This is a genomic window from Streptomyces europaeiscabiei (genome assembly GCF_036346855.1).
Lineage (GTDB): Bacteria > Actinomycetota > Actinomycetes > Streptomycetales > Streptomycetaceae > Streptomyces > Streptomyces europaeiscabiei.
Map to the genome: position 1 here is coordinate 173015 of NZ_CP107841.1, position 57671 is coordinate 230685.

The 57671-nt window shown below is 70.4% G+C and carries 51 protein-coding genes and 4 pseudogenes; 34 read left to right on the forward strand and 21 right to left on the reverse strand.

Annotation, left to right across the window (positions count from 1 at the left end; translation table 11 throughout):
* Positions 1-381: 381 nt before the first annotated feature.
* Positions 382-786 (reverse strand): hypothetical protein, encoded by a 405-nt coding sequence (locus tag OG858_RS00790; protein ID WP_319318167.1) that lies wholly within the window; start codon positions 784-786, stop codon positions 382-384.
* 169 nt (positions 787-955) lie between these two features.
* Between OG858_RS00790 and OG858_RS00795 the strand changes: the two genes are divergently transcribed.
* The 3 genes and pseudogenes from OG858_RS00795 (at position 956) to OG858_RS00800 (ending at position 3288) form a co-directional block, all read left to right on the forward strand.
* Positions 956-1450, forward strand: coding sequence for a GNAT family N-acetyltransferase (locus tag OG858_RS00795; protein ID WP_319318169.1), 495 nt, complete (start codon positions 956-958; stop codon positions 1448-1450).
* 82 nt (positions 1451-1532) lie between these two features.
* Positions 1533-1682 (forward strand): annotated as a pseudogene (locus tag OG858_RS48015) (IS701 family transposase); the annotation flags it as partial.
* 169 nt (positions 1683-1851) lie between these two features.
* The gene (locus OG858_RS00800; RefSeq protein ID WP_319068607.1) at positions 1852-3288 is read left to right on the forward strand and encodes an FG-GAP and VCBS repeat-containing protein; all 1437 of its coding nucleotides are present in this window, start codon (positions 1852-1854) and stop codon (positions 3286-3288) included.
* A gap of 114 nt (positions 3289-3402) precedes the next feature.
* On the opposite strand, the gene OG858_RS00805 is transcribed toward OG858_RS00800, so the two are convergent.
* Positions 3403-3678: an aldo-keto reductase family protein gene (locus OG858_RS00805; RefSeq protein WP_179201530.1), complete on the reverse strand. Its 276-nt coding sequence runs from the start codon at positions 3676-3678 to the stop codon at positions 3403-3405.
* 290 nt (positions 3679-3968) lie between these two features.
* Between OG858_RS00805 and OG858_RS00810 the strand changes: the two genes are divergently transcribed.
* From OG858_RS00810 to OG858_RS00825, 4 genes are all read left to right on the forward strand, one after another.
* Positions 3969-4148 (forward strand): DNA ligase-like domain-containing protein, encoded by a 180-nt coding sequence (locus tag OG858_RS00810; protein ID WP_086754512.1) that lies wholly within the window; start codon positions 3969-3971, stop codon positions 4146-4148.
* A 254-nt stretch (positions 4149-4402) separates the two neighbouring features.
* On the forward strand, positions 4403-4951 hold the full coding sequence (locus OG858_RS00815; RefSeq protein WP_319068604.1) for a YciI family protein: 549 nt from the start codon (positions 4403-4405) through the stop codon (positions 4949-4951).
* Positions 4952-5015: 64 nt separating this feature from the next.
* Positions 5016-5432: a hypothetical protein gene (locus OG858_RS00820; protein WP_328545246.1), complete on the forward strand. Its 417-nt coding sequence runs from the start codon at positions 5016-5018 to the stop codon at positions 5430-5432.
* On the forward strand, positions 5429-5737 hold the full coding sequence (locus OG858_RS00825; protein ID WP_327723110.1) for an SGNH/GDSL hydrolase family protein: 309 nt from the start codon (positions 5429-5431) through the stop codon (positions 5735-5737). The genes OG858_RS00820 and OG858_RS00825 overlap by 4 nt, the downstream gene beginning before the upstream one ends.
* Positions 5738-5764: 27 nt before the next feature.
* Here OG858_RS00825 and OG858_RS00830 read toward each other — a convergent pair whose 3' ends face one another.
* Positions 5765-6457, reverse strand: coding sequence for an NAD(P)-dependent oxidoreductase (locus tag OG858_RS00830; protein WP_319068599.1), 693 nt, complete (start codon positions 6455-6457; stop codon positions 5765-5767).
* Positions 6458-6533: 76 nt separating this feature from the next.
* Between OG858_RS00830 and OG858_RS00835 the strand changes: the two genes are divergently transcribed.
* Entirely contained in the window at positions 6534-7190 is a 657-nt protein-coding gene (locus OG858_RS00835) for a TetR/AcrR family transcriptional regulator (protein ID WP_319266037.1), read from the forward strand.
* 22 nt (positions 7191-7212) lie between these two features.
* Here OG858_RS00835 and OG858_RS48020 read toward each other — a convergent pair.
* Positions 7213-7473 (reverse strand): annotated as a pseudogene (locus OG858_RS48020) (Tn3 family transposase); the annotation flags it as partial.
* Between the two features lie 965 nt (positions 7474-8438).
* Between OG858_RS48020 and OG858_RS00845 the strand changes: the two are divergent.
* From OG858_RS00845 to OG858_RS00945, 21 genes are all read left to right on the forward strand, one after another.
* On the forward strand, positions 8439-9917 hold the full coding sequence (locus OG858_RS00845) for a sugar transferase (RefSeq protein WP_107482319.1): 1479 nt from the start codon (positions 8439-8441) through the stop codon (positions 9915-9917).
* 82 nt (positions 9918-9999) lie between these two features.
* Complete coding sequence (locus OG858_RS00850) at positions 10000-11319, forward strand: nucleotide sugar dehydrogenase (protein WP_327723112.1); 1320 nt, start codon at positions 10000-10002, stop codon at positions 11317-11319.
* Positions 11309-12586 (forward strand): glycosyltransferase family 4 protein, encoded by a 1278-nt coding sequence (locus OG858_RS00855; RefSeq protein ID WP_327723113.1) that lies wholly within the window; start codon positions 11309-11311, stop codon positions 12584-12586. Before OG858_RS00850 ends, OG858_RS00855 begins: the two co-directional genes overlap by 11 nt.
* Complete coding sequence (locus OG858_RS00860) at positions 12583-13947, forward strand: Wzz/FepE/Etk N-terminal domain-containing protein (RefSeq protein WP_328545245.1); 1365 nt, start codon at positions 12583-12585, stop codon at positions 13945-13947. Before OG858_RS00855 ends, OG858_RS00860 begins: the two co-directional genes overlap by 4 nt.
* A complete protein-coding gene (locus OG858_RS00865; protein ID WP_319317862.1) occupies positions 13944-15464 on the forward strand; it encodes a Wzz/FepE/Etk N-terminal domain-containing protein in 1521 nt (506 codons plus the stop codon). Before OG858_RS00860 ends, OG858_RS00865 begins: the two co-directional genes overlap by 4 nt.
* 3 nt (positions 15465-15467) lie before the next feature.
* Entirely contained in the window at positions 15468-17393 is a 1926-nt protein-coding gene (asnB, locus tag OG858_RS00870) for an asparagine synthase (glutamine-hydrolyzing) (RefSeq protein ID WP_327742910.1), read from the forward strand.
* Positions 17394-17418: 25 nt separating this feature from the next.
* Positions 17419-19605, forward strand: coding sequence for a bi-domain-containing oxidoreductase (locus OG858_RS00875; protein ID WP_319266046.1), 2187 nt, complete (start codon positions 17419-17421; stop codon positions 19603-19605).
* Positions 19602-21569 (forward strand): heparinase II/III family protein, encoded by a 1968-nt coding sequence (locus OG858_RS00880; protein WP_319266048.1) that lies wholly within the window; start codon positions 19602-19604, stop codon positions 21567-21569. The genes OG858_RS00875 and OG858_RS00880 overlap by 4 nt, the downstream gene beginning before the upstream one ends.
* 9 nt (positions 21570-21578) lie before the next feature.
* Positions 21579-23099, forward strand: a complete 1521-nt coding sequence (locus tag OG858_RS00885; RefSeq protein ID WP_319266050.1) for a right-handed parallel beta-helix repeat-containing protein — start codon at positions 21579-21581, stop codon at positions 23097-23099.
* Position 23100: 1 nt separating this feature from the next.
* Positions 23101-24342: an O-antigen ligase domain-containing protein gene (locus tag OG858_RS00890; RefSeq protein ID WP_328545244.1), complete on the forward strand. Its 1242-nt coding sequence runs from the start codon at positions 23101-23103 to the stop codon at positions 24340-24342.
* 2 nt (positions 24343-24344) lie between these two features.
* Positions 24345-25619: a glycosyltransferase gene (locus tag OG858_RS00895; protein ID WP_086752820.1), complete on the forward strand. Its 1275-nt coding sequence runs from the start codon at positions 24345-24347 to the stop codon at positions 25617-25619.
* Complete coding sequence (locus OG858_RS00900; RefSeq protein WP_319317867.1) at positions 25616-26851, forward strand: class I SAM-dependent methyltransferase; 1236 nt, start codon at positions 25616-25618, stop codon at positions 26849-26851. The genes OG858_RS00895 and OG858_RS00900 overlap by 4 nt, the downstream gene beginning before the upstream one ends.
* Entirely contained in the window at positions 26848-27684 is an 837-nt protein-coding gene (locus OG858_RS00905) for a glycosyltransferase family protein (RefSeq protein ID WP_086752816.1), read from the forward strand. Before OG858_RS00900 ends, OG858_RS00905 begins: the two co-directional genes overlap by 4 nt.
* Positions 27681-28328, forward strand: coding sequence for a PIG-L deacetylase family protein (locus tag OG858_RS00910; RefSeq protein WP_086752814.1), 648 nt, complete (start codon positions 27681-27683; stop codon positions 28326-28328). Before OG858_RS00905 ends, OG858_RS00910 begins: the two co-directional genes overlap by 4 nt.
* A gap of 3 nt (positions 28329-28331) precedes the next feature.
* Positions 28332-29357 carry an NAD-dependent epimerase/dehydratase family protein gene (locus tag OG858_RS00915; RefSeq protein WP_086752812.1) on the forward strand — a complete coding sequence of 342 codons (1026 nt, stop codon included), beginning with the start codon at positions 28332-28334 and terminating at the stop codon, positions 29355-29357.
* Positions 29345-30628: a DUF4910 domain-containing protein gene (locus OG858_RS00920; protein WP_328545243.1), complete on the forward strand. Its 1284-nt coding sequence runs from the start codon at positions 29345-29347 to the stop codon at positions 30626-30628. The genes OG858_RS00915 and OG858_RS00920 overlap by 13 nt, the downstream gene beginning before the upstream one ends.
* Before the next feature lie 5 nt (positions 30629-30633).
* Positions 30634-31926 (forward strand): MATE family efflux transporter, encoded by a 1293-nt coding sequence (locus tag OG858_RS00925; protein ID WP_319266056.1) that lies wholly within the window; start codon positions 30634-30636, stop codon positions 31924-31926.
* A complete protein-coding gene (locus OG858_RS00930; RefSeq protein ID WP_319068586.1) occupies positions 31923-32870 on the forward strand; it encodes a glycosyltransferase family 2 protein in 948 nt (315 codons plus the stop codon). The genes OG858_RS00925 and OG858_RS00930 overlap by 4 nt, the downstream gene beginning before the upstream one ends.
* A complete protein-coding gene (locus OG858_RS00935; RefSeq protein ID WP_328545242.1) occupies positions 32867-34114 on the forward strand; it encodes a polysaccharide pyruvyl transferase family protein in 1248 nt (415 codons plus the stop codon). Before OG858_RS00930 ends, OG858_RS00935 begins: the two co-directional genes overlap by 4 nt.
* Positions 34111-34662 carry a dTDP-4-dehydrorhamnose 3,5-epimerase gene (gene rfbC / locus OG858_RS00940; RefSeq protein ID WP_086754236.1) on the forward strand — a complete coding sequence of 184 codons (552 nt, stop codon included), beginning with the start codon at positions 34111-34113 and terminating at the stop codon, positions 34660-34662. The genes OG858_RS00935 and rfbC overlap by 4 nt, the downstream gene beginning before the upstream one ends.
* A gap of 7 nt (positions 34663-34669) precedes the next feature.
* Positions 34670-36004 (forward strand): glutamate-1-semialdehyde 2,1-aminomutase, encoded by a 1335-nt coding sequence (locus OG858_RS00945; protein WP_327742914.1) that lies wholly within the window; start codon positions 34670-34672, stop codon positions 36002-36004.
* A gap of 57 nt (positions 36005-36061) precedes the next feature.
* Here the strand turns inward: OG858_RS00945 and OG858_RS00950 are convergent, their stop codons facing one another.
* The 5 genes from OG858_RS00950 to OG858_RS00970 all read right to left on the reverse strand — a co-directional run bounded on the left by OG858_RS00950 (position 36062) and on the right by OG858_RS00970 (position 39732).
* Complete coding sequence (locus OG858_RS00950; protein WP_327742915.1) at positions 36062-36721, reverse strand: phosphatase PAP2 family protein; 660 nt, start codon at positions 36719-36721, stop codon at positions 36062-36064.
* A gap of 1448 nt (positions 36722-38169) precedes the next feature.
* Positions 38170-38445 (reverse strand): ubiquitin family protein, encoded by a 276-nt coding sequence (locus tag OG858_RS00955; protein ID WP_319068582.1) that lies wholly within the window; start codon positions 38443-38445, stop codon positions 38170-38172.
* On the reverse strand, positions 38442-38840 hold the full coding sequence (locus tag OG858_RS00960) for a Mu transposase domain-containing protein (RefSeq protein WP_319068580.1): 399 nt from the start codon (positions 38838-38840) through the stop codon (positions 38442-38444). Before OG858_RS00960 ends, OG858_RS00955 begins: the two co-directional genes overlap by 4 nt.
* Entirely contained in the window at positions 38837-39301 is a 465-nt protein-coding gene (locus OG858_RS00965; protein ID WP_179200859.1) for a hypothetical protein, read from the reverse strand. Before OG858_RS00965 ends, OG858_RS00960 begins: the two co-directional genes overlap by 4 nt.
* 5 nt (positions 39302-39306) lie before the next feature.
* Positions 39307-39732: a hypothetical protein gene (locus OG858_RS00970; RefSeq protein WP_086747238.1), complete on the reverse strand. Its 426-nt coding sequence runs from the start codon at positions 39730-39732 to the stop codon at positions 39307-39309.
* Positions 39733-40310: 578 nt separating this feature from the next.
* On the opposite strand from OG858_RS00970, the gene asnB (OG858_RS00975) reads away from it, so the two are divergent.
* The gene (asnB, locus tag OG858_RS00975; RefSeq protein WP_086747237.1) at positions 40311-42149 is read left to right on the forward strand and encodes an asparagine synthase (glutamine-hydrolyzing); all 1839 of its coding nucleotides are present in this window, start codon (positions 40311-40313) and stop codon (positions 42147-42149) included.
* Between the two features lie 31 nt (positions 42150-42180).
* Here asnB (OG858_RS00975) and OG858_RS00980 read toward each other — a convergent pair whose 3' ends face one another.
* A complete protein-coding gene (locus tag OG858_RS00980) occupies positions 42181-42888 on the reverse strand; it encodes a methyltransferase (RefSeq protein WP_256960261.1) in 708 nt (235 codons plus the stop codon).
* A gap of 733 nt (positions 42889-43621) precedes the next feature.
* On the opposite strand from OG858_RS00980, the gene OG858_RS00985 reads away from it, so the two are divergent.
* Positions 43622-43846 (forward strand): hypothetical protein, encoded by a 225-nt coding sequence (locus OG858_RS00985; protein WP_179200858.1) that lies wholly within the window; start codon positions 43622-43624, stop codon positions 43844-43846.
* A 64-nt stretch (positions 43847-43910) separates the two neighbouring features.
* Here OG858_RS00985 and OG858_RS00990 read toward each other — a convergent pair.
* From OG858_RS00990 to OG858_RS48025, 3 genes and pseudogenes are all read right to left on the reverse strand, one after another.
* Positions 43911-44066 (reverse strand): annotated as a pseudogene (locus OG858_RS00990) (IS5-like element ISMra2 family transposase); the annotation flags it as partial.
* 131 nt (positions 44067-44197) lie between these two features.
* Complete coding sequence (locus OG858_RS00995) at positions 44198-44722, reverse strand: hypothetical protein (protein WP_086747235.1); 525 nt, start codon at positions 44720-44722, stop codon at positions 44198-44200.
* 84 nt (positions 44723-44806) lie between these two features.
* Complete coding sequence (locus OG858_RS48025; RefSeq protein ID WP_408059368.1) at positions 44807-45337, reverse strand: maleylpyruvate isomerase N-terminal domain-containing protein; 531 nt, start codon at positions 45335-45337, stop codon at positions 44807-44809.
* 440 nt (positions 45338-45777) lie between these two features.
* Here OG858_RS48025 and OG858_RS01005 point away from each other — a divergent pair.
* Positions 45778-46144: pseudogene (locus OG858_RS01005) on the forward strand (transposase); the annotation flags it as partial.
* A 5-nt stretch (positions 46145-46149) separates the two neighbouring features.
* Here OG858_RS01005 and OG858_RS01010 read toward each other — a convergent pair.
* Positions 46150-46530: a winged helix-turn-helix transcriptional regulator gene (locus OG858_RS01010; protein ID WP_328545240.1), complete on the reverse strand. Its 381-nt coding sequence runs from the start codon at positions 46528-46530 to the stop codon at positions 46150-46152.
* A gap of 73 nt (positions 46531-46603) precedes the next feature.
* On the opposite strand from OG858_RS01010, the gene OG858_RS01015 reads away from it, so the two are divergent.
* A complete protein-coding gene (locus OG858_RS01015; protein ID WP_319319737.1) occupies positions 46604-47287 on the forward strand; it encodes an NADPH-dependent F420 reductase in 684 nt (227 codons plus the stop codon).
* Positions 47288-47437: 150 nt separating this feature from the next.
* Here OG858_RS01015 and OG858_RS01020 read toward each other — a convergent pair whose 3' ends face one another.
* The 3 genes from OG858_RS01020 to OG858_RS01030 form a co-directional block, all read right to left on the reverse strand.
* Complete coding sequence (locus OG858_RS01020; RefSeq protein WP_086747232.1) at positions 47438-47818, reverse strand: hypothetical protein; 381 nt, start codon at positions 47816-47818, stop codon at positions 47438-47440.
* 19 nt (positions 47819-47837) lie between these two features.
* Positions 47838-48389, reverse strand: coding sequence for a DUF2690 domain-containing protein (locus OG858_RS01025; protein ID WP_086747231.1), 552 nt, complete (start codon positions 48387-48389; stop codon positions 47838-47840).
* 261 nt (positions 48390-48650) lie between these two features.
* A complete protein-coding gene (locus OG858_RS01030) occupies positions 48651-49064 on the reverse strand; it encodes a hypothetical protein (RefSeq protein WP_086747230.1) in 414 nt (137 codons plus the stop codon).
* Between the two features lie 584 nt (positions 49065-49648).
* On the opposite strand from OG858_RS01030, the gene OG858_RS01035 reads away from it, so the two are divergent.
* On the forward strand, positions 49649-50677 hold the full coding sequence (locus OG858_RS01035) for a winged helix-turn-helix domain-containing protein (protein WP_328545239.1): 1029 nt from the start codon (positions 49649-49651) through the stop codon (positions 50675-50677).
* A gap of 504 nt (positions 50678-51181) precedes the next feature.
* Here OG858_RS01035 and OG858_RS01040 read toward each other — a convergent pair.
* The 4 genes from OG858_RS01040 to OG858_RS01060 all read right to left on the reverse strand — a co-directional run bounded on the left by OG858_RS01040 (position 51182) and on the right by OG858_RS01060 (position 57455).
* On the reverse strand, positions 51182-52069 hold the full coding sequence (locus OG858_RS01040) for a prohibitin family protein (protein ID WP_086747228.1): 888 nt from the start codon (positions 52067-52069) through the stop codon (positions 51182-51184).
* Positions 52070-52498: 429 nt separating this feature from the next.
* Positions 52499-54037 (reverse strand): hypothetical protein, encoded by a 1539-nt coding sequence (locus OG858_RS01045; RefSeq protein ID WP_319319140.1) that lies wholly within the window; start codon positions 54035-54037, stop codon positions 52499-52501.
* Positions 54037-55218: an FAD-dependent monooxygenase gene (locus OG858_RS01050; RefSeq protein ID WP_086747226.1), complete on the reverse strand. Its 1182-nt coding sequence runs from the start codon at positions 55216-55218 to the stop codon at positions 54037-54039. The genes OG858_RS01045 and OG858_RS01050 overlap by 1 nt, the downstream gene beginning before the upstream one ends.
* An 899-nt stretch (positions 55219-56117) precedes the next feature.
* Positions 56118-57455, reverse strand: a complete 1338-nt coding sequence (locus OG858_RS01060; RefSeq protein WP_406194235.1) for a ferredoxin reductase family protein — start codon at positions 57453-57455, stop codon at positions 56118-56120.
* Between the last annotated feature and the right edge of the window lie 216 nt (positions 57456-57671).

Here is a 57671-nt window from a genome sequence, read left to right on the forward strand (position 1 = left end):
ATCGCTCTCGACCTTCAACGGGCAGAAGCCGCACGACTGGCCTCCCGGCTCCCCCGCCGGTGCACCCAGCCTTCCCGGGCCGGGAAGGCCACCGGGCTCGAAGACCCGCCGCCCAGGCCGCCCGGCCCGACGTCGTGCTTGGTGACCGTGGCTACGACCACGACAAATACCGCCGTCTCGTCCGCGCGCTCGGCATATAACCGCTCATCGCGCGACGCGGCACCGAACACGGCTCCGGACTCGGCACCCACCGTTGGGGTGTCGAGCGCGCCTTGCCATCTGCACTGGTTCCGCCGCCCGCGGATCCGACGGGAGATCCGCGACGACATCCACGAAGCCTTCCTCACCCTGGGGTACATGCTCATCTGCTGGCGACGCCTGTCACAGCTGACCCGATCTCCTGCCCTCCCGCAGTAGCCACTCCCTGACCGAAGGAGCACGGTCAAAGAGCTGGCTGACCTGCATGCCTTCTTCGCGTGAGGTCACCCTCGGCAGCGGGGTGAAGGCGTCGGGAAGCACGTCCAGCAGGCTCATCACGCGGTCCCCCGCGCGAAGAGTGATCAACAGCTCGCACCGCAGCTGACGCGGAACGTCCGGGCGGTGGGACAGGCTGTGCCACAAGGCCGGCCACAGGTAGTGGGTACCGTCGGTCGCCGCATTCGCCTGCACCCACGCCGGGTCCAACCACTGGCTCAGGCCGAGGTCACACGCCCGCTCCTCCAGCCTGAACAGCGAGGCCGAATCGATGGCTTTCAGCTCGCGCGGCAACGGTTGATCGAAGTGCATCGCCCCATGCTGCCCGACAGCACCCCGCGACGAGGAGCCGACCCCAAAGAGTCATTCCCTTAGGACCTCTTACTCCAGCCGTAGATCGTTATGTGCCCTGGTCCTGGGGCTGTCTGCCGCTGGCGGAAACTCAGATGGCCTCAGCGCACGATCTGGGTAGTGTCGGGCAATGCCCAAGCTGAATCGGCTACATGCCGGCCACGCCCCGGCGGTCCTGGCCTTCGAGCTGGAGAACCGCGCCTACTTCGCTGCCTCGATCTCCGACCGCGGCAACGACTTTTTCGACCAGTTCACCGACCGGTACAACGCCTCGTTGGCCGAGCAAGAGGCCGGCATCTGCGCCTTCTACGTGCTCGTCGCCGAGGACGGCTCGGTACTCGGCAGGTTCAACCTGTACGACTTGGAGAACGGCGCCGCCAGACTCGGCTACCGGGTCGCGGAGCAGGTCGCCGGCCGCGGCGTGGCGACCGCGACCGTCCGGGAGCTGTGCCGGATGGCGACAGCGCTGCACGGCCTGCTCACGCTGCGGGCGGCCGCCTCCCACGACAATGCCGCGTCCCAGAAAGTCTTGACCAAGACCGGGTTCGTCCCGGTTGGCCCTGCCACCCCGGCCGATCTCGGCGGCAAGTCAGGCACTTGGTACCAGCGCGACCTCCAGCCATAGACCTTGATCCTGCTCGTGGGTCGGCTGCGGGAAGGCTGCGGCCACCGCTGATCATCGGTGTGTGAAGACCGACGATCTTGCGATGGCCGCAGGTCGCAGCGCGGGCCCGGCTCGCCGGCAGAAAGCGTTCGAGGGCCTGACGAGCCGGATTGCCTGCCGGTTCGCCAGGGTTGAACCCCAGCGTCGGGTACAGGATCTGATGCTGGGGCTGCTGTCGGACCTGCCACGCAAAACTGGCGCCGACCGCCACACGGCAGCTCACACACCACCCCGCACGCCAACCCGCACAGCGACACGTGCCCGCCGGGCGGCCACCTTCCACACAACCCTTCGTACACCTCGCGCGTCACACCCCCGAAAGCCTTTCGCCCTCAATTCCTGCTTCGACTTGGGAGTTCACCGTGCGCGCACGCACCCTGGCAGTCACCGCCACCGTAGCGGCACTCACCGCAACCGGCCTGACCCTGCCGCTCGCCGGGAGCGCCGCGGCCGCAACGACTGCGCGGTTCGACTTCAACGGCGACGGGTACACGGACATCGCGGTCGGCATGCCCAACGCCACAGTGAACGGCAAGGCCAAGGCCGGCTACGTCAGCGTGATCTACGGCGGCTCGGAGAGCCCGTACCAGTCCACCGGCGTCATCAGCCAGGCTGAGGCCGGCATACCAGGCACGCCCGAGGCCGACGACCGCTTCGGCTCCTCCGTGGCACCCGTCGACGTGAACGGCGACGGCGTCTTCGAGCTCGTCGTCGGCGCGAGCGGCGAGTCGCTCACCTCCGACCAGTTCAAGGACGAGGGCACCATCACCGTCCTGGACGGCTCGGAGTGGAACGTCAAGGGCACCACCGTGGCCAGGGGCGCGTCCGAGTACAGCAGCATCGGCCGCACCATCACCACGGGTGACTACGACGGCGACGGCGACACCGACCTCGTGTACGGGGAGAACGGCGAGGAACACGGCGCGCTCCGGTTCCGCCCGGGCCCACTCACCGCCGACCCCGTGACCACATCCACATTGCGCCGCTACAGCATGGGCGGTGCCACCCGCGCCCTGGCCACCGGCGACTTCGACGGTGACGGCCGGGACGACCTTGCCACCACCTGGCAGGCCATGGACGACTCCGGCACCTTCATCACGCGCTGGGACGGGCAGGCCAAGCCCGCCCAGTGGTGGGCCGACGCCGACCGGGGCAGCGCGCTCGCCGCCGCCGACTTCGACCGGGACGGCACCGACGACCTCGCGGTCGGCCTCGTACAGCCCAATCCCGAGTCGGAGACGACGCATTGCCAGGACCGGCTCGGCGGTGCGCTGCTCCTGCTCAAGGGATCGAAGACCGCACAGTTCGGCACCGAGAACGAGTGCATCACCCAGTCGAACCCGGAGGTCGGCGGTGCCGCCGAGGAGGGCGACGACTTCGGCGCCGCGCTGTCCGCCGGCGACCTGAACGGCGACAACCGTCCGGAACTGGTGGTCGGCGTGCCCGGTGAGGACGTGGGCACCGTCAAGGACGCGGGCGGATACGTCACCATGAACGGCACGGAGCACGGCCCCTATGGCGGCCTGGCCCGCAGCCAGAGCACCCCGAACATGCCCGGCACGGCCGAGGCCGGCGACCGCTTCGGCGCCCAGGTGGCCGTCGGCGACTACAACCGAGACGGCCTGTGGGACACAGCGGTGAGCGCGCCCGGGGAGAACGCCGGTGAGCCCAGGTCGGGTGGCGTCTGGTTCGTGCCGAGCAGCGCCGAGGAGACGTACCCGCCGGGCAAGTCGCTGACTCCGTTCGGCTTCGCGCTGCCCCACGGGGCCATCCAGTACGGCGAAGTGCTGGGGCTTTAGAAGCCCCGACAGAAGTCGTAGATCATATGCCTTTCGGCTTGGATGGGGTGTTGTGGCTATGACCCGGTGAATCGGCCGTTCGCCGCGGCTTGGCCATCGCAACACCCCGCAGGGTCAGGTTTTGCAACCACCTCTGGAACCCAAGTCGTTCCCCTGGGGCCAGCCGACACGTTCGAAGCCAGCGGTGAGCTGCTCGGCGGTGAGCTCGAAGCCGAAGACATCGAAGTTCTCGGCGATGCGGGCGGCTCGGTCGACTTGGGGATGGCAGAGCGGCCCTCCTCCGATGGGTGACCGTGCCTGCGTCAGAATGCCGTAGTCGGCGTGCATGGTGCGCTGCAGTGCGGCCTGTTGGAAGTACGGGTGGACCTCGAACTGGTTCGTCTCCTCCAAGACGGATCAGAGCTGACGGCGGGGTGCATGGACTGTGCCGATGCCAACCAACGGCGTCGGGAAATGCGGCACATCCTCCAGGCCCTCGGCACAGCAAGTGGTCACCCACGTGACTCCGTCACGAAAAGCGAGCCAGAACCGGCTCCCGCGTACACACCCAGACGGCCGACCCGCAGGCGATCGACGCATGCGCACTTCGCGCACTCTGCGCACTTCTACTGCACGGTCATGTGCAGTGTTCCACTCGATGTAGCAAAGTGTTGCGACGCTCGACACTCCATAGGGCAGCGGTGGAGTCCGTGTTCGCCGCCCGCCGACTGTCGGCGCCGTGGGTGCTGTGCCCGTCGACCACCGAGGCCGATACCGTGCGCGAGTGGCTGACATGGGCATCGGTCGGGATGGAAGGAGTGGTCTTCAAGGGGCTGGACGACGCCTACAAGCCGTCTTTGAGCGGCTGGGAGAAATACTGAGGTCGCGAGACGAGCGAGGCGATCCTCGGCGCAGTCGCCGGCTCCCCGGCCGCTCCCCGCACGCCACTGCTCGGCAGGCACGACACCGAAGGCCGCCTTCAGTGCCCGTTTTCAGAGTCCGTTGTCACTGGTTGTGACCGCGCGGCCGTGATGGGCTGCGCCGCATGGCGGAATGCCGCCCCGTGTGGAACGCGAGGTCATCGTCGACGAAACCCAGTTGAGACGGTGCCCTTGATGGGGAAGGGTCTGTGGTCATGGAGTTCTTCTGCTACCACCGTGATCGGCCCGGCTCCCTCGCGTTACGCGAGGAGTTGCTGGAGGAGCACTGGTCCTACATGGACCGGTACGCGAAGGAGCTGATCGCTCGCGGCCCGACCTTCGCCGATGACGGTGAAACACCCACCGGCAGCGTGCACATCGTCGACCTGCCCGACCCCGCCGCCGCCCGCGCGTTCGCCTTCGACGAGCCCAACTACCAGGCCGGCGCGTACCGGGATGTGCTGCTGCGCCGGTGGCGCAACGTGCTGGGGCGCACCATGTGGGATTTCCCCGGTGGCCTGACCGGTGGCAACCGGTACCTGGTGATCGGCCTCGGCGAGGCCCCGGCCGCCGACCTTGCCCTGCCGGACGACCGGGACGAGCTGGTCGCGTACGGGCCGCTGCTGTCCGACGACGGCGACACCTGGCTGGGTACGGCAGTGCTGCTCAGAGCCCCGGATCCGGACACGGCACGAGCCGTCCTGACTCCGGACAGGTACGCGGACATCGAGGTCCACGACTGGGAGTTCGGCGGGCGTCGATGAGTCACGAAGGCACCGGGTTGATGTCATCTGCGGTCCACATCGACCTGGGACAGGAGCGGTGACGGTGGCGCTGCAGGCGGTTCCACTGGTGGGCGGGCCGGTGGAGTTGCGGGGTGCGCTGGACCTGGAGACCACACAGGCAGGGGTGATGCCGCGCCGGTTGCCCGCGTGGACCAAGGAGCAGTACCAGGACCCGTCGGTCCACGGGGTGACGGTGATGCCTTCGGGGGTGCGGCTTGTGTTCCGCACTGATGCGCGCGAACTGGAGCTGGAGGTACTCACCTCCACCGGCCAGCTCGACCGCGACCCCCACCCTCGCCCGACCGGGATGCTGGAGTTGCTGGTGGACGGTGCCTTGGCCGGGCGTCAGCAGGCGCCGGTGGGCAACGTGCTGCGGATGGCGGGCCCCGGGGCCGTACAGCGACTCATCCCGGGGGTGAGCCAGGGACCGTACGGTTCGCCGGGCTGCCGGCCGGCATGAAGGACGTCGAGTTGTGGCTGCCGCAGCAGACCCCGACGGAACTGGTGGCACTGCGCGCTGACGGCGACGTGCCGGCACCGCTGCCGGACGGGCTGCGCCGCTGGGTGCACCACGGCAGTTCCATCAGCCACTGCAGCGAGGCTGACGGCCCGACCGGGACCTGGCCGGTGGTGGCAGCCGCGCTCGGAGGGGTGGAGGTGATCAACCTCAGCCAGGCGGGCAACGCAGGGGGGACGTGCGGGGTGGCGTCGGGGCGGAGAGTGGTGGGGGTGGCCATGTGGGGCGAGCGAGGAACGCCTGTGTGACGGCTGAAAGTACGACAGTGGTTCGACTCACTTCTTCTTCAGGCCCTCGTTCCAGATCAGCTTGGCGATGTTCGGCTTCACGGCCGTGGTGATGACACCCATGGCCGTACGCACGTGTCGCCGCTCCTCCAGCTCGCGCAGCATGCTCGCGGCGAGGTCGGCACGGGCGGTGAAGACGCCGTCGGCGCTGGTCTCGGCGGTCTGGTAGTCCGTGACGACGGGGTGCTCGAAGAGACCTGAGGGCCGGACGAATGTCCAGTCGAGGTCCGTCCGCCCGATCACGGCCTCCATGCGGCGCATATCCTCGTGGAGGGTGCGCCCGAGGCGTCGGTTCACCAGTGGGTCGAGCACATGATTGAAGAAGTGTGCGCCGGTGGGACGCCAGTTCGGGTCGGCGACGCTGGAGCTTACGGCGAGCAACCGCTTGATGCGGTGGCGGGCCATGGCCCCGGTGATGGCCGTGGCGCTCGCCGAGTACGTGGTGATGTCCTCCTTGCTGAAACGCGCGCCCAATGCGGAGAGGACGGTGTCCGTCCCTCCGATCGCGGCGTCGACAGCCGCCGGGTCGGTGGCGTCGGCGACGGCCACGGTGAGGCCGGGCCGCGCGGGGAGGGAGCCGGGGCGGCGGGTCACGGCGACGACCTCGTGGCCTGCAGCGAGGGCCTGGTCGGTGAGGTGGCGGCCGGTCGGTCCGTTGGCGCCGAAGACTGCGATACGCATGGCGTCGGGTCATCCCTTCGTGTGGTTACCGGAACGCCCTTGACTGTGCCGATCACGAAACGCAGGCTCAACGCTGATGAATAACGCCGACCCGGCCCCCGCCCGCACCCGAGGCCGCCCTCGCGGCAGCCCGCCGACCCGCGAGTCGATCGTCACGGCGGCCCGTGCGCTGTTCCTGCAGCGCGGCTACCGGGGCACCACCCTGCGTGCGGTGGCCGGGACCGCCGGGGTCGACCCGGCGCTGATCGCGTACCACTTCGGCTCGAAGAAGGGCCTGTTCGCGGACGTGATGCGGTTCCAGTGTGCCAACGCACTGGCGGGGGACGACATCCTCGGCGGCGATCCGGCCACCCTCCCCGACCGCCTGATCGACGCGGTGACGGACCTGTGGGAGGACGCCGACTTCCTCCAGCTCACCGCCCAGGGCGAGGAGGCTGCCGAGGTGATCCGCGAATACCTGGAACGCGAGCTGCTGGCCAGGCTTGTTGAATTTCTCGGCGGCCGGGACGCGACCGCCCGCGCCACGGCCGTGGTGACGATCCTCGGCGGCCTCATCTACACCCGCTACCTCAACCCCCTCCCCACCCCCGCCGCCCTCACCCCGTCCGAGACCCGCCATGTCCTCACCCCGGCGCTGCGTGCGGCGCTGACCCCGAGGCTGCGCACCGCGGCAACCGCCGGAGCGGAGCGTCGGGGCTCGCCGGCCTCCGGTGGAGGCACCGTCCGGCCTTGATCACCTCAGCACATCCGGTGCGGCTACCTCTCTGCTCCTCCGTGCCTTCCTGGTAGCGCCGGCAGAGCTGTCCTGCGCAGCCATGGAATGTCTTCCGGGCGAGCGCGTGGCGGCGTTCCTGGAGGTTGGCCTGCACCTTGATCTGCCTGCGGTAGCCGGGCTCGTCGGCCAGGCGCAGGATGTGCAGGGGTTTGGCGATCCGCCCGCAGTGTGCGATCGCGTCGCCCAGCTGGGTGGGGCGTCCGTCCCGGGACAGCATCCGGATCACGTCGCAGGCGCGTACTACAGCGTGTCGGCGGTGAGCAGGGTGGTCGGTCGGCAAACAGCGTCCCGTCCAGGATCACGAGGCAGGCTGGTGCGGGGTGTTGGAGCAGCGCGGGTGCTCCTGGACGAGACGGCATCTTGGTCGTGGAGCTTCCACCGGGAGCATCCTGTCCGCTTCTTCGGCCCACCTCCGGCGCCTGGGCCGGCTTCGCGGCATCCGCTCGGACCTCGAGACGGTTGCGCCCGCTCTTGGTCGATGCCACCGCGCACCGACACGATCAAGTCATTCGTCTCGTTGTCCTGGCCGATCGTCCCACCCCCCTCGGGCACCCGCAGCGGTCGGCCGTGGTGCACGAACGGCGGGAAGTCGCCGCCGAACAACCGGGCGCCGCAGACGGTCCGCTGCAGCTCGTCGATCACTATCGCCAGAAGCAGCGCACGGGGGCCGGGCGAGCTGCTGGAGGGCGCGGTGGCGTGAAGCCGCCCACAGTCGGTCATCTATCGGTGCATCCAGTCTCAAAGCTTGAACACAAATTACACACATCCCCTCTTCATATCTGGCCCCGATGGTCTAGATTGACCGTGCTTCAGCTGTTCGAACACGAGCGACCGTTAATGATCTATAGGTCCGGCGCTACGGAATACCAGCAGTCGCGTCTCCGGCGCCAGACGTGGGGATGATCAATTCTTGGAGCCCGAGAGGGGTTTGGGTAAGGGGAGCACCCGGGTTCTCGACGGGTTCCTGCGCACTTCGAGGGTGTGGAAGGACATGCGAGTCCGCTGCCACCAGGCTGCATTGTTCAAGCAGCTCTGAAATAACCGGGATGTCATGCGCGGGGGCGGGGGCTGCCCGCGAGGAGGGACAGCGCGGCACGGGGGGCGGGGGTCTCCCGAGGGGAGGGACAGCGCGGGAGGCGGGGGCCTCCCGGGGCGAGAAACAGTGTGAGGCGAACACGTCGAACCACTGGGGACCTGGGGGGTTCTGTGCGGCAAGGGGAATTGGCCAGCCCGTTTCCGTCGACGCGCGGGCGTCTGGCGAACGAGGTAATCAGCCGGCCTGCGATCGAGTGGGAGCAGCGGTACCGACGTACCGTGATCATCAGCGATGCCGTGGCCACCGCCTTCGTGGTGGCGGCGATCGGCAACTTCTTCGGGGCCCGGGACGCGGCCAACTGGCATGAGAAATGGGGAATTCTCGCATTCGGCACCGAGCTGCTGGTGTTGGGGTCGCTCGCGGTGAGCCGGTCGTGGGCTCCGGCCGTGCTCGGCCAGGGTGCCGAGGAATTCCGCCGGCTCGGACGCTCGATGTTCACGGCGACCGTCGTACTGGCGCTCGGCGGAATCGCTCTCACCTCTCGCAACATCAAGCTCTGGATCTTCGTCGCGATTCCCGCGATCGCGCTTGTCACCATGACCGCGCGGTATCTGCTGCGCCTCTCGTTGCACAAACAGCGCAAGGAAGGGCGGTGCCTGCGACCGGTGCTCGCTGCCGGGAGCCCGGACACCGTGCGCGACCTGATCACCCGGACCCGCAAGTTCCCGCACCTCGGCTGGCGGGTGGACGCGGTGTGCATGACGGACGGTCTCGGGCTCGACGGTGATCTGCTGGACGGAGTGCCGGTCGTCGGCCGACTGTCGGACGTCGCCCTCCACGTCCGCCGCGACGGCTACCGTGTCGTCGCGGTCACACCGGACCCGCACTGGTCACCGGACAGGCTGCGGCGGCTGGCTTGGAACCTCGAAGGCAGCGATGCCGAGATGGTCGTGGCCCCCGTGCTGATGGAGGTGGCCGGCCCGCGGCTGCACGTCGACGCGGTGCTCGGGATCCCGCTGCTGCGGGTCAGCATGCCGACCTTCACCGGGGGCCGCCGGGCGGTCAAAGGCGTCGTCGACCGGATGGGCGCGGCGATTCTGCTGATTCTGTTCGCGCCGCTGATGGTGTGCGTCGGGCTGCTCGTGCTGGTGGACAGTCGGGGTGGGGCGTTCTACCGCCAGCGAAGAGTCGGCAAGGACGGCCGCGAGTTCACCATTCTCAAGTTCCGCACCATGGCTGCCGGGGCCGACCGGGCACAGGCCGCGCTGGCCGACCGCAACGAGGGCGCCGGCCTGCTGTTCAAGCTCCGCCGGGATCCGCGGGTGACTCGGGTGGGGGCAGTGCTGCGCCGGTACTCGGTCGACGAACTCCCGCAGCTTTTCAACGTGCTCGCCGGATCGATGTCGCTCGTCGGCCCGCGGCCTCCGCTGCCGGAGGAGTCCGCCGCGTACGGCCCGGACATCCGGCGGCGGCTGCTGGTCAAGCCCGGACTCACCGGCCTGTGGCAGATCAGCGGACGCAGCGACCTGTCGTGGGAAGAGGCGGTCCGGCTGGATCTGCGGTACGTGGAGGACTGGTCGCTGGCCCTGGACACAGTGATCTTGTGGAAGACGCTGCGCGCGGTGCTCCACGGGCAGGGAGCCTACTGATGCGCGGGCGGCTGCAACTCAACGGTCCAGCCGTAGCGCGAAACGCACGCCGGGAAGGCTTGCCTGGGGGGAGGAACGGGTTATGAGGGTCAGCGTTTTCGGGCTCGGTTACGTGGGCTGTGTGTCGGCCGCGTGCCTGGCAAGCATGGGTCACGAGGTCATCGGGGTCGATGTGAACCAGGTGAAGGTCGACCTGGTCAACGACGGCAAGGCCCCGGTGGTCGAGGAACGGATAGGAGAGCTCATCGCCGACGTCGTGCGGACCGGAGCACTGCGCGCCACCGCCGACGTCCGCGAGGCGATCCTGGACAGCGAGGTGTCGCTGGTCTGCGTGGGCACACCGTCGGAGCCCAACGGCAGCCTGTGCACCACGTACTTGGAACGGGTCACGGAGCAGATCGGCGCCACGCTGGCCGAGCGGGGCGGGCGGCACACCGTCGTGTTCCGCAGCACCATGCTCCCGGGCACCTGCCTGAACCTGCTGGTACCGATCCTGGAGAAGTACGTCGGCGGCACGGCCGGGGTGGACATCGGGGTCGCGGTCAACCCGGAGTTCCTGCGCGAGGGAACGAGCGTGCGGGACTTCTTCGACCCGCCCAAGACCGTCATCGGCGAGCTCGACCCGGCAAGCGGCGATGCGGTGCTGGCGCTGTACGACGGCCTGCCCGGCGAGGTGTTCCGGGTGCCGGTCCCGACGGCCGAGGCGATCAAGTACGCCGACAACGCGTTCCACGGCCTCAAGATCGGCTTCGCGAACGAGCTGGGCGCCGTGTGCCAGGCGCTCGGGGTGGACTCGCACCAGGTGATGGACGTGTTCCTGGCCGACCGCAAGCTGAACATCAGCCCCGCCTACCTGCGGCCCGGCTTCGCCTTCGGCGGCTCCTGCCTGCCCAAAGACCTGCGCAGCCTGGTCCACGCGGCGCACCGGGCCGATGTCTCGGTACCCATCCTCGCCCATGTGCTGCCCTCCAACTCCGACCATCTGCAGCGCGCGGTGGAGCTGGTCGAGCGCACCGGCAAGCGCCGGGCGGGCCTGTTCGGGCTGTCCTTCAAACCCGGCACCGACGATCTCCGCGAGAGCCCGCTCGTCGAGCTGGCGGAGAGGCTCTACGGCAAGGGGTACGACCTGAAGATCTACGACGCCAACGTGAGCCTCTCCCGGCTGCTCGGCGCGAACCGCGAGTACATCGAGACCCGGCTGCCGCACCTCGCGCAGTTGCTCGCGGACTCCGTCGACGAGGTGCTCCAGCACTCCGAGGTGGTCCTGGTCGGGACCAGGGATCCGGCCGTTCTGTCGGCGCTGCCCCATGGCGACGACGGCACGGTGATTGTCGACCTCGTCCACCTTCCCGACGCCGAGGCGCGCCGGGCCGAACCGGGGTACGTGGGCCTTGCTTGGTGACAGATCGTTCGGTGACACAGCCGGCGGCGACCGGCCCGGCCGGCGCGCGCTGATACTGGTGGAGAACCTGTCGGTGCCGTTCGACCGACGGGTGTGGCAGGAGTGCACGACGCTGCGCGACGCGGGCTGGACGGTGCACGTCATCTGTCCCCAGGGGAGCAAGCGGGACACGGAGGCGGAGGCGGAGATCGACGGGGTGCGGATCCACCGCTACCCGTTGCGTGCGGCCACCGGAGGGCCGGCCGGCTACCTGCGGGAGTACGGATCGGCGTTGTGGCACACGGTCCGGCTGGCCCGGAAGGTCGGCCCGGTCGACGTGGTCCACGCCTGCAACCCACCCGACCTGCTGTTCCTGCCGGCACTGTGGCTGAAGCGGCGCGGAGCGCGGTTCGTCTTCGACCAGCACGACCTGGTACCCGAGTTGTACCTCTCCCGGTTCGACCGCGGCGAAGACCTGCTCTACCGCGCCGTGTGCGCGCTGGAACGGCGGACCTACCGGGCCGCGGACGTCGTCCTCGCCACGAACGAGAGCTACCGGGACGTCGCTATGCGCCGTGGCGGCCGGCGTCCGGAGGACGTGTTCGTGGTGCGCAGCGCGCCGCAGACCGACCGGTTCCAACCGGTGTCACCCGAGCCGGAGTTGAAGCGCGGCAAGCCTCATCTACTGTGCTACCTCGGTGTCATGGGCCCGCAGGACGGCGTCGACTACGCCTTGCGGGCCCTCTCGAAGCTGCGCGACAAGCTCGGGCGGACCGACTGGCATGCAGTGTTCGTCGGTTCCGGCGACGCCTTCGACGCGATGGTGGAGCTGTCCCACAGGCTCGGGCTCTCCGACCAGGTGCAGTTCACCGGGCGCATTCCGGACGCCGACCTGGTGCGCTATCTGTCCACTGCGGACGTGTGCCTCTCCCCCGACCCGCGCAATCCGCTCAACGACGTGTCGACCATGAACAAGGTCCTGGAGTACATGGCGATGGGCCGGCCGATCGTCTCCTTCGACCTCCGGGAGGCGCGCGTCTCCGCCGGTGACGCCGCCCTCTACGCGCCCGCCAACGACGAGGCCGAGTTCGCCGGGCTCATCGCGCTGCTGCTGGACGACCCTGAGCTGCGGGCCCGGATGGGCAAGATCGGCCAGGAGCGGATCGGCGGGCCGCTCTCCTGGCGGAACTCCCAGCGATCGCTGCTCGCCGCCTACGCCGCCGCCTGCAGTGACCACGCCCCGGTGTCCCCGGGCCGACCGAACCGGGCAGGGAGGCCGCACCGTTGAGCGATGACACGATACGCCTGGTCACGATCGGGCGAATTATCCGTCGGCGCCGACGGCTTCTCACCATCCTCACCGTGGTGGGTGCGCTCCTCGGCTACGGCACCTCGTTGCTGCTTCCACCGCGATACACGACATCGGCATCGGTCCTGCTGCCGGGAGCGTGGGAGGAGCGCGAGCTGCTGACCCAGGCGGAGATCGCGACCAGTTCGGTGGTGGTCGACCGCGCGGCCGCCAAGCTCGGCTGGACCGGGGTCGGCGGCCGCGAGCTGCGGGATCGGGTGAGCGCCACGACCGCCGACGGGAACATCATCAAGATCTCGGGCACGGCCGACACCCCCAGGCGCGCACAGCAACTCTCCGACCAGGTGGCCCAGCAGTTCGTCGCGTTCGCCGCGCGGATAGCAGGCGACAGCACCGACGCGGAAGCTGCGGCGCCCGAGGCGCTGCGGCAGACGGTGCAGCAGACAAGTCGCCGCATCACCGAGCTGGCCGACGCGGCCGGTCCGGGGCAGTCCGTGGAGAGCGTGCAGACCCGTACCGAGCTCGAAAAGCTGCGCACCGCGCTGCAGGAGGCCATCGACAAGCTGGACCAGGCCGACCCGGCTGCCGAGCAGGCCAACATGGTCGTCATGGGGCCGGCGGCCCGGCCGGCGGGCGAGGCACCGCCGACGCGGATACAGCTCATCGTCGCCGGGGCGCTGCTGTTCTTCCTGCTCGCGGTCATCGGCCATCTCGTCGCCGCACGGACGAGCCGCCGGCTGCGCACCGAACCGGAGATCGCCACGGCACTGGGCTCCGTGCTGCTGGGTACCGTCGACGTACCCGGTGAACGGCCCGCGCACCGGCCGGAAGGCCGTGGCCCGCGGGCCCGGATCCGCCGACTGCTGGGCGTCGACACCCGGTGGGACATACCCACCCCGCGGACGTCCGGCGACGAGGCCGACCGCCAGATCCGCTACCGGCGGGTGTGCGCCCGCCTACGGGACCAGCTGCCCGCCCCCCGGCGGCTGCTGGTTGTCGTCCCGGACGGCGACGAGATCGCCCGCCGGGCCGCCGGGCAGCTCGTCGCCGAGGCCGAGAGCGATCCACTGCTGCGGGTGGTGGGGGTTTCGGTGTACCAGCCGCTGGTGCCGGACCGCGACAACGAGTCCGGTGCCCTGGTCGTGCTCAGCGCGTGCAGCTGGACCGCGGGAGAACTCGCCGGCATCGCCGAGGCGTGCGCGGACGCCGAGCACGAGGTCGTCGGCATCGTCGTCGCCGGCCCTGTCCTGGCCCGTCCGACACGGTCCGCCGGTCTTCCCCGGGAGGCCGCCACGCCTGCCCTCGCGGTCGGCGACAAAGCGACGGGAGGCTCACAGTGACGACGAGCACGACTTCGGAGTCGTCGGCCACCGCTCCTCTGCTGGACCTGCAGGCGCTGGTGGTTTCCGTGCGCAGGCGACGCAGCCTCTGGTGCTCCATGGCGCTGCTGGGGCTGCTCGGCGGCACGGCGGTGGCGGTCCTGCTGCCGCCGCCACCGACCGCGGTGACCAAGGTGCTGGTAGCGCACCAGGAGGACCAGCCGAACGACCCCGGAACGCTGATCCGCACCGACGTCGCGCTGCTGCACACCACGCGGATCGCGGACGAGGCCCTGCGGTCCCTCAAGTCCCCGGAAAAACCGGAGGACTTCATGCAGGACTACGAGGGCATCGGCCTGACCAACAACCTGCTCCAGATCGATGTGACAGCTGACAGCGACGCGGAAGCGGTGGCTCGCGCCGAGGCACTGGCCGACGCGTTCGTCGCGGACCATGTGAAGCGGATACAGGAAGCCGCGAACGCCGAGGCCGAGGCCCTGCTCGACCAGCGTGACCGGATACGGGACGACCTCGCCCAGGTCAACAAGGCGATCGGGGAGGCATCGCCGGACAGCGGGCCGAAGGCGTCGGCGGACATGGAGTCGCTCTTCGCCCGCCGGGCCGAACTCACCTCGCGGATCTCCGACTTCGACCAGCGCGCGGCGGAGGCGCGCATCGGCACGCCCCAGCTCGTCGCCGGCACACAGATCGTGGACGCACCCCGCGCGGTACGGCACTCCCTGCCCAGGACCGCCGCCACCAACGGCGCGATCGGGCTCGTCCTCGGGCTCGCCCTCGGGCTCGCGGTGGCCGCGGTCGGCACGGTGGTGGCGGACCGTCCCGTGCTGCGCCGGGACATCGCGGCGAACCTCGGCGCCTCGGTCATCGCGGAGCTGCCCCGCCGGCCGGCCAAACCGTGGCGGCGTCGACGGGTCCGGGCCGCACGCGAACGGCTCACCGCGTCCCTGGCCCGCACCGTGCGCGGCTCCGCGGACCCGGTGTCGCTGCTGGAACTGGGCTGTGCGCGCAGCGCGAGCGTGATCGCCCTGGACCTCGCCGCGGCACTGGCGGCGGACGGGCCCGTGGTCATCATCGACGGTCTGCCCGGCCCGCAGCTCTCAGGCCGCCGCCCGAAGCCGGGAGGCCCGACCGTGGTCAGCGGTGAGCGTGCCGCGTCCGTGTCGCAGGAGGAGCGCCCGCTCGGCGTCGGCTCGGTGGCGCCCGGCACGGTGTGGACCGACCTCCCGTACCTCGGCACTCAGACCGTGCTCGTCGTGCGTGCCGGGCACGCCGGCGCCGCGTGGCTGCACACCGTGGCACGGCAGCTCGCGGACCAGCGCATTCCGGTGATCGGTGTGGTGCTGATCGACCCCGATCCGCGTGACCGGACCGACGGCACGCTGTGGGACGGGCCGCACACCGCGCTGCGCGGCCAGAACGAGCGGCTGGCCCGGCAGAACGGGACGGGCCGGCGGCGCAAGGAACGGCTGCCGTTGTGGGCGGACCGGGTCCCGGACAGCGACCAGGAGGCGCGGTAGGACATGTGTGGCATCGCAGGCACCTACCGATGGCCGGACGGGAAGGTCGTGACCGACCGGCTCACCGATACCCTCGCCCACCGCGGTCCGGACGGGGCGGGCCGGTACAGCCACTCCGTCGGTGACGGCGAAGTGCACCTCGGGCACCGCCGGCTGGCCATCATCGACCTGTCCGAGACCGGCGCCCAGCCGATGGTCTCGGGCGGCCTCGTCCTGACGTACAACGGCGAGCTGTACAACGCGCCCGAGCTGCGTGCCGAGCTGGCGGCGGCCGGGGTGCGCTTCCGCGGTACCTCCGACACCGAGGTGCTGCTGGAGGCCTGGCGGCGCTGGGGCACGGACTGTCTGCCCCGGCTGCGCGGCATGTTCGCGTTCGGGATCTTCGACGAGCGAACCGGTGACCTGGTACTCGCCCGCGACCAGCTCGGCATCAAGCCGCTGTTCCTGCTCCGGCGCGGCGAGGGTCTGGTGTTCGCCTCCGAACTCAAGGCGCTCGCCGCCGTGACCGGCGGGTCGCTGCAGGTGGACCACGCGGCGCTGGTGGCCTCGCTGCTGTACTACTGGGTGCCGGACTCACGGTGCGCGTTCCGCGAGGCGGAGAAACTGCCGCCGGGGAGCTGGCTGCGATGCCGGCCCGACGGCCGGGTGGAGCGTGGCCGGTACTGGCACCTGAAGGACGTCGCCGCCGAGGGCCGGGAGCGGGCCCTGGCCGGCGAGCAGCCGGACGTGGCCGCCATCGTCGAGGAGTCGACTCGGCAGCACATGCTCTCCGACGTGCCCGTGGCGACCTTCCTCTCCGGCGGTCTCGACTCCAGCTACCTGACCGCGCTGGCAGCCCGCCACCAACCCGGGATCTCTGCCTACACGATCGGGTTCCGCGCCGAGGACGCCAGGTTCGAGGCGATGCCGGACGATCTGCGCTATGCCCGGCAGGTGGCCGAGCGGTTCGGCGTCGACCTGCACGAGATCGAGATCGCTCCGAACGTGCTCGACCTGCTGCCGCAGATGACGTACCACCTGGACGAGCCGATCGGCGACCCCGCCTCGATCAACACGTTCCTGATCTGCTCGGCCGCCCGGGAGGCCGGGGTGAAGGTGATGCTCTCGGGGATGGGTGCCGACGAGTTGTTCGCCGGTTACCGCAAGCACCTGGCCAATCTGCTCGCGCTGCGCTACCAGCGCGTCCCACGGCCCCTGCGGCGCGGCCTGTCCAGGGCGGTGGAGCGGCTGCCGGTCGCCTCGGCCCGCCGGGGATACCGGTCGGTGCGCTTCGCGAAGCGCTTCCTCTCCTTCGCCGATCTGCCGGAGGAGACCGCGTTCCGGCGCAGCTACACCATGTACGACCAGGACGAGCTGCTCGCCCTGGTCGATCCGGACCTGGCCGGGACGGTCGACGACGTGCTGACCGAGCATGCGGACATCTACCAGGACAACGACCTCGACGACTTCGTCAACCGCATGTGCCTGGGCGACGCCCGGATGTTCCTGCCGGGTCTGAACCTCGCCTACACGGACCGGTCGAGCATGGCCGCGTCGACCGAGGTGCGGGTGCCGTACGTGGATGTCGAGGTGGTGAAGGCGGCGTTCGCCGTGCCCGGTGATCGCAAGATCGTCGGTCGGCAGGGCAAGGCCGTCCTCAAGGAGGCCGCCGCCTCGGTCCTGCCCCGGGAGATCGTGTACCGGCCCAAGGGCCTGTTCAGCGCCCCGTTGCGGGCCTGGATGAGCCGGGATCTGGCACCGCTGGTGCGCGAGGTGGTGAACGACGGCGAGCTCGTCCGTTCCGGGTTCCTGCGCCGCGACGCCCTGGCGCGCATGGTCGCCGAGGACGCCGCCGGGCATCAGGACTTCTCCAAGCATCTGTGGCACGTGCTGACCCTTGAGTACTGGTATCGCGGCGCGACCTCCGGGGCCGGCCAGAACGCTCCTTGACGGCGTAGAGACAAGAGGACTTCGGGTGAAACAGGTCGTACAGAATTACAAGAGTGGCGAGCTGGCACTGATCGACGTGCCGGTGCCGGGGTGCAAGCCGGGCGGTGTGCTGGTCCGCAGCGCCTACTCGCTGATATCCACGGGGACCGAGCTCATGAAGGTGTCCGAGGCCGGCATGTCGATGCTGGGCAAGGCCCGTTCCCGGCCGGACCAGGTGGCCAAGGTCGTGCAGAGCGTGGCCACCAACGGGGTGCCCGCCACCTACCGCAAGGTGATGGGCAAGCTGGACTCCTACACGCCGCTGGGCTACTCGCTGTGCGGGGTGGTCGAGCAGGTCGGCGCCGGGATCGACGATGTCAAGGTCGGCGACCTCGTGGCCTGCGCCGGCAACGAGCACGCGCTGCACGCCGAGCTGAACTGGGTGCCGAAGAACCTCTACGCCCGGGTGCCGGACGGCCTCGCGCCGCGGCACGCGGCCTTCGGAACCGTCGGGTCGATCGCGATGCAGGGCGTGCGCCGCGGCGAGCCCCAACTCGGCGACGTGGCACTGGTCATCGGCCTCGGGCTGATCGGACAGCTGGTGGTGCAGCTCCTCGCCGCCTCGGGGGTCCGTGTCGTCGGGGTCGACCCCGACCCGGTGCGCTGCGAGCTCGCCGAGCGCCTGGGCGCGGCGGCCTGCGGCGATCCCGCCTCCGCGGCCGTGTCGACCGCCGTCGCCGAACTCACCGACGGTCACGGCGTGGACCAGGTGTACCTGGCCGCCGGCGGCGGCAGCAACCAACCCGTCGAGCTGGCCGCCCGGCTGAGCCGGGACCGCGGCCGGGTCGTCGACATCGGCAAGTGCCGCCTGGACCTGCCGTGGAACGCGTACTACGAGAAGGAGCTCGACGTCCGGTTCTCCCGCTCGTACGGCCCCGGGCGCTACGACCCCGAGTACGAACTCGACGGACGGGACTACCCGATCGGCTACGTACGCTGGACCGAGCGCCGCAACCTGGCGTGCTTCCTCGATCTCCTCGCCCGCGGCAGCGTCGACGTGGAGCCTCTGGTCTCCCACATCTCCGACTTCGACGACGCAGTCGAGACGTACCGGCGCCTGAAGGACGGCGACCTGAAGGCCGTGGCCGTGCTGTTCCGGTACCCCGGGCAGAAAGAGGAGGCGGGGGAAGCGGAGGCCCCGGTGGTGGCCGTGCCCGCGGTGCGACGCGGCGGCGGAGCGGCCACCCCGGCCCGGTCCGCCAAGGCGCCGGTGCGGCTGGCGTTCGTCGGCGCGGGAAACTACGCGACGTCGATGCTGCTGCCGCACCTGGCCCAGCGCGAAGGCGTCACGTTGTCCACGGTCGTCACCACGACGGCGCTGTCCGCGGCCAACGCGCAGCGCAAGTTCGGCTTCGCCGAAGCGACCACCGACCTCGACGCCGTACTCGGCGACAAGTCCATCGACGCGGTGTTCGTCGTCACCCGGCACAGTTCGCACGCCGAACTGACCCGGCAGGCGCTGCTGGCCGGCAAGACGGTGTTCGTGGAGAAGCCGCTGGCGCTCACCGAGGAGGAGCTGGCCGGTGTGCTCGCGGCGGTGGAGGAATCCGGCAACGACCGGCTGCAGGTGGGCTTCAACCGCCGGTTCGCGCCGCTGCTGCAGGAGGCCGCGAAGCGGTTCGGCGCCCGGACCGGTCCGGCGAGCCTGCGCTACCTGGTCAACGCGGGCCGGCTGCAGCACGGCAGCTGGTACCTCCAACAGGGCACCGAGGGCTCGCGGTTCGCCGGCGAGGGCGGGCACTTCATCGACACGGCGAGCTGGCTGCTCAAGGCCGACCCGGTCTCGGTGTACGCGGTCGCCCCGTCCGGCAACGAGGACCTGCAGGTCGTGCTGCGCTATCCGGACGGGTCCACCGCCACCATCAGCTACGTCACGACCGGCGCGGCCGGCTTCCCCAAGGAGACGCTGGACCTCGTCGCGGACGGCAAGGTGCTGCGGCTCGACGACTTCGTCCGTGCTTCCGTGTACGGCTCCAAGCGGTGGGTCAGTTCGCGGCTGCCCAAGGCCCGGGACAAGGGCCAGTCCGCCGAGCTGGCCGCGTTCGTCAAGGCCGTGCGGACCGGCGGGCCCATGCCGGTGCCGTTGGAGTCGCTGGTCGCCACCACGGCGGCCACGCTCGCCGTGCAGGCCGGCCTGGCCGGTGGCGCGCCGGTGACGTTGGCGGCGCGATGACCATGAGCGCGGGCTGGTACCTGCGGCGGCTGTCCCGGATGGGACCGCGGGAGGTCGGCGGCCGGGCCGGCGACGCGGTGCGCAGACGGCGGTGGCGGTCGGCGCTGCCCACCTGCCCGAGCGTGACCGGCGCCCGGTTCACCGCGGTCCTGCCCGCGGGAACGATCGCCGCGGTGCCACCGGACGCCGCGAAACGTCTCGTCGCCGAGGCGGACCGGCTGATGGACGGACACGCCGAGTTTTTCGGGGTGAACCGCGACGACCTGGCCGACCCTGACTGGTTCCACGACCCGAAGACCGGGCGCCGGGCGCCGGGGGGCTACGCCTTCGACGTGCCGTACCGCGACGAGGATCTGGTCGGGGACATCAAGCAGATCTGGGAACTGTCCCGGCATCACCACCTCACCGTGCTCGCCGCCGCGTACGCGATCACCGGGGACGAGCGGTACGCCGAGCGGGTGGCCGGGCACCTGCGGTCGTGGTGGGCGGCCAACGCGCCGCTGCACGGAGTGCACTGGACCAGCGGTATCGAGCTGGGGATCCGGCTGCTGTCCTGGGTGTGGGTCCGCCGGCTGCTCGACGGCTGGCCGGGCGCGGCCGATCTGTTCGAGGGCAACCCGGTGGCGCACCGGCAGATCTGGCACCACCAGCGCTGGCTGGCCGCCTTCCCCAGCCGGGGGTCCTCGGCGAACAACCACGTCGTCGCCGAGGCCGCCGGGCAGTTCGCCGCGGCCTGCGCCTTCGGGTGGTTCCCCTCCTCGGGGCGCTGGCGGGCCGACGCGCTGCGGTCGCTGGAGCGGCAACTGCGCGGCAACACCTTCCCCTCCGGCCTCAACCGCGAGCTGGCCACGGAGTATCACGGACTGGTGCTGGAGCTGGGCCTGGCCGCAGTGGCCGAGGCGGATGCCGCCGACGTGCCGGTCCCTCCGTCGATCCGGCTGGTGCTGCTGCGGATGACCGACGCGCTCGCGGCCGTCGTGGACAACCGGCTACGGCCACCGCGCCAGGGTGACGCGGACGACGGGCACGGTCTGGTCGTGGACGGTGCGGGCACCGACCGCTGGGCCTCGCTGCTGACCACCGGGGACGCAGTCTTCGGCCGGCTCGCCTGGTGGCCGACGGTGACCGGCACCGATGTCCGCACCCCGCTGCTGGCCGCGCTCATCCGGCCGTACCCCCATGACGGGACCGCATCGGCCGTGTCCCGCCCGGCGAGCCGACCGGCCCATTTCGCCGATGCGGGGATGACCATCCTGCGCGGTCCGGAGAAGATCTGGTGCCGCTGCGACGGTGGCCCGCACGGGTTCCTGTCCATCGCCGCGCACGCTCACGCGGACGCGCTGTCCGTGGAGGTCCGGCACGACGGGGTCGACGTGCTCGCCGACCCGGGGACGTACTGCTACCACGGACAGCCCGAGTGGCGGCGGTACTTCCGGTCGACCCTCGGCCACAACACCCTGCGACTGGACGGCGCCGACCAGTCCGTCTCCGGCGGCCCGTTCCTGTGGACCCGGCATGCCCGCAGCCGCGTCCTGGTCGCGGACACCTCCGACGCCTCCGGCGGGGAGACGTCCCTCTGGTGCGCCGAGCACGACGGCTACCAGCCCTCCGTGCACCGCCGCCGGGTGGAGCTGACCGCCGCGAGCCAGGAGCTGAGGGTGGTCGACGAGGTGCGCGGTCCGCGCCGGGCCGTGCACCTGGCGTTCCACCTCGGCCCGGCGATCGCCGTGGACCTGGTGGGGAGCCGGGCGCTGCTCACCTGGACCCGGGACGGCGAGGACCGCTCCGCAGCGCTCGACCTGCCCGCGCAGTTGAGCTGGCGGGCGCATCGCGGCGAGAGCGACCCGCCGCTGGGCTGGTTCTCCGCCGGCTTCGGGCGCAAGGAACCCACCACCACGCTGGTCGGCACCGGCTTCGCCGACGGCACGCAGGGGTTCACCACCGTACTCAGGTTCCGCGGCTAGGGAGGACGCTTGGGGATCAAGTGGCGGCACTGGGCGTGGCCGGCGGCACCGCTGGCGCTGGCCCTGCTGGCGGCGACCGGCTGTGAGAGCACGCCGACGCCGCGGCCGAAGCCGACCGCCGCGCCGTCCACGTCCGTGGCCCGGGTGTGCGCCGAGCCCGCGGCCGGGCCGGCGAAGGCGCCGGCGGGCGCCGTGACGGTCGACCCCGCCGTGGCCGGCGACCTGGCCGCGAAGACCAGGAGCAATCCCCCGCACACCACGTTCTGGCTTCGACCGGGCAAGCACAGACTCGACCGTAACCGCTACGCCCAGGTCCTCCCCAAGGAGGGCAACAGCTACCTGGGCGCGCCGGGCGCGGTGCTCGACGGCCGGAAGACCAACCAGTACGCGTTCGGCGGCACCGCCGACGACGTCACCATCCGCCACCTGACCGTGCAGGGGTTCGTCGCTCCGCATGACGAGGGCGTGGTCAACCATGACTCGGCCGACGGGTGGGTGATCGAGCACGCGACGATCCAGAACAACTCCGGCGCCGCGCTGATGGCCGGCGCCCGCCAGCAGGTCCGCGGCAACTGCCTGCGCGGCAACGGCCAGTACGGCATGAACGCGTACAAGGCCAATGGCCGTATCACCGGCCTGGTGGTCGAGGGCAACGAGATCGTGGGCAACAACAAGGGCGACTGGGAGCGGCGGCGGCCGGGCTGCGGCTGCACCGGAGGCATCAAGTTCTGGGCCGTCGACGGCGCCGACATACGCGGCAACTGGGTGCACGACAACCGCGGGACCGGGTTGTGGGCGGACACCAACAACAATGACTTCCTCATCGAGGACAACGTGCTCGAGGACAACGACGGAGCCGCACTGATCTACGAGACCAGCTACAACGCGGTCGTCCGGAAGAACACGATCCGGCGCAACAACTGGGTCGAGGGCCGCAAGTACGCCGATCGCGGCGACAACTTCCCGTTCGCGACCATCTACCTGTCCGAGTCCGGCGGCGAACCACGCGTCCGAGCCCGCACGGACAAGATCGAGATCTACCGGAACGTGCTGGAGAACAACTGGTCCGGGATCACCCTGTGGGAAAACGCCGACCGGTTCTGCAACAGCCCGGCCAACACCTCGTCCGGTGACTGCACATTGCTGGTGAAGAAGATCGACCGCTGCGCGCAGCCGGCGATCGCCGCCGCACCGCTCTACGCCGACTGCCGGTGGAAGACCCAGCGGGTGGACATCCACGGCAACCGCTTCGTGCTGGACAAGTCCGTCGTCGAGTGCACGGTGAGGTGCGACCGCATGGCCGTGCTGGCCAACTACGGCACCTATCCGGACTGGTCGCCGTACCAGGGAGAGCGCGTGGCCGAGGCGATCACCCGCAAGCAGCACAACCGCTGGCACGACAACGTCTATCTCGGGCCATGGAAGTTCGTCGCCCACGACCCGAGCCGGATACTCGACTCCGGCCAGTGGCAGGGTGCGCCGTACCGGCAGGACGTGGGCAGCACCTTCCGCGCACGGGACGGTGGTTGAGATGAGCCCGGAGCACACGGACCGCACGTCGAAGATCGTCGGGACGAGCTGGGGGTTGCTGGTCCTCAACACGCTCGGCTCCGCCGGGGCGAAGACCATCGTCCCGCTGCCCCGCTCCCTCATCCAGATGGTCACCATGGGCGCGCTGGTCGCCGCGTTCACGCTGGCGCTCACGGTCAATACCCGGCTGCGCATCCGGGCCAGTGCCTTCGTGTTCCTGCTCACCCTGCTCCTGGTGCCGAGCGTGATCTCCAGCGCGGACCTGGAGTCCGGGTTCGGTGCGGTGTTCCGCTGCGCCCGGCTGGCTCTCTTCGTCGGCACGCTGTGGCTGCTCAGCCGCTGGTGGGACGGCGGCCTGACCTTCGTCCGGCTCCACATCCGGATGTATTTCGTGGTCCTCGGTTCGGTGGCCGCCGGCGCTGTCATCTCACCGGGCGCCGCCCTGCCCGAGCTGTACGGCGGGCGGCTGGTCGGCGCGTTGTGGCCGCTCACCCCGCCGCAGATCGGGCAGTACGCCGCGGTCATCATCGGGCTTGCCGTGCTGCTCCTGCTGGGCCGCCGGACCGACTGGCGCAGCGCGGCGGTGGTCATCGTGCCGGCACTCGTCCTGCTCGCGCTGACCCACACCCGCACGGCCACGCTCGGCCTGCTCATCGGGCTGGTGCTGGCGATCGGCTCGCTCTTCCTGACCAGCGCCGCCGCCCGCCGGTTCTTCGCCTGGGCGGTCCTGTGCGCCGCCGTGGCCGCGGTGGGGTTCGGCTCCGCGCTGCAGGCGTGGTTCCTGCGCGGACAGAGCCAGGAGAACTTCACCAGCCTCACGGGTCGGGCCAAGGTCTGGGACGCCCTGCTGGCAGCACCCCGGACGACCTCGGAGTACCTGTTCGGCGCGGGCCTGGGCGACAAGTCGTTCGGCGGACTGCCGATCGACAACAGCTGGCTGGCCGTCTACCACGAGCAGGGGGTGACCGGCGTCGCCCTGGTGGCGGCGATCATCATCGTGCTGGGCGGCGTCGCGTTGCTGCGGCCACCGTCGCTGTCGAGGGCCTGCGCGCTCTTCCTGATCAGCTACTGCGCGATCGCGTCGTACACCGAGGCCGGGCTCGGCGACGCCTCCCCGTATCTGCTGCATCTGGCCGTGGCCGCCTCGCTGCTGACGGCACCGGCCGAGGCCACCGCCCCCTCGACGCCCGATGTCCCTCGACGGCCCGTCCCGCGATGGGCCCGAAGATCGGAGGTGAACTGAGCATGCACGTCCTCGTGGTGCACAACCGCTACGCCTCGGCGCAGCCGAGCGGGGAGAACAAGGTCGTCGACCAGGAGGTGGCGCTGCTGCGCGGGGCCGGCCACCGGGTCGAGGTGTTCGAGCGGCGCAGCGACGACATCGCCGCCCGGTCCCTGCTGGGCAAGGCGGCGCTACCGCTGCTGGTGCCGTGGAACCCGGGGGTCCGCAGGGAGCTCGCCGGCCGGCTTCGCCGCGAGCGGCCGGACGTGGTGCACGTCCACAACGTCTTCCCGCTCCTGTCGCCGGCGGTGCTGGCCGCCTGCGCCGACGTCGGCGTGCCCGCCGTCGCCACGCTGCACAACTACACCCAGGTCTGCCCGCCCGGCACGCTGCAGCGGGACGGCCGGCCGTGCACCGAGTGCGTCGGGTCCGCGCCGCTGCCCGCCGTCCGGCACGGCTGCTACCGCAACTCCAAGCTCGCGACGGTGCCGCTCGCGGTCAGCCTGTCGGTCAACCGGCGGCGGTGGTGGTCCGGCGTGGAGCGGTTCTTCTGCATCTCCGCGGCGCAGCGCGAGGTGCTGGTGCGGTCGGGGATGCCGGCCGAGCGGCTGGCGGTGAAGCACAACTTCGTGCCCGACCCGGGCGCCTGCCGCTCGGGCACCGGCGAGCACCTGCTCTACCTCGGCCGGCTCGCGGAGGCCAAGGGCGTGCGGCTGCTCATGGCCGCGTGGGACGAACTCGCCGCCGACGGCGGGGTGGGCGTCCCGCTCGTGATCGCCGGTACGGGGCCGCTGGAGCCGGAGGTGACCGCCTGGGCGGCGGGCCGGGACGACGTCCGCTACGTCGGCCTCTATGACACGGCGGAGTGCCGGAAGGCCGTCGCGCGGTCGGTCGCCGTGGTGGCTCCCTCGACATGGCTGGAGGCGTTCGGCCTGGTGGTCGTGGAGGCGATGGCGGCGGGGGTCCCGGTCGTCGCCGCCGGTCACGGCGCCTTCGTGGAACTCGTCGAGGACGGGGTGACCGGGCTGCTGCACCGGCCGGGTGAGCCCGCCTCGCTCGCGTCGTGCCTGCGCCGGATCACGGACGGGGTGGTCCGCAACCGGGAGATGGGCCAGGCGGCCCGGCGCCGATACGAGCGGGACTTCAGCCCGGCCGTCGGGCTGGAGCACCTGCTGGAGGAGTACCGCACCGCGATCGCGGGTCGGTCCGGCGGCGGGGACAGCCCGCCGTCGGCAGGGGACAACAGCACTGGCTCGCGGCGGGGGCACTCGCGCGAGCGGGATGGGGGCAGTAGATGACACGATGCCGACTCTGCGGCTCGGGGGCGCTGGCGAGCGTCGTCGATCTGGGGGCGACCCCGCCGTGTGAGAGCTTTCTCGCCGCGGACCAACTGGACCTGCCGGAGCCGGCGTACCCGCTGCACCTGCGGGTCTGCACCGACTGCTGGCTCGCGCAGATCCCTCCGCTGATCACGCCGGAGGAGACGTTCAAGGAGTACGCCTACTTCTCCTCCTTCTCGACCTCCTGGGTGGAGCACGCGCGCACGTTCGTCGCCGACGCCGTGGAGCGGGTGGGGCTCGGCCCCGACGCCTTCGTGGTCGAGGTCGCGAGCAACGACGGGTACCTGCTGAGGCACGTGGTGGACCGGGGGATCCGCTGCCTCGGCATCGAGCCCTCGGTGAACGTCGGCGCCGCGGCACGGAACGCGGGTGTGCCCACGCTCACGGAGTTCCTTGACCCGACCACCGGCGCCGACGTCCGCGCCGAGCACGGCCCGGCGGACCTGGTCGTGGCCAACAACGTGTACGCGCACATCCCCGACGTCGTCGGGTTCACCCGGGGGCTGCGCGCCCTGGTGGCCGACGACGGCTGGGTCTCCATCGAGGTGCAGCACCTGCTGACCCTGATCGAGGAGAACCAGTACGACACGATCTACCACGAGCACTTCCAGTACTACACGGTCGCGTCCGCGATCCGGGCGCTGGCCAGCGGTGGACTCGCGCTCGTGGACGTCGAGCTGCTGCCCACGCACGGCGGCTCCATCCGGCTGTGGGCCCGCCCGGCCGAGGTGGCCGGCGAGCCGGCCCGGCGGGTGGCCGACGTGCTGGACCGGGAGAAGGCCGCAGGACTGCAGGAGCTGTCCGGGTACACCGAGTTCTCCGCCCGGGTGGCCAAGGTGCGGCGGGACCTGCTGCGGTTCCTCATCGAGGCGGCCGAGCGCGGCGAGACGGTCGTCGGCTACGGCGCCCCGGGCAAGGGCAACACCCTGCTCAACCACTGCGGCATCCGGCCCGACCTGCTCCCGTACACGGTCGACCGCAACCCCTACAAGCACGGCAGGTTCACCCCGGGTACCCGCATCCCGATCCTGCCGCCCGAGCAGATAGCCGCCGACGAACCGGACTACGTCCTCGTCCTGCCGTGGAATCTGCGGGCCGAACTGGTCGAGCAGCTGTCCTTCGTGCACGCCTGGGGCGGCCGACTGGTCTTTCCGATACCGGAACTGAGCATTGTCGAGGTCAAGGCATGAAGGTCGTACTGTTCTGCGGCGGCTATGGCCTGCGGATGCGCAGCGGAGCCTCCGACGACGTGCCCAAGCCGATGGCGATGGTCGGCCCTCGGCCGCTGATCTGGCATGTCATGCGCTACTACGCGTACTTCGGGCACACGGAGTTCATCCTGTGTCTCGGGTACGGGGCTCACCACATCAAGGACTTCTTCCTCAACTACGAGGAGACGACGTCCAACGACTTCGTGCTGCGGGGCGGGCGGACCGAGCTGCTGTCCACCGACATCGCCTCCTGGACGATCACGTTCGCGCAGACCGGCATCGAGTCGCCGATCGGGGAGCGGCTGCGCCGGGTGCGGCACCACCTGGACGGCGACGAGATGTTCCTCGCCAACTACGCCGACGTGCTCACCGATGCCCCGCTGCCGGAGATGATCGACAAGTTCGCCCGGCGCGACGCCGGTGCGTCGATGATGGTGGTGCCGCCGCAGTCCTCGTTCCACTGCGTGGATCTGGGCGACGACGGCCTGGTGGGGGGTATCACCGCGGTGAGCGACATGCCGCTGTGGGAGAACGGCGGCTACTTCGTGCTCCGCCAGGAGGTCTTCGACCACATCCCGGAGGGCGGGGACCTGGTCGCCGACGGCTGCGCCCAACTGGCCAAGCGGGGCCGGCTGGTGGCGCACCAGCACCGCGGCTTCTGGAAGCCGACCGACACGGTGAAGGAGCGGGCCGCGCTCGACGACGCCTACGCCCGGGGCGAGCGCCCGTGGGCCGTGTGGGAACGGGACGGCGTGGCGGCTGGTCTCCAGGGTGCGACCGGCAGCCGGGACGGCTCCGGAGCGAGGGCGTGATCCGGCTCGGGGCCGGGCCCCTGGACCGGATCGTCGCGGTGGGCGCGCACTGCGACGACATCGCCATCGGCGCCGGCGGCACGCTGCTGACGCTGTGCCTGGCGCGGCCGGGTGTCCGCGTCGACGCGCTGGTGCTCTCCGGTGGTGGCAGCGAGCGGGAGCAGGAGGAACAGGCCGCGCTCGCCGCCTTCTGTCCGGGCGCCGATCTGCGGCTGACCGTGCTCAAGCTGCCGGACGGCCGGATGCCCGCGCACTGGGGCGAGGCCAAGGACGCGGTCGAGGAACTGCGCGGGCAGACCGAGCCGGATCTCGTGCTGGCCCCGCGCACCGACGACGCGCACCAGGATCACCGCGGCCTGGCGAAGCTGGTGCGCACCGCGTTCCGCGACCACCTCGTGCTCGGCTACGAGATCGTCAAGTGGGACGGCGATCTCGGCCGTCCGGCGGCGTACCAGCCGCTGTCACCGGAGACCGCCGAACACAAGGTGCGGCTGCTGCAGGAGCACTATCCCTCGCAGCGGCACCGGCCCTGGTACGACCGGGAGGCCTTCCTCGGGCTGGCCCGGATCCGTGGCATCGAATGCCACGCGCGTTACGCCGAGGCGTTCGCCGTCACCAAACTCACTCTCGACCTGGGGGAATGAACTGTGCGCGTACTGCTGACCGGACACCAGGGCTACCTGGGCACGGTGATGGCCCCCGTCCTCGCGGACGCCGGGCACGAGGTCGTCGGGCTGGACGCCGGCCTGTTCGCCGACTGCGTCCTCGGCCCGCCGCCCGCGGACCCGCCCGGACATCAAGTGGACCTGCGCGACGTCACGGCCGAACACGTGGCCGGGGTGGACGCCGTGATCCACCTGGCCGCCCTGTCCAACGACCCGCTGGGTTCGCTGGCGCCGGACCTCACCTACGACATCAACCACCACGCGTCCGTGCGGCTGGCCCGGCTGGCCCGCGACGCCGGAGTGCGGCGCTTCCTGTACGCGTCGACGTGCTCGGTCTACGGCGCCGCCGGCGGTGACGACCTGGTGGCCGAGGACGCCCCGCTGCGGCCGGTGACGCCGTACGCGGAGTCCAAGGTGCGGGTGGAGGACGACCTGCACGCGCTGGCCGACGGCGACTTCAGCCCGGTGTTCATGCGCAACGCCACCGCCTTCGGCCACTCCCCCCGGCTGCGCGCCGACATCGTACTGAACAACCTGGTGGGACACGCCCTTCTGTCCGGCGAAGTCCTGGTGCTCTCCGACGGCACCCCCTGGCGCCCGCTGGTGCACGCCGCCGACATCGCACGGGCCTTCGCGGCCGCGCTGACCGCGCCGCGGGAAGCGGTGCACGACCGGGCGTTCAACATCGGCAGCGAGACCAACAACGTCACGGTCGCCGAGATCGCCGAGCAGGTCGCCGAGGCGGTGTCCGGCGCGAAGGTGAGGATCACCGGGGAGAACGGCGCCGATCCGCGGTCCTACCGGGTGGACTTCTCCCGGTTCCGCGCCGCGATCCCCGGCTTCGACTGCGAGTGGACGGTCAAGCAGGGCGCGCTCGAACTCGCCGACGCCTACCGCGAACACGGGCTGACCCGGGAGAACTTCGAGCAGCGCTTCACCCGGCTCGCCGTGCTGCGCGCGGCGTCCGACGCCGGCGCCGTCGACGACACCCTGCGGTGGCGCCGATGACCGCGGTCGGCGAGGAGATGCACGCGCTGGTGGAGCGGTTGTACCCGCTGTGCCGGAGCATCACCGGCGACGGTGTGCGCGCCACCCTGGACATCGTCGGCGAGTACCTCCCGCTGCGGGTGCACGAGGTGCCGACCGGAACCCAGGTGCTCGACTGGACGGTGCCGCAGGAGTGGAACATCCGGGACGCGTACGTCGCCGACAGCGCCGGCAACCGGGTCGTCGACTTCGCCGCGTCCAGCCTGCACGTGCTCGGCTACAGCGTGCCGGTGTCGGCGACGATGCCGCTGTCCGAGCTGCGTGCGCATCTGCACACCCTGCCGGACCACCCGTCCTGGGTGCCGTACCGCACCAGCTACTACAAGCCGGAATGGGGGTTCTGCCTTGCTCAGGAGACCTTGGACGCGCTGCCGGACGGCGAGTACGAGGTGCTCATCGACTCCACCCTCGCCGACGGGCACCTCACCTACGCCGAGCACGTGGTCTCCGGGCAGGTCGCCGACGAGGTGATCGTCTCCTGCCACGTCTGCCACCCGTCCCTGGCCAACGACAACCTGGCCGGCATCGTGGTGGCGACGTTCCTGGCCCGGGCGCTGGCGGAGCGGACGCCGTACTACACCTACCGGTTCATCTTCGCGCCCGGCACCATCGGGGCGATCACCTGGCTGGCCCGCAACGCGGAGCGGATCGAACAGGTCAAGCACGGGCTGGTGCTGGCCTGCGCCGGTGACCCGGGCCGGCTGACGTACAAGCAGAGCAGGCGCGGCGACGCGGAGATCGACCGGGTGATGCGGCACGTGCTGGCCGCCTCCGAACGCCCGCACCACGTCACCGAGTTCACCCCGTACGGCTACGACGAGCGGCAGTTCTGCTCGCCCGGGTTCGATCTCGGCGTGGGCTCGCTCAGCCGGACCCCCTACGCCGGCTACCCCGAGTACCACACCTCGGCGGACAACCCGGCCTTCGTCTCCCCGGAGGCGATGGCGGACACGCTCGCCCTGTGCCGCGAGGCGTTCACCGTGCTGGACGGCAACCGGCGGTACGTCAACCTCAGCCCGTACGGCGAGCCACAGCTGGGCCAGCGCGGGCTGTACGACTCGCTCGGCGGCCGCAGCGACGCGAAGCAGGCCCAGATGGCCATGCTCTGGGTGCTCAGCCTCTCCGACGGCGAGCACGGACTGCTGGACGTCGCCGAGCGGTCCGGGCTGCCCTTCGACACCGTCGCCGCCGCGGCCGACGCCCTGCACGGCGCCGGACTGATCAAGGTATGACGCCGATGACCACCGAGGAGGAGAAGACGACGAAGGCACCGGCCGGATCCGCCCGGCGGGCCTTCGTCGGCCGGCTGTCCTGGGGACTGGCCGACCAGGCGGCCTCCAGCATCAGCAACTTCGCGGTGGGCATCTACGTGGCGCGCTCGCTGGGGGTGACCGCCTTCGGCGTGTTCGGCCTCGCCTGGGTGACGTACGGCGTGGTGCTCAACGTCTCCCGCGGCCTGGCCACCGATCCGCTCGTGGTGCGCTTCAGCGGTGTGTCGGACGCTTCCTGGCGCGGGGCGGTGGCCCGGTCGTCGGGTACCGCGCTCGGCGTCGGCGCCGTCATCGGCGCGGCGTGTCTGGTGGCCGGCCTCGCTCTCGGCGGCCGCGTGGGGCCCGCGTTCGCCTGCCTCGGCGTCATGCTGCCGGGACTGCTGCTGCAGGACGCCTGGCGGTACTCGTTCTTCGCCGCCGGCACCGGTCGGAAGGCGTTCTTCAACGACCTCGTGTGGGGCGTCGCGCTCGTCCCGGCCATGGTCGTGGCGGCCCGCGTGGGCAGCGTGGCCGCTTTCGTGCTCGCCTGGGGCGCATCCGCCACGGTGGCCGCGGGGTACGGCTACCTCCAGTCCGGCGTCCGGCCCCGGATGACCGAGGCGCGCGCGTGGCTTCGCGAGCAACGCGACCTCGGCTACCGGTACCTGGTCGAGAACGTCAGCCTCAGCGGCGCGAGCCAGCTGCGGGCGTACGGGCTCGGCGCGATCGTCGGGGTCGGCGCGGTGGGTGCGGTCCGGGGCGCCGAACTCCTGCTCGGCCCGTTCCTCGCCGTGCTGATGGGTCTCTCGCTGGTCACCGTCGCGGAGGCGGCACGGGTGCTGCGGCAGGCCCCGCGGCGGCTGGGGAAGTTCTGCCTCCTGCTGGGCGGCGGGCAGGCCGTCGCCGCGCTGCTGTGGGGCGGGGCACTTCTCCTGGTTCCGGACCGGCTCGGGGAGTTCGTGCTCGGCGACGTATGGCAATCCGCCTCACAGCTCATCGTGCCGGTCACCCTCGGCGTCGCGGGCGCCGGCCTCGGCACCGGCGCGGCGGCCGGGCTGCGGGCCCTCGCCGCAGCCCGGCGCAGCCTGCGCTGCCAGCTGTTCGCCTCCGCCTGCTATGTCGTCGGCGGGCTCGGCGGGGCCGCCGCGGCCGGCACGGTCGGCTCGGCCTGGGGTGTCGCCTCCGCGACCCTCGCCGGCTCGGCCGCGTGGTGGCTGCAGCTGCGCTCCGCCCTGCGCGAGCGCCGGAAGGACTCCATTCCCGAAGTGAGGACGTCATGACCGCCCATCCCCGGCTGAGCATCGGCCTGCCCGTGTACAACGGCGAGGAGTACCTGGCCGAATCGCTCGACGCACTCCTCGGCCAGACCTACGAGGACTTCGAGCTGGTCATCTCCGACAACGCCTCGACCGACGGCACCCAGGACATCTGCCGCCGGTACGCCGAGAAGGACTCGCGCATCCGGTACCTCCGGCTGTCCCGCAACATCGGCGCCGCACCGAACCACAACCACGTGTTCACCGAGTGCCGCGGCGAGCTGTTCAAGTGGGCCTCGCACGACGACCTGTACGCCCGGGACCTGCTGCTGCGCTGCGTCCAGGCGCTGGACGAACGCCCGGAGGTGATCCTCGCGCACAGCGGCCAGGCGGTCATCGACGGCGACGGCAAGGTGAAGGTCCCCTACGAGTACGGGCTCGCCACCGACTCACCGCACGCGCCGGAGCGCTTCCGCAGCCTGCTGTTCGAGCCCGGCGGCGACGACTTCTACGGGGTGATGCGGGCCGACGTGCTGCGCCGGGTGAAGCCGCACGACAGCTACCACCACGCGGACCGCACGTTCGTCGCCGAGATCACCCTGCACGGCCCCTTCCACCAGGTGCCGGAGCTGTTGTACTTCCGCCGCGACCACCCCACGCGCGCCGAGCGGGCGAACCCGTCCAAGCGCTCCCGCTGCGCCAACCTGGACCCGCGCCGGGCAGGCCCCCTGCACCCGACGCCCCGGCTGCTCGCCGAGTACGTCTGGGGCTTCGTCTCGGCGATCCGGCGGGCGCCGTTGTCCCCCGCCGACCGCCGCGCGTGCTACCGCCACCTGGCCTCGTGGATGACCAGCCGGGTCCGGCCGGGCGCCGGCGAGCGGGTCGAGGACCGTGCCCCGGTCGACCCGGCCCGGCTCACCGTCTCCGTCGACGCCCTCGTCGCCGGCCGTGAGGGCAGGCAGGCATGAGGTCCGTGAACGGGGCTCCGGTGCGGGTCGGGGTGTTCGGCCTGCTCGGCTCCGGCAACCTCGGCAACGACGGGTCGCTGGAGGCCGTGCTCGGGTACCTCCGCGCCGAGCACCCGGAGGCGGTCGTGGACGCGCTGTGCGGCGGACCCGAGGTCGTCGCGGCCCGGTACGGGATCCTCGCGACGCGGCTGCACTGGTACCGCGGCGAGTACCGGACCGCGTCGCGCGCGGGCGCGATCGCGGGGAAGGGGCTGGGCAAACTCGTCGACGCCTTCCGCACCGCCGCCTGGGTACGCCGGCACGACGTGGTGATCGTGCCGGGCATGGGCGTCCTGGAGGCCACGCTGCCGCTGCGGCCGTGGGGCTTCCCGTACGCGCTGTTCCTGCTCTGCGCGACCGGTCGGTTGTTCGGAGCCCGGGTCGCGCTGGTCGGCGTCGGCGCCGCCGCGATCGGCAACCTGCCGACCCGGACCCTGGTGCGCTGGTCGGCGCGGCTGGCCGCCTACCGGTCGTACCGGGACCCCCTGTCCCTCGACGCGATGCGGGCGATGGGCGTGGACACCGCGCGCGACGAGGTCTACCCGGACCTCGCCTTCGCCCTGCCGATGCCGCCTGCGAACACTCCTTCGGACCCGCCGGGCCTGGTCTGCGTCGGCGTCATGGACTTCCACGGCGGCGACGACGACCGCGCCCGGGCCGAGGAGATCCACCGGCGCTACCTCGACGGGACGACTCGCTTCGTCCGCGCACTGGTCGAGGACGGCAGGCCGGTCCGGCTGCTCACCGGCGACGAGTGCGATGCGCCGGTGGCCGCCACGATCCTCGACGCGGTGGACTCACCGCTGGTCACCACTGCCGAGGCAACCTCGCTGGCCGACCTGATGAAGGAGACGGCGGCCGCCGACACCGTGGTGGCGACCCGATACCACAACCTGGTCTGCGCGCTGAAGGTCGGCACGCCGACGCTGGCGCTCAGCTATGCGGCGAAGAGCGACGCGCTCATGGCCCGGATGGGGCTGGCCGCGTACTGCCACCCGGCTCGCGAGGTCGACGCCGACCTGCTGTACGAGCAGTTCCGGGCGCTGGAGAAGAGATCGGCGGAGCTACGGCGGACCCTCACCGAGCGGAACCAGGTCGCCGCCCGTCAAATCGAGCACCAGTTCACCGCCTTGACCGAGGCGCTGTTCCCGGCGACCGGCCACGACCGCTCCGCCCACGCCCACGCCCGTCAGGAGAGTCCGTGAAAGCGACCGAAGTCCCGGCGATCGCCGGCGCCTACCTGTTCGAGCCGACGCCGTACGCCGACGAGCGCGGCTCCTTCTGCCGCACCTTCGACGCGGACGTGGTCCGCTCGGTGGGCCTCGACCCGAACGCCTTCGTCCAGGACAGTCTGTCCCGTTCGGTCCGGGGCGTACTGCGCGGCCTGCACCTGCGCTCCGGCGCCGGCGAGGCCAAGCTGGTGCGGTGCTCGTACGGGAGGATCTTCGACGTCGTGGTGGACCTGCGGACGGACTCGCCGACCTACCGCAACGTGGCCTCCTTCGAGCTGTCCGGCGAGACGCAGGTGACCCTGTACATCCCGGCGGGGTGCGCGCACGGCTTCCAGGCGCTGACCGAGACCGCCGACACCTCGTACCGGATCGACCGCCCGCACGATCCGGCCGAGGACGTGACGATCGCCTTCGACGACCCGGAACTCGGCATTCCCTGGCCGCTGGCGGTCACATCGATGTCGAAGCGGGATCGGGAGGCGCCGAGCCTCGCCGAGGTCCTGCAGCAGAAAGAGAGTTGAGGTCGGCGTGGACACCGAACCCACCGAAGAGCTCCTCCTGCCCCGGTCGCGGATGGCGAACGAGCGCCTGCACACCCTGATCCCCGGGGGCGCGCACACCTACGCCAAGGGCGACGACCAGTACCCCGAGGATCTGGCCCCCGTCATCAGCCACGGCCGTGGTGCCCACGTGTGGGACGTCGACGGCAACCGCTACGTCGAGTACGGCTCCGGGCTGCGGTCGGTCAGCCTCGGCCACGCCCACCCACGCGTGATCGAGGCGGTGCGACGGGAACTGGACCGCGGCAGCAACTTCGTCCGGCCGTCCATCGTGGAGGTCGAGGCGGCGGAACGCTTCCTGGCCACGGTGCCGACCGCCGAGATGGTGAAGTTCGCGAAGAACGGCTCCGACGCCACCACCGCCGCGGTGCGCCTCGCCCGCGCCGCCACCGGGCGCCCGCGGGTGGCCATCTGCGCCGACCACCCGTTCTTCTCCACCGACGACTGGTTCATCGGCACCACGCCGATGTCCGCCGGCATTCCGGCGGCGACCGGCGAGCTGACCGTGGCGTTCCCTTACGGGGACCTGGCCGCCACGGAGGAGTTGCTCACCCGGTACCGGGACGAGATCGCCTGCCTGATCCTCGAACCCGCCTCCCACACCGAGCCGCCGCCCGGGTACCTCGCCGGCCTGCGCGCGCTGGCCGATCGGCACGGCTGCGTCCTGGTCTTCGACGAGATGATCACCGGCTTCCGCTGGTCCGAGGCGGGCGCCCAGGGCCTGTACGGCGTCGTTCCCGACCTCTCCACGTTCGGCAAGGCGCTGGGCAACGGATGCGCCGTCTCCGCGCTGGCCGGGCGCCGCGATCTGATGGAGCTGGGCGGACTGCGTCACTCCGGCGACCGGGTGTTCCTGCTGTCCACCACGCACGGTGCGGAGACGCACTCCCTGGCAGCCGCGATGGCCGTGCAGACCACCTACGTCGAGGAGGGCGTCACCGCGCGGCTGCACGCCCTCGGCGAGCGGCTGGCCGCCGGGGTCCGCGACGCCGCGGCCGGCATGGGCGTCGGCGACCACGTCGTCGTCCGGGGCCGGGCCAGCAACCTGGTCTTCGCCACCCTCGACGAGAACCGGCAGCCGTCGCAGGAGTACCGCACCCTGTTCCTGCGTCGGCTCCTCGCGGGCGGGGTGCTGGCCCCGTCATTCGTGGTGAGCAGCGCACTCAGCGACGCCGACATCGATCACACCGTCGACGTCGTGGCCCAGGCATGTGCGGTGTACCGGAAGGCACTGGACGCCGCCGACCCCACACCTTGGCTGGCCGGTCGGCCGGTGAAGCCCGTGTTCCGCCGCTTGGCGTGACGGGGCGGGGTGTGACGGGGCCGGGCGTGACGGGGCCGGGCAGGGCGTGGCGTGGCGTCAGCGACGCTCCGGCGGCCCGGCGTCGGCCATCCGGTCGACCAGCCACGCGGTCGCCGGTGTCACCGCCAGCGCGGTGCACCAGCCGCCGAGGACGTCGGTCGGGTAGTGCGCGCCCAGCGCGACCTGCGCCCAGCCCATGGCGGCGCCCGCGACCAGCGCCGCGGCGAGCACGAGTAGCGTGCCGGCCGTCCTGCCGAGGCCGAGACGGCCGGTCGCGAGCAGCGCCACCACAAGGGCGAGCGCGGTGAGGAAGGCGGTGTGCCCGCTCGGGTAGGACAGGTTGTCGTGGCCGTGGATGGTGCGTCCCACCAGGTGTTTGAGCAACGTCGTCGTCCCGACGGTCATGGTGGTGGCGACGACGACGAGCACCGCAGAGCGACGCCGTCCAAGCAGCAGACAGCCCGTCACGGTGGCCGCAACCAGCGTCGCCGCTCCCACGGGCTCCCCCAGGAAATCCGTGGCCAGAGCGACGTGCCGCCACGGCTCCCCCACATCGTCCACGGCCGCCCAGATCCGCGTGTCCACCCTGCCGGGCTCGCTGTCGCCGGCATACAGGACCCCGACCACGACGACCGTCACCGCGGCGAGGGCCGCCATCAGCCCGAGCCACGCACGCAACGACGGGGGCAGCACCGCGGGCCCCGACCGGCCGGTCACACTCCCACCGCGTCCGGTCGACCTGCGGCGCTTCGCCGTGATCGTGGGACGTCGTTCCGGATCTTGACTTCCCGAGGCGAGGTGGGAGCGCGGCCCTTCATCCGACCGGTGGGCAGCCATGAATCAGTGGCTCTCTGTTTCCCTTGCTCCAGGCCCTCTCGATGTTTCCGGACGACTCCGGTGACCGTAAGTCCGGGCATCCCATGGCCTCTGTGTCCCGTCAACGCCTCGGCTCCCGCGGGCAGTTCGGAAACGGCGTTGACGCGGCCACCACCGCCGAGGCCGACAAGCGCGAGCACCACCCGCCGACTCCCGCTTCGACCCTCGACCTGGTGAAGGTCGAGCCGAACACCCCGCTCATGACCGAGACGGGGAGAAGCCCGCACACCGTCACAGCCCATCCGGCAGATGCGATGCACCTCTCCTCCCACGGAGTCCGCCGCCACGTCACCTGCCGCTACCGCGGAGCAAGACGGCAAACACGTCAAGCGCGCACTGGGCTGAGCCGACTTGTAGGACCTCTCCGGCCAAGCGGTCCCGGGCACTGCCGCCGGTCGACGTGACCTTCGGCTTCTGTCGACGCCAACTGCCCACCGATGCCCCCTTGTAGCTGACCTGACCCGCGCGGGAGCCTTCAGCCCGTGCGGCCCCGAAGTCGTCGGTCTGTCCATCACCCCGGTCGAGGGCATGGGAGTCAGTCCCTGCTTCCCACCCTAACCAACAAGGCGGTCGCGCCAAACGTGTCTTCCCCCGCGATCCTGGGCACTTGATGCCTACGGCGCGAATTGGCCTGCTCCTGTTCGTGTCGGCGCCGGGTCTCCAACGGGGTGAGGTAGTCCCGGCGCCGAGGGCAGGTGAGGCGCCGTCGGTTGCAGAGGGTCTCGACGAAAGCGCAGATGTCCACGCGGGCGCTCGACCGGTTTGGCCGACGGTGGGTGCTGACTTCCCCCTTCAGCAGTGCGAAGAACGACTCGGCAGCGTCACTGCGGTCGTTTCTCCGACCAGGTGCGCGACTCCTACCAGCCAGGCTGGCCAGGAACTGAGGGGTGGACTCGATCGCACCCATCTGCGCCATGACCGCGCGGATGCAGGGGTCGTTCGGGGTCTTCTTCTGGTGTGGGAGGAGGGTCCCGGCGATGAAGTTCTCGACGTGGTGGTGGACGGTCTCGAAGAACGCCCGTTCGTAGCCGATCCATACCTCCGGCGCCGTCCAGCATGCGGTATCCCCATCGTTTGTCCCAGGTCACAGGCGGAAGGCCCTTCGCGGCCACCACCTTGCGCAGATGCGCGAGCCCGGTGTGGATCTGCGCGCGAGTGCGGTCGGTGGCGGACATCAGCCGGACGATGGTCAGGCCGGCGGGACGGTCTTCCAGCAGGGCGCTGAGCATCGCTTCGGCGTGGACGTGAGCGGGGGGCTTTCCGCCCCATCGCCTACTCACCCGAGCCTTTCAAGAGTCCTTCCGGCGCACGTGGAGCAGTTCGTCCCACTGTTCGTCCCACTGCTCCAGGCGGGCCAGGGGGCGGGCGTCTTCGGGCAGGGGCCTGGCCAGGCGGTGCGCGGTGAGGTGGCTGACCTGCGGCAGCTGCGGATCGGGCGGGTCCGGGGCTGCCGGGGTGACGGTGAGGGCCCGGCCGTCAGCCTGTGCGGACTTGCGGGCCTCCAGGGCCACCACGTCCTCGCTCCAGGTGCCGAGCGCGATGGCGGCGCGAAGGCCCGCGATCACGTCGGCGTGCTGCTGATGACGGTGCAGGACCAGGATCCTGACCAGGGCTTTCGTCCCGTCGATCTCGCCGAGCTGCTGCTTGGCCAGGTCCCAGAATGCCTCGTGCTCGGCAGTGAAGGTGCCCTCGGCGCGGCCTGGTACAGCGCCTCGGAGCGGCCAAGCGCCCCGGGCTTGCGCAGCAGCACCTCCAGGTAGTGGTCCAAGACCAGGTGCTCCAGGCCACGTCCGGTAAGCCGGATGTGACGGGCGATCTCGCGGCGGCCCTCGAAGACGACCAGGGTGTCGCCGGTCAGGTGGACGGCGACCTTGCGGTCGATGAACCGGGCAGGGACGGAGTAGGAGCACATCCTGACGGTGACCCGGCTGTAGCGGTCAACCCGCGGCTGGAAGGTCATGGCCGTCTCGAACGGTTCCGGCGGCAGCGGCAGCAGGTGGGACGCCTCGCGGGCGAAGTCCTGGCCGATGGTGCGGATCCGGGGAGCCGATGCGGCGCTCCAGCTCCCTTGGCTGCCGCGTCGTCCCGCTGACGTTCGAGCGTGGGCGGGAACTCGATCGTGGTGACGAAGAACGTGCAGGACTCACAGTTCGACTCGAAGTGGCAGTCCATCTCCACGGGGCGGGCGCAATAGCCGTTGCCGAGCATCCGGCGGTGCAACTCCCGGCGGAGCTTGGCCTTCTCCGTTCCCTCGGCGTCGGCTGGCAGCCGGCGCGGGGCATCGTAGAGTGCCTCGCCCTTCTCCGAGACAGCGAAGTACGCGTCGGCGACGGTCCGGTCGGCGATCCGTACGGTGACGTCGGGAACTGGAACTGTCCGAATGCCTTGGGCGTGATCGCACCCGATGACACCATTGGCCATGAAGGTCACTCATCCCAGTCCAACGTGAACTCGCCGGTAGCGCTGTCGCGAGTGGCGTGGCAGCGGCGGGGTGCCAGAGAGAACTCCGCTTCGGCCCACCCGGCGATCGCCGGCGCGAGGGCCACCTCTGCGTAATCGACCTCAAAGATCTCCAGTGCTCGGACTGTGATCAGTATGTAAGGGCTGCTTTCGACGAGTTCGATGTCGCCAGAGACCTTGCCCAGGCCGACTCGCAGCGTGGCGACTTCACTCTCGGTGAGTGTCAGCCGGCTGCCGCGGTAGGCGTTGTTGACCTCGGAAGCGTCTAGCCAGACCCGGTCGCTGACGGGGGCGCCGGCAGTTGGCCGGACCGTCAGCCGGATGGCTTCGGCTGCGATCCCGAGAATCAGTCCGAAGCCACTCTTCTGCACCTTGTAGCGATAGGTTCGCATTGGATCTCATTCGTGTCGTGAGTCGCGGCACCGGTCGCCGGACGCGATCTCATGGTCGTGGCGACTTGTTCTGTGGCTCATCTCGGCTGCGTAGGTGGCCCAGTCGCCCACGGAGAGACGTTGCCGGGCGACGTCGGTGTGGATGCCCAGGATGCGGGCGAGGATCGCGGCACGGCGATGACCGTGTCCTCGCGGAGCCCACGGGCGGCCGTCGGGCCCGCCGGCCCCGCACCATCGCCTCGACCGTCGCGTGCTGCGGACAGATGGACCACCCCGGAGACCAGCTCCAGATGAGCCGCCCCAGCCAGGTCGGCACGTCGCTGTAGACCCACTTCCACCCTCCCCTTCCGAGGGCAAATCCTGCATGCCCCCGCTGAATGTCCTGGGTCAAGGGCGCGGGAAGAGAAACGGCGCTCGGGGTAACGGAGAAGGTACTCGGGAGGGTGAGTATGCCCGCGCTTTGCCTCTGTCGGCTGCGGTCGTGTGGTGGTCTGGTCGGGCGGGTCAGCGATGGCAGGGTCGTTGGTCAGCCGCCGGGTCCGGCTGGCCCTGCGGGATGGCACAGAGGAGTCACGGGCATGTGCGGAATCAGCGGATGGATCTCCTACGACCGGGACCTTTCCCTGGAGGGCATGACGCTTGAGGCGATGACGGAGCCGATGGCCTGTCGCGGTCCCGACGCGGCCGGGTTGTGGCTCGACGGACACGCCGCATTCGGCCACCGCCGCCTGGCCGTCATCGACATCGCGGGCGGTAAGCAGCCCATGACAGTCGAGCGAGACGGCCGCACTGTACTGGTGACCACCTACAGCGGTGAGGTCTACAACTACCGAGAGCTGCGCGCCGAGCTGGAGGGTCTGGGGCACATCTTCCGCACGAGTAGTGACACCGAGGTGGTGCTCCACGCCTATCTTCAGTGGGGCGATGATTTCGCGGGCCGCCTCAACGGCATGTACGCGTTCGCCTTGTGGGATCCCCGTGACCAGGAACTCCTCCTGGTGCGCGACCGGATGGGCATCAAGCCCCTGTACTACTACCCGACCGGTGACGGGGTGCTCTTTGCCTCGGAGCCGAAGGCCGTCCTGGCCCATCCCGCGGCGCACGCCTGCGTCGACGCCGAGGGCCTGGCGGAACTGATCGCGTTCACCAAGACACCCGGGCACGCCGTCTACAAAGGCATGTACGAGCTGAGGCCCGGCCACACCGCACGGGTCAGCCGGCGTGGTCTGGCAGTCAGGCGCTACTGGGCCCTGGAGGCCCGCGAGCACACCGACGACCTCGACACCACCGTTGCCCACGTACGCGAGCTCCTGGAAGACATCGTGGCCCGCCAGCTCATCTCGGACGTGCCGCTGTGCTCCCTGCTCTCCGGCGGCCTGGACTCCTCGGCCATCACCGCCCTCGCCGCCCAGCGCAGCAGCGGACCGGTTCGCACCTTTGCGGTCGACTTCAGCGGCCATGCCGAGAACTTCAGCGCCGATTGCCTGCGCTCCACCCCCGACACCCCCTACGCCCATGCCCTGGCCGCGCACGTGCACTCCGACCACACCGACATCATCTTGAACACGGCCGACCTGACCGACCCCGGACACCGCGGGGCCGTCCTGGCCGCCCACGACTTTCCCACCCGGTTCGGCGACGGCGATACATCCCTTTACCTCCTGTTCAAAGCGGTCCGCGAACACTCCACGGTCGCGCTCTCAGGCGAGTCCGCGGACGAAGTCTTCGGTGGCTACCGCTGGTTCCACGATCCCAAGAGCGTCCATGCCGACACCTTCCCGTGGATCGCTGCCGGCGTCGCTGGCGGATTCTCCGGCAGCACAGGCACCCGCGAGGCCCTGCTGGACTCAGGCCTGCGCACGAAACTCGACCTGGACGGCTACACAGACCGGCGCTACCGCGAAGCCCTGGCCGAAGTCCCATACCTGGCCGGCGACACGGGCCTGCAGCACCGGATGCGGGAGATCGGCTACCTCCACCTGACCCGCTTCGTGCAGATCCTGCTGGACCGAAAGGACCGGGCCAGCATGGCGACAGGCCTGGAGGTCCGCGTCCCCTTCTGCGACCACCGACTGGTCGAATACGTCTTCAACACCCCCTGGGCCATGAAGACCTTCGACGGCCGGGAGAAGTCCCTGCTACGCGCCGCCACCCGCAACCTACTGCCCCCCGCCATCGCTCAGCGGGTCAAGAGCCCCTACCCCAGCACGCAGGATCCCCACTACACGCAAGCCCTGCGCACCGGGCTACGGGCAGTCCTTCGTGACGGCGATGCGCCGGTGCAGCCCCTGCTGGACGCGGCCGTCGTGGCCCAGGCATCCGCGGCCGACGCGAGCCAGGACATCCGGCCGGGGGCCGAACTCGTCCTGGGCCTGAACGACTGGCTGCGCCGCTACAACGTGGCACTGGAGATCTGACCCCGCGGCACAGCCGTCAGGGAAGTCCCTGTCATGCCGCTCCGTCTACGCAAGGAGCCAGTTCCAGAAGCTGGAACTCCACTTCGAACGAGCCGGCCTGCCGCTTCGCGCTCACCAACGGCTGGATGCGCAGGCCCAGGCCCTCGGCGATGCTGTGAAGGGCATGGAGATTCCCCAGACTGTTGAACCCGAGGAGAAGGCGACCACCGTCCGCAAGCCGTTCGAAGCCTTGCCGCAGGAACCGCTCGTGAGTGACGTAGCCGCTATCGAAGATCGCCAACTCGATCTCCCTTGTGCACTCAAAATCGCCGGGAGCTTCCACGACATTGGAGTTCCAGAAGATGAGGTCGAACCGATCGCCGGGCTCCAGAGCGTCGAAGAGGTCGCTACGGAGGGTGCGGACCCGCTCCGTGACGCCATGCCGAGCGGCGTTCATCCGGGTATTGCGCACGGCAGCCTCGGTGATGTCCACCGCGGTCACCTGTGCGCATCCACACAGCACCGCGGTCACCGCGGTCACACCGGTACCGCTGCCAACCTCAAGAAAACGACCCCCCACCGGGTACGGAACCCAACGGGTAAACAACTCGGTGGAAGCGGTGTGCAAGGGCGAGAAGACTCCCGGCAGTAGATCCCAGCGCATGTCCAGGAGATCGAACCCTCCAGGGCGCCCTTCCAGCGCTCCGTGGCGGTCAGCGAGCCTCACGCCCACGGCGTACTTCTCCAGTCCGTCCCGCACAACGCAACTCCCTCATTGGGTGAATCCGGCACTCCCAAGAACGATCACTGGAGCGTGCAGCGCCGGGTTGCGTGGACTTTCACTCAGAAGTGACACTAGGGATCGATCCGCCTGGACCGGGGCTGTCTTCCCCTGGGTACCGCGCGCTGCAGGGGACGGTCGTCGACACCCGCCGACTTCGGCCACGCCGAACTGGAGCTCGACCAACCACTGACCCGCGAGATGCTGGACGCGGTCCGACCCGTCCCGGCTCCCCGGCCGGTGCCGGGAGTGGACTGGGTCGACCACGTGGAACGGATCCGATCCGGGCCCTGGAGTCGTTCGTCCTCGGCTGGTTTCCCGCCGAGGAGGCAGAGTCGGCCGGGAAAGAGAGCACGGCGGGCGAACCGGGCGACTTGCCGGAGGCGTTGGCCGCCTTCCACCGCCTGGCCCGCCTCCGCCCCGCTGTCCACCGGTTCCGCAACCCGGTGCTGAAGCAGCCCCGGCGGGATTCCGGGCCGCTCGGTGGTCGGCTGGTCTTTGCCGTGGACGGCGAGGGGACCCGGGATTGGTCCATCCCGTGGCCACCGCGGGAACTGAGCGAAGTCGATCCCCGTGTATGGCTCACCGAGGATCCCTTCTTGGCTGACCCGGAGACGATCCTCGAAGAGGAACCGCTCAGCCGCTTTCTCCTGCAGTACACCCTCTACGAGGCCATGAACGCCGCCCTCCACCAGGCATGGACCTACTCTGCATGCCGGCCGCGCGCCTCGCCCCGTTGTGGAGCATGCTGCGCCCCGTGCCCCTGAGCCCGTTCCTGCCGGCCTACACCGCCGAGAAGTTCTTCGTCGCGCCGGGACTGCTTACGAGGATCATCAGCGACGAGAACGAGGCAGCCGTGGCCTTCGCCGCGCTCCCCCGCGCCACCTTGACGCCGCTGCTGGAACACGGGCATCGCTGGTCTCGCTTCGATGGCTGAGGCATGAGGCGCCCGTGACGGCACCTACCTGGTGGTGGTCAGGGGCCGCTCCCGGTGAGGTCTTGATCCAGATCATCGCGACGCGTAGGTGGAGGCCGGTGACGTAGCGGTCCGGGGTCTTGCCGTATCAGGTGGCGATGCCTCGATAGGCCTTGAGTTCGTTGATCAGGCGCTCCAGGGTGTTCCGCTCCTTGTAGAGGCCGCCGTCGTGGCGGACGGGCCACTGGGGACAGGCTCCCTGCAATCGAGGGCAGGGAACGAAACCCGGCCCTCCTCAGAGGACATCCGTCGATTCTCCCCTCGGTGCCCTGTCCCTACCGGGACAGGGCACCGAGGGGAGCGGCTCCGCCGTCAGCCGGCGCTCGTGGTCTCGATGTCGACGATGTGGTTGTACCGCTCCACCAACACGAAGAGCTTGGTCTTCTGCGCCGTCTTCCCGCTGCCGAAGGTCAGGGTGACGACGACCTCATGGCCGTTACCCACGGTGCCGTTGTCGGTCACCGTCCAGCGCGCCGGGACGTTTTGGGCACGCAGGACGCCGTCCGCCCCGTTCTTCTTCTCCCAGGCCGCCAGCTGCTTGGCGAAGCCGGACGTCAGGTAGTGCTTGCGGAGCGCCGTGGCCAGCGTGACGTCCGGGTCCGTGTAGTCGCCCTTCGCGTCGATGTACGCGCCGTAGAAGTCGGCGACCCGGGTCACCACTTGGCCGGGCGTGCCGCTGACCGACTGCGGTGCGGCGGTGGATGCCTTTACGGGGGCACGGACAGCCGCCTGTGCCGACACCTGCGTCGACACACAGAGTCCGACAGCCAGGACGAGGCCGGCGGCGACGGCCGCGCGGCGGCCCTGACGACGGTGTGTGGGGGACTTCCTGTTCATGTGTGCGTCTTCCTTCTCTGGTCCGTATGTGGTTGCTCTCAGCCGATTCCGGCTTTCATGCCGAACTCGCCTGCCGACCCGTCGTCACCTCGTCCTCGTCCTCGTCCGATACAAGGACAGGACAGCCCGACTGCTCGATCGGACAGGAGTCGCACCTTGGGTACTCGGGCACACGAATGTCCCGGTACGCAGGCGCAGGGTGGGTGTCGTTGCCATGCTGCTGCCGGGGCGGTCGTTCTGCCTCGGCCGGTGCGACACCCAGAGCTTCGAAGACGCCGGGTGTCCACGACAACAGCTGCCGTCCCACGCGCAACGGTGGAACCGTCCCATCCCTGCTGACCTGCAAAAACAAGGAGTGCCTGGGATGCCCTCCTGGGATGCGGAATCGACTCGTGGTGGTCGGTCGACCACCGGGTGCGGCTGACACGGCGCGGGGCAACTGGCTTCTGACGTCGCCACCGCGTCGACGGCGGCGGCGCGGCCCGGCGGCCCGCCCAGGGAACGGAGTCCCTCGCCCAGGTGCTGCACCAGATCGAACAGCGTCCACTCGAGACAGGTCGGCACCTGCACATCGAGGCTGGGCGCGGAGGCGACCGCGGCGCGGAAGGCGGTCAACCGTTCGTCGATCAGTCGCAGCAGAAGGGGGAACCCAAGTGTCGTTGTCGCAGGGACTCTCTATCACCGCGTTCCGACAATCGGGCAGCGATTTCACAGCCGACGCCGCGAGCGCGCGGCATCGGCCGGGCGCCCTCAGCTGACGCCATGTTCTCAGCCTGAAGCGATCAGTTACCGGTAGTACCTGTAGGCGTTCCGATCTTGAGGGTTGTCCGTCGAACGGGAGTCTCGATCGGGTGACCGCAATCGGCCGCGCGTAGGAGTTCAACTCGGCTGCGGCTAGGTGTGATTGTGTCGTTCACCGGTTCGGAAACGCGGCCGATCACCCGGAGCGTGTTCGTGGTATCCGTCGGACATGACTGACACGGAATGGACCGTGGTACGGCGCGGCTACCGGTGCCTGGCCGGCTGCGGGGCCCGGGGCGGGCAGCCGGAGGCGTACTGGCGGCAACCGCAATGATGTCACTCAGCTCATCCCGTTGCTCGAAGCGGTTCCGCCGGTGCAGGGCAAGCGAGGGCGGCCCCGGCGCCGCCCGGACGTGGTGCTGGGCAAATCGCGGCTACGACCACGACCAGTACCGCCGACTGATGTGGGGTCTCGGTGTGAAGCCGCTGATCGCCCGCCGGGACATCGAGCACGGCTTCCGGCCTGGCACCCACCGCGGGGTCGTAGAGTGCGCGTTTGCCCACCTGCACTGGTTCCGCCGCCTGCGGATCCGCTGGGAGATCCGCGACGACATCCACGAAGCGTTCCGCACCCTGGGATATGCACTCATCCACTGGCGACGTCCGCGCTCACGACGTTGACCGGTTCAGCAAGGAGGAGGAGGGGACTGCAGGGCGGGAGCAGAGGGTGCTTCCTGGGCGGCCATGACGTCATCGCCGTACTCGAAGGCCCATGCGCCGACGGCGTCGATGGGCACCAGCAAGGTCCGGCCCAGAGCGGTGAGTTCGTACTCGACCCGTGACGGTGTGTCGGGGTGGGAACGCCGATCAACCAGGCCGTTGAACTGCAACCGTCGCAGAGTCTCGGTGAGGACTTTGGAGCTGATACCCCCGATCCTCTCCCGTAGTTCGACCGGGCGCCTGGGACCGTCGCGCAGCGCCCAGAGCACCACGGCGTTCCAGGTGTTGGAAAGCAGGTCGAAGGCGAGGCGGGCGCGGCAGTCGGCGAGGAAGGCGTCGGTCGTCACGTACCAAATGGTGCCCGAACGGCCCTCTAGCGTCGGTGCGAACGGTGGAACCAGGCAGGGAGAGGGAACACGGATGAGAATCGGCGTACTGGGAACGGGCAGCATGGCCGACGCGCTCGCCACCCACTGGGTGCGGGCCGGGCACGAGGTGACCATCGGGGGACGGAACGCACACAGGGCGCAGCGGCTCGCGATGCGCGTCGGAGGCGGCGCGAAGCCTGCCAGTCTGCGCGCGGCGGCCGAGTTCGGTCAGGTGGTGCTGGCCGCGCTGCCCTTCGGGGCTGGAGCAGACGTGGCACGGGAGCTGCGCGCGGCCCTGGAGGGCAAGGTGCTGCTCGACTGCTCCAACCCGGTCGGGCCAGGCTTCCGGCTGCTGACGGAAGGAGGCCCCTCGGCCGCGCAGCAACTGGCCGCCGCGGCACCGGAAGCCCACGTGGTCAAGGCTTTCAACCTCTGCCACGAGGACGTGTGGCGCATGCGGCCGCCTGTCTTCGATGGGAGGCCGCTGGCCGTGCCGGTCTGCGGGGATGACGAGACGGCCCTCGCACGGGTGAACGAGTTGGTGCGGGACGTGGGCTGTGAACCCGTGGCCGGCGGCAGTCTCGAACGTGCGGGACTCGTGGAAGCGACCGCCGCACTGTTCATCGCGCTGTGGGTCGGCGAGGGAGCGGATGCCCAGGCAATCGCCCCTCCGCTGGCATACGTGGCCGGACCGAGCAACCAGGAATCGGAAGGCGGCACGGGGGCTTTCCGCTAGTGATTTCGCCGACTCCCAGTTCACGAGCTCGCTGCACATCCTTGTCGGCGGCATCCTGATCCGGCTCTCGGCCGCGCTCGGCTCACCGAGGCGTCCGTGGCGGGCTGCCGCACCGGTTCGGGGTGGCCCTTCGGCGCGGCAGCCCTGATGTCACGAGGGGTAGCAGTCGCGCACCGGGTCCGTCTCGCTGTAGATGGCGGTGTCCTTCATCCAGCCGTACTGGCCGTTGTCGGCGACGGTCCTGAGCCAGCGTGTCGGGTGCGGCCCGCCCACGTGGGCCTGTCCGTCCAGCTTGCAGTAGAACCAACTCGGATTGGAGTGCATGGTGCCGACGACGGCGTTGGGGTTGGGATACAGGCGGCTGTTCCCTATCGATCCGTACACCGCGGCACCGGAGACGTTCTCACACCAGTACCTGATGCCATCGGCGTGCGACCAACAGCCGGCGGCGGCGGATGCGGACGGCGACGCGACGGTCGTGCCGATCGCGGCGGCCACGCCGGCGGTGGCGACAAGCCATCGAAACCTCATGTGAACGTTCCTTTCCCTGTCAGGACATGTGTGTTCGTGGTGCGCGGCTTCCTCGGCGCTCAGCCGCAGATCCTGGCGCGCCCACTCGCCGTACGGATAGGCCGTGTTGACGCCTGTGTCGGCGCTGCCGGTTCCGCAGGAGCGGGTGTTGGGGGGTGTAGACCATCAGGCTCCACTGATAGGGCTCACCTGCGGCCACGTTGCCGCGGCCCACGGTCAGGGCCGGGCCGTCCGCCCCGGCGGGGCGGGTGACCTGCGCGTCGTTGCGACAGGCGTGGGGGCTGCACTTGGTGACGCTGGAGTGGACGCGGATCCATTGGGTCAGGCAGGTGTTGCTGTAGCGCATCTCGATGGTGCCGACCTGACTGGTCGTGTTGGGCAGATAGAGAGGCGCGGAGGCGAGGGTCTTGGCGTTCGAGGAGCAGCCGGTGGCGGCTGGGTCCGCACCGTCATAGGGGCTGGCGGCATGGGCGGCGGAGGCACTCTGCAACGTGAGAACTGTCGCGCAGCCGGCTGCGGCGAACGCCATCGCCGACGTCTTGCGGCGACCACTTCTGTTGAGCTCGAGCATCCGTGGATCCCATCCTGATCGTTCATTTCCTGCTCATGTGCGTATTCCCTGGAATTACCGCGGACTTGAGCACAGGGGAACATCCGGCAATTGATTGTCCGGATGACTGATGTAGATGTTGGAGATGTAGCCGCCGTACTGGGGCAGATACGCCTTCACGCGGGGACAGGGCAAGGGGTTGCCAGGGGCCGGCTGACACCGGTGGCCGTGGTGCGGTTCGCCCGGTCGCCGGAGACGCGTACCTGTGTGTCGTGCCCTGCCTCAGGGGCACTGGCGGATCTGCTGCTTCCAGACGTCGGGGTTCCCCGTGTTCAGGTACCAGTCGTTGACATAGCCCCAGCGGCTGTTGGGAAGCTCGATGGACATCCAGTAGCGGTAGTTGGGGTTGTCGTAGGCCCCGTCACCGAGCTTCCAGCAGGACAGACCGACCTCGTTGCCGTTGTACAACCTGCTGTAGGCGGCCTCGATGGAGTCGTAGCCGTAGCCGGGGCCCCGGCGCACCAACAGATACGAGCCCGGGTCGATGCCGGTGACCGTGGTGCAGGGAATCCAACTGCCGGATCTTTCGCACTGGTGGATCGCGGCGTTCGCGGGTGCCGCCGTTCCCAGGAGCGCCGCCACGGCGGCGACCGCCGTGGTCGCGGTGGCCAGCATCTTCCTGTGTCCCGTGCTCATCTCTCGTGGGCCCTTTCACTTCGGTCCAGTCCTGCACCGAAGCCTGCCGATCCGCGAGGCAATCCGCGCCCCCTTTCGGTCAGGGCCGAAAGCCGGTGGTACGGGCCGCCTGCGGCCACGACGGCCGCTGCATCGATCATGCGCATTTTCCTCACCACTGGCCTCCTGACAAAGGGGATGTCCTTGTACGACCCTGGAAGGGCCACTCCGCCGACCGGGCTGACCACCGGACGAGCAGTGGGTTCGCAGCTGTTGATCGAGGGGGAAGTCGGGATGAAGACACGCCTGCTTTGTGGCGTGAACCGTGTGCCGGACAGGAGCAACGGCCTCCGGACGGCCGGAATCGGAGACGACCGCCCGCCGGAATGAAGGCCGCGTCCAGGCCGACCACAGCCGGACCACACCGACCGGAGCATCCGCTCCCGGGAGTCCGCAGTAGGCGGTCCGTCGCCACGCCCGCCATGCGGGCGGTGACGCCGCTGTCCGCGCGAGCCGTTCCGCACGGCGACGGGCAGCCCGCGTCATCCAGGACACACCTGCCGGACAGCGTGTCCCAACACCGACCCACACACGGGGGAAACAAAGTGCTGCGCATTCACTTCACCGAAGGGGACCTGGCCCGCGTCCATCTGGCCCGGGAGCCTGACCCGGTCTGGGAGACCCTGCTGGGTCTGCACCACCTGACCACGCCACGGTGCGGACTGCCGATCTTCACCCCCTGGCGGCGCGACGCCCGCGCCAGAGTGGCCGAGGGCCACCTGGCGGGCCCGGTGCGGATGCTCTCCACCCTGGCCCCCGCCTCGGCGGGATACTGGCCCGACTTCCTGACCCCCGGCGCCTCGGCCGATGGTCTGGAGGCGGCGCTGGAGGCACTGCGGGGCACTCCCAAACCGCAGCTGCGTCAGGAGATGGACCGGCTGGCCGAGACCCACCCGCTGCCTCGCTGGGCACACCGCCTCGCCGAGGGCGAGCCGCACCGGATGGAGGAGGTCGCGACGGCATTCCGTCTGGTGCACCGCACGATCATCACGCCTGACTGGACCGGGGCCGCCAGGACCACTGAGGGCGACCGGGCCCTGCGGACACGCGTCCTGCGCGATCGCGGTGTGCACGGACTGCTTGACTCCTTCCGTCCACTGATGGACTGGCAGCCACCCGTGCTGCACGTGCGCTACCCGGAAGACCGGGATCTCCACCTCGGCGGACGCGGCCTGCGGCTGATCCCCTCTCACTTCTGCTGGAAGACCCCCATCGCCCTGGCCGACCCCTCCCTGCCCCAAGTCCTGGCCTATCCCGTCACCCACCCCCCGGCCTGGGCACCGTCCGTCACCCGCGACCGGCGCCCCGAAGCCCTGGCCACCCTGCTCGGCCGGACACGCGCACGCGTGCTGGCCGCTCTGGACACCACCGCGACCACAGGAGAAGTCGCCCAACGCCTCAGCATCTCCGCGTCCTCGGCGAGCGAACACATCACCGCCCTGCGAGAGGTCAGCCTCGCGCACAGCCAACGCACCGGCTCCCAGGTCGTACACACCCTCACCCCGTTGGGCACCGCGCTGCTCCGCGGTGAACTCCCGCCGCACTACCCGGCGGTCCGCGAGGACGGTTCGTGATTCTTTGAGCGGTGCCGTCGTCGCCCGGTGGTGCGGATGGGGGCGGCATCCGCCGGTCCGCAACTGATGGCCTGTTGGGGTGACGGGGTGACCGTTGGCGCACACGCATATCGCGGCTGCTCCGCAGAGAGTGAGCCAGCGCCGCAGCACGGACTTGTGCCGATCAGGTTCCCCTGAGCCGCACCACTTGTGGGCCGGCCGCTGCCCTGCGCGGCCATCGTCGACCGTTACGAGTCCCACTGATCGCAGGCTCGCGGTGCCGGAGCCGGAGCCGGAGCATGACACACGAACAGACCCCGTACCTGGATCCGAAGAAGCCGGGTACGGAGCGCTGTTGGCGAGTGCCCTCCATCTCCACCGCCTGTGCGAGGTGTGGCCGCAGGCCCGCAGTGCCACACCCCGCCCACCATCGTCCGATGCCGAGGAGTCCAGATCCTCCTCGGCATCGAGGCGCCACATCCACACCGGGCCGCAGGCCGAAACGGTCACCCGCGAAGTGCGGGGCTAGTTCTTGCTGTTGTCCACGATGACCGGCGTGCCGCCCGAGTCCGTACCGCACGGCACCGCGTACACCGGGTTGGCCTTCGCGGCCTCCTTGTAGGCCTCCAGGCACTGGTTGTACAGGACCTTGTCGCTCAGCGACTTCTCGATGATCTTGTTGGCGGTGGCGATGCCCTCTGCCTCGATCCGCTTGCGCTCCGCCTCCGCCTTGGCCGTACGCTGCCCTTCCTCGGACCGCTCGGTGGCCTGCTCCTGCTGGATCTTCTTGTCGATCTGATCCTGCAGCTTGTCCGACGGCTTCACATTGCGCAGGTTGACCGCGGTGACGTCGATCCCGCGAGGCGTCAGGCGCTCCTTGATGAGGTCCTCGATCTCCGAACCGATCTGCTCGCGAGCCGAGGCGTAGCCCTCCTCGCTGGTGTGCTTCGCGAAGACATTGCGGATGATCTCGCGACTGTCCGGCAGCACCAGCCGCTCCTGGACGGCCTCCTCACTTCCCGCCAGCCGGTACAGCGCCACTGCCTTCGCCGGCACCACCGCCCACTTGATGGTGACGTCCGCGTACAGCACCCCGCCCTGAGAGGAGCGGACCTCGACCACGTCCTTGTCGTAGAGGTTGAGGTCCACCGGCCGGGTGGAGAAGGACGTGACATCGGTGAACGGCGACTTGAACTGGATGCCGGAGGTCAGCGGCGTGCCGACCTTGCCGAAGGTCACCGGCACACCGACCTCATAGGCGCTCACCACATGGACGCAGGCGAACACACCGGCCAGCGCGCCCCCCACCGCGCTGAGCACCGCCCCGAGCCTCCAGCCCCCACCGTCACGGCCACGACCGACCAGAAAGACCACGACTGCCGCTATGAGCAGCAGGATGGACAGCACGAACATAGGAGCCCCCTCCAGAAACGGATCCGCGCCGCCTCGGGGGCGACGCGCAGCGCATCGTAACGAGCCCTGCTCCCCCACCCGTACGCAACCCCTGCAAGTGGTACAGGGCGTTCTTCTGCCGGGCGGTGGTGAAGGAGGCACTGCCCGTACGTCGCGAAGCTGCGAGTAGCCCTACCGGATCCACAGATCGTCGTCAGCCTGGTCATGTTCTTCTTCCGGACCAGCCAGATCTCGCCGCCGTCACTGTGGAGTCGGCCGTCCCGCCTCCGGTCGAGAGCAGGGATGTACGAGGCCGCCCGCCTGGGCTCGCCGACGATCGGAAGGTTCACCTGGGCTCAGAAGGCCAACCGCGTAAGGTGCCGGTCCCGTGGATCGGGGGCGTGCTGGTAGGTGCGAGTCCTCATGGTGGAGCGCTCGCGAGACGGCCCGTCAGTCCTTCGACCTCGCCGACGCCTTGGCGCAGAGGTAAGGACGCGCGAGCAGCAGGCCGGTGCCGGTCATGGCGATGCCGAAGTAGACCGGCGCGAGGTGGATGAAGTCGGTGTAGTGGATGACGCCGTGCACCACGACAGCCGGCAGGAAGCCGGCGGCCGCCGCCGCGGCCAGGGTCCAGAACACCCAGGCCTCACCCCGCCGCCAGCCCCACGCGCTGAGCAGAACGATGGCCACCGCGGCGGCCATCAGGGCGCCGCCCAACCCCGCCCGATCGTGGGCGACGAACGACACGAGCCGGGGATTCACGCTTTCCAGCGTCTGTGTGCCGGTGCCCAGGAAAGCAAGGTCGGTGGTAACGAAGACGCTGGTCAGACCGACCACCGAGATCACCGCTCCGCCGACGAACAGCCCCGCTCCCGTGACGATCAGCAGCAGCTGGCCGACCAGCGCCCGTCGGCGCTCCGGCTCCGGCCCGTCGGACGCCAGGCGCCATCGCGGTGCGTGCGGGGTCCGACGGACCGCGGCCACGAACATCGGGAACAGCACGATGGTGGTGGCCGTGTGCAGGGGTTCCACGAAACCGGTGGCCAGGAAGTAGAACAAGGTGGGGAAGCCGATCGCTCCCGAGAGCAGATACGCCTCGCGGGCCCAGGGCCAGCCGCGTCTGATCCCGCCCACGGCGAGGCCGGTGTAGAGGGAACCGAGCGCCACCATCGTGCCGGCCATGGTGATCCGGTCGTGCTGGAGGAAGTGCACGAGGTGGTGGTTGGCGGCATGCAGTTCGTGCAGCGTCATGCCGAGGTAGTCGCGGTCGTACCAGAGCAGCACCGGCCCGAGCGTGATCGCCGCGGCGCCGAGTCCGGCGCCCGTCATGCCGAGCCCGACGAGCAGCCCCCACCACCAGGCGGGCCAGCGGCGGGGATCGCGGCCGATGTCCCCCAGCCGCGGAGCGGGCGCGGTGGGGGTGGCTGCCTCGGTGACCCGTGCGAACCAGCCGGGTCCGGCCGCGACGAGCACCCCGGGGCGGGCGAGCACGACGGCGCCCGGCTCCTCGAGCGCGGCGGCCGCCGCGGGGACCGCCGGGTCGACGACATGGACCACGTGCGGGTCGTCATCGCTGGTGAACCCGTCGACATGCGGTTTGAGGGCGGCTTCGGCCTCCGGGTCGCAGGCACGGACGACCAGCGGGATCGAGCGGCCGGCAGCGGCCTCGCGTACGGTCTCCGCGTCGGCCGCGCAGACGGGCGCCACCTCGACGACACCGGCCCCGAGCGGGGCCATGGCACGTATCGCTTCGCGGGCGAGCGAGGGCGGGACGGATATACCGAGGCGGACGGTCACGGGCACGCCGGCGATCTCGCCGGCGAGGCTCTCGGGCGGATGGCGGTGGCCGAACCCCCGGGCGATCAGCCGCGCGCCGGAGGGGCGGGAGCCGATCGAGGCCAGCAGTCGCAGTGCGGTCAGCTGCGAACGGCGGCGGCCGAGCACGGCGGCGGCCAGGCCGCGCAGCGGGTGGTATGTCCAGTCCGGCATCAGCGGCTCTCGCTCGTCGTCGTGGTGCCCGGGTCACCGGGCGCGGTCCAGCCGAGGACCGGCGTCATGGAACGCAGCGCCGCCCACGTCGGCGCCAGCCGGGCGGCCGTGTCGCGCAACACCACCGCAGGCGGCCACGACAGCTGGCCGATCGCGCCCAGCCGGGCGGAGCGGCGTGTGATGGCCTGGGTCCGCGGGCGGCGCAGCAGGTCGTACGAGCGCAGCGCGGCGGCCACGTCCGGGGTGCCGTCGAGGCAGTGGGCGAGGGTGACCGCGTCCTCCAGCGCCTGGCACGCGCCCTGGCCCAGGTTGGGGGTCATGGCATGGGCCGCGTCGCCCAGCAGCGCGACCCGGCCGCGGACGAAGGAGGGCAGCGGTGGCAGGTCGTACAGGTCGTGTCGGAGCACCGTGTCCGCGCGGACGGCGGCCAGCAGGGCGGGGACGGGATCCGGCCAGGACCCGAAGCGGCGTAGCAGTTCGGCGTACTCGGACGAGCTCGAGGCCGTTCCCGCAGGCAGTGACGCGGTCGCGAAGCAGTACATCCGCCCGCCCGGTAGCGCCGTGTAGCCGAGCCTCGCTCCGCGGCCCCAGATCGCCGCCCCCTCGGAAGGGGGCTCGGCGAGGGGCTCGGTGACCGTGCGCCAGGCCGTGTACCCGGCGTACCGAGGGCCGGCCGCGTCGGGCCACAGGACGCGGCGGACCATACTGCGCAGCCCGTCGGCGCCGATGACGAGGTCAGGCCGGGACTCGCCCCTGCGGTGATCGACGACCAGGCCATGGCCGCCGTCGCGGACCACGGACACCTCGCTGCCCGGCCGCAGGCTGTCGGCGGGCAGCGCCGCCGTGAGCACCCGCAACAGGTCCGCGCGGTGCAGGACCACCAGGGGATGGCCGAAGCGGCGCGCCAGCTCTTCGTTGTCCGTACGGGACAGCCAGCGGCCCTGGCGGTCCCGTACGCCGCCTGTGGCCTCGACGGCGCCGAGTGCCCGGACAGCGCCGGCCAGACCGAGCACCTCGAGCGCGTGCAGCGCGTTCGGCCACAGGGAGATGCCGGCGCCGATCTCAGTGAATTCCGGGGACCGTTCGAGCACCTCGACGCGCCAGCCCCGGCGATGCAGGGCGACGGCCGCCGCAAGCCCCCCGATCCCGCCGCCGACGATGGTCGCGGCGCGCTGCGACATGGGTCCTCGCTCTGGGTTCGGGGGCGCCGCCCCCGGTCAAGTGGCCGTCGATCCGGTGCCCGAGTGGCATGCGACGCGACGCAGGTCCAGCTGAGCAGCGCCCATCGCAACATGTCGGCAGGTGCCTGTCAATGTGGCGAGCTGCACCCGGTGCCGCTGAAGAAGCCGCGGGCCGCGACGAAACCGGACCGGTCGCGGGCGGTGATCGACTGCTCGCATGTGCGGCTGCTCGGCTCGGCCCAAAAGCGCGCCCAGCCCGGCCGACCGCGCACGGCCGGGCAGCGAGCACCACGTCCTCACCGACGGGCAGGGCATCCCGCTCGCGGTGTCCGTGACCGGCGGAAACCGCAACGCGCCGAAGACGCCGTCGTTGTCGGGAGCGGCCGGTGGTGGTGCCGTTGGAGTCGGTGGCGCCCTCGGCGTAGAGGACGTTCTTCCAGAAACAGGCCAGGTTGGATGTCGCGTACGAGGTTGTGGACAGGGTGCCCTCGTCGCCGAAGTCGTCGTAGCTGGAGCCGGCGCGGCGGACGAACCCGTCGGAGGCGGCCGCCGAGGCCGGCGTCGCGCTGATCGCCGGCGTGGCGGCGGCCAGGGCACCCGTCGCGGCGGCATGCGGGTGACCGTATCGACGCCTACGAACTGTGGGTCATGGCGAACCATCAGCACCACTACAACGGCAGCGTCACACTCGTCGAGATGACCAGTGGGCGAGCCGCATCATCCCGGAGGTCGACACGGGCGCGACCGCGGTGTGCCCCTCGATCACCGATCTGTGGGCGGCCGAGACACACCCCGAGCAACGCCGCCGCGCCTCCCGCAGGCTTGCCTCCGGAGCCGCAGTACCCGCGGATCTACGCTGAGGCTCCGATGGGCGCGCGCCCATCGGAGCCTCAGCGCCGTCAGGCCAGACCGAACCGCTCCGCGTGCACCTGCAGGTGGGGAACTCCCAGGCCGCGCAGGGCGCTGAGCACGGCCGAGGTCATCGCGGGCGGGCCACAGACGTACACATCGCGTTCGGTTATGTCGGGGACCAGGGCACGGAGACTGTCCGGCTCGAACGGCGGCCGCCCCTCCCCCCTGCGACCGGTGAGCAGATGCAGCCGCCCGCCACGCGCCGCGACCAGTGCACGCACCTCGTCGACCAGCACAGCGTCGTCCTCGCTGCGCACCCGGTAGAGCACGACGACGTCGCCGGCCGGTTCCTCCTCCAGCAGGGCTCGGACCGGCGTGATCCCCACTCCTCCGGCGATCAGCAGTGCGCCGGGCCGGGTGCGGTGCAACGAGGTGAACGCCCCGTACGGTCCTTCAACGAACGCGCGGCTCCCGACCGGGAGATGCCGCAGGCCTGCGCTCGCGCTGCCGGCCGCCTTGGCCGTCAGGCGCAACGTGCGGCCGTCGGGTGCCGCCGACAGCGAGAACGGGTTCGCCAGCCACCAGTGGTTGTGCCCGGGGAACCGCCAGATGCAGAACTGGCCCGCCCGGGCCGGCAGCCTGTCGAGGTGACGGCCGGTGACGTGCACCGACACCACGTCGTCCGACTCCGGCACCACCGCCACGACCTCGAATCGGTGATAGGCGTTGCGCCACAGAGGCGTCACGATCCGCCCCGTGACCAGGGCACCGAACGCGAACAGCCACAGGGCCCACCAGTAGATCATCGCGGGCGTGGAGGAGCTGAAGGTCGTGGTCTCCTGCAACTGGTGGACGAACGCCAGCCCCAACGCCAGGTACAGCAGCAGATGCACTCCGTGCCACGTCTCGTACCGCAGCCGCCGCCTCACCTGTCGGGCGGAGACGACGGCGACCACGACGACGATCGCCGCTGCCAGCATCCCGAGCAGGGAGGCCGGCACTCCGGCCAGCGCGAAGAACGTCTTCGTCATCGACGCGTCGTCGAGCCGCGCGTAGCCCAGCACCACCAGCACGGCGTGGGTGAGGAGGGTCCACAGCAGGGTGAAGCCGACCCACCGGTGCCACACCGTCAACCGGTCCATGCCGATACGACGGTCGAGCCACGGCAGCCGGGCCACCAGCAACAGTTGGAACAGCATCAGCACGGCGGCGTGCAGCCCGAAGAACTTGGCGACCGTGAGCACCCCGTTCTTGCCGGTCCCGGCCGTGATGAACAGAACCTCGACGATCACCAGGTTGACGATGACGAACGTCCACAGCGCCCAACGCGCCGCGACGACCGGAGGTGTGGTGCCCTGTCGCACCTGTGTACTTGTCGCCTCCACCGTTTTCCCCTCTTGTCCATGTGACGCACTGGCCCGGTGCCCGCGCGGTCGCGGGGACCCGAGCGTCCCGATCTGAAATGGCGCCCCTGGGCGGGGCAAGAGTACGGAACGTGGCGAGAAGTGGACCCTACTTGGCCCCGACTGTTCTTGTTCCGCGATCGGCACGTTGGTCGAGCGGACCACACGTGCCTCATCGGGCGCCCTCTGCGATCACTT

What these genes read in the sequence shown, in the direction of transcription:
- OG858_RS00790 (WP_319318167.1), bottom strand. Translation starts at nt 786, where the DNA reads ATGCACTTCGATCAACCGTTGCCGCGCGAGCTGAAAGCCATCGATTCG.
- OG858_RS00795 (WP_319318169.1), top strand. Translation starts at nt 956, where the DNA reads ATGCCCAAGCTGAATCGGCTACATGCCGGCCACGCCCCGGCGGTCCTG.
- OG858_RS00815 (WP_319068604.1), top strand. Translation starts at nt 4,403, where the DNA reads ATGGAGTTCTTCTGCTACCACCGTGATCGGCCCGGCTCCCTCGCGTTA.
- OG858_RS00825 (WP_327723110.1), top strand. Translation starts at nt 5,429, where the DNA reads ATGAAGGACGTCGAGTTGTGGCTGCCGCAGCAGACCCCGACGGAACTG.
- OG858_RS00830 (WP_319068599.1), bottom strand. Translation starts at nt 6,457, where the DNA reads ATGCGTATCGCAGTCTTCGGCGCCAACGGACCGACCGGCCGCCACCTC.
- OG858_RS00835 (WP_319266037.1), top strand. Translation starts at nt 6,534, where the DNA reads ATGAATAACGCCGACCCGGCCCCCGCCCGCACCCGAGGCCGCCCTCGC.
- OG858_RS00850 (WP_327723112.1), top strand. Translation starts at nt 10,000, where the DNA reads ATGAGGGTCAGCGTTTTCGGGCTCGGTTACGTGGGCTGTGTGTCGGCC.
- asnB (WP_327742910.1), top strand. Translation starts at nt 15,468, where the DNA reads ATGTGTGGCATCGCAGGCACCTACCGATGGCCGGACGGGAAGGTCGTG.
- OG858_RS00880 (WP_319266048.1), top strand. Translation starts at nt 19,602, where the DNA reads ATGACCATGAGCGCGGGCTGGTACCTGCGGCGGCTGTCCCGGATGGGA.
- OG858_RS00890 (WP_328545244.1), top strand. Translation starts at nt 23,101, where the DNA reads ATGAGCCCGGAGCACACGGACCGCACGTCGAAGATCGTCGGGACGAGC.
- OG858_RS00895 (WP_086752820.1), top strand. Translation starts at nt 24,345, where the DNA reads ATGCACGTCCTCGTGGTGCACAACCGCTACGCCTCGGCGCAGCCGAGC.
- OG858_RS00900 (WP_319317867.1), top strand. Translation starts at nt 25,616, where the DNA reads ATGACACGATGCCGACTCTGCGGCTCGGGGGCGCTGGCGAGCGTCGTC.
- OG858_RS00905 (WP_086752816.1), top strand. Translation starts at nt 26,848, where the DNA reads ATGAAGGTCGTACTGTTCTGCGGCGGCTATGGCCTGCGGATGCGCAGC.
- OG858_RS00925 (WP_319266056.1), top strand. Translation starts at nt 30,634, where the DNA reads ATGACCACCGAGGAGGAGAAGACGACGAAGGCACCGGCCGGATCCGCC.
- OG858_RS00930 (WP_319068586.1), top strand. Translation starts at nt 31,923, where the DNA reads ATGACCGCCCATCCCCGGCTGAGCATCGGCCTGCCCGTGTACAACGGC.
- OG858_RS00935 (WP_328545242.1), top strand. Translation starts at nt 32,867, where the DNA reads ATGAGGTCCGTGAACGGGGCTCCGGTGCGGGTCGGGGTGTTCGGCCTG.
- OG858_RS00960 (WP_319068580.1), bottom strand. Translation starts at nt 38,840, where the DNA reads ATGACCTTCCAGCCGCGGGTTGACCGCTACAGCCGGGTCACCGTCAGG.
- OG858_RS00965 (WP_179200859.1), bottom strand. Translation starts at nt 39,301, where the DNA reads ATGGCCAATGGTGTCATCGGGTGCGATCACGCCCAAGGCATTCGGACA.
- OG858_RS00970 (WP_086747238.1), bottom strand. Translation starts at nt 39,732, where the DNA reads ATGCGAACCTATCGCTACAAGGTGCAGAAGAGTGGCTTCGGACTGATT.
- asnB (WP_086747237.1), top strand. Translation starts at nt 40,311, where the DNA reads ATGTGCGGAATCAGCGGATGGATCTCCTACGACCGGGACCTTTCCCTG.
- OG858_RS00985 (WP_179200858.1), top strand. Translation starts at nt 43,622, where the DNA reads ATGCCGGCCGCGCGCCTCGCCCCGTTGTGGAGCATGCTGCGCCCCGTG.
- OG858_RS00995 (WP_086747235.1), bottom strand. Translation starts at nt 44,722, where the DNA reads ATGAACAGGAAGTCCCCCACACACCGTCGTCAGGGCCGCCGCGCGGCC.
- OG858_RS01015 (WP_319319737.1), top strand. Translation starts at nt 46,604, where the DNA reads ATGAGAATCGGCGTACTGGGAACGGGCAGCATGGCCGACGCGCTCGCC.
- OG858_RS01020 (WP_086747232.1), bottom strand. Translation starts at nt 47,818, where the DNA reads ATGAGGTTTCGATGGCTTGTCGCCACCGCCGGCGTGGCCGCCGCGATC.
- OG858_RS01025 (WP_086747231.1), bottom strand. Translation starts at nt 48,389, where the DNA reads ATGCTCGAGCTCAACAGAAGTGGTCGCCGCAAGACGTCGGCGATGGCG.
- OG858_RS01030 (WP_086747230.1), bottom strand. Translation starts at nt 49,064, where the DNA reads ATGAGCACGGGACACAGGAAGATGCTGGCCACCGCGACCACGGCGGTC.
- OG858_RS01040 (WP_086747228.1), bottom strand. Translation starts at nt 52,069, where the DNA reads ATGTTCGTGCTGTCCATCCTGCTGCTCATAGCGGCAGTCGTGGTCTTT.
- OG858_RS01045 (WP_319319140.1), bottom strand. Translation starts at nt 54,037, where the DNA reads ATGCCGGACTGGACATACCACCCGCTGCGCGGCCTGGCCGCCGCCGTG.
- OG858_RS01050 (WP_086747226.1), bottom strand. Translation starts at nt 55,218, where the DNA reads ATGTCGCAGCGCGCCGCGACCATCGTCGGCGGCGGGATCGGGGGGCTT.